39 protein-coding genes and 2 tRNA genes are annotated in these 48,727 nt (G+C 35.8%); 16 read left to right on the top strand and 25 right to left on the bottom strand.

Going from position 1 to position 48,727, the window contains the following annotated elements:
• The 3 genes from HNP25_RS03965 to HNP25_RS03955 form a co-directional block, all read right to left on the bottom strand.
• Positions 1 to 940: WD40 repeat domain-containing protein (locus HNP25_RS03965; RefSeq protein WP_184130644.1), on the bottom strand; the 940-nt coding region annotated here is incomplete at its 3' end.
• Complete coding sequence (locus HNP25_RS03960; protein ID WP_184130641.1) at positions 937 to 2,775, bottom strand: nSTAND1 domain-containing NTPase; 1,839 nt, start codon at positions 2,773 to 2,775, stop codon at positions 937 to 939. The genes HNP25_RS03965 and HNP25_RS03960, both read right to left, overlap by 4 nt.
• A 1-nt stretch (position 2,776) precedes the next feature.
• The gene (locus tag HNP25_RS03955; RefSeq protein ID WP_184130638.1) at positions 2,777 to 4,201 is read right to left on the bottom strand and encodes a toll/interleukin-1 receptor domain-containing protein; all 1,425 of its coding nucleotides are present in this window, start codon (positions 4,199 to 4,201) and stop codon (positions 2,777 to 2,779) included.
• A gap of 489 nt (positions 4,202 to 4,690) precedes the next feature.
• Between HNP25_RS03955 and HNP25_RS03950 the strand changes: the two genes are divergently transcribed.
• Complete coding sequence (locus HNP25_RS03950; protein WP_184130635.1) at positions 4,691 to 5,395, top strand: hypothetical protein; 705 nt, start codon at positions 4,691 to 4,693, stop codon at positions 5,393 to 5,395.
• A 115-nt stretch (positions 5,396 to 5,510) separates the two neighbouring features.
• On the opposite strand, the gene HNP25_RS03945 is transcribed toward HNP25_RS03950, so the two are convergent.
• Positions 5,511 to 6,887: an ethanolamine ammonia-lyase subunit EutB gene (locus HNP25_RS03945; RefSeq protein WP_184130632.1), complete on the bottom strand. Its 1,377-nt coding sequence runs from the start codon at positions 6,885 to 6,887 to the stop codon at positions 5,511 to 5,513.
• Between the two features lie 210 nt (positions 6,888 to 7,097).
• On the opposite strand from HNP25_RS03945, the gene HNP25_RS03940 reads away from it, so the two are divergent.
• The 9 genes from HNP25_RS03940 (at position 7,098) to HNP25_RS03900 (ending at position 18,433) form a co-directional block, all read left to right on the top strand.
• Positions 7,098 to 9,908 carry a M16 family metallopeptidase gene (locus HNP25_RS03940; RefSeq protein ID WP_184130629.1) on the top strand — a complete coding sequence of 937 codons (2,811 nt, stop codon included), beginning with the start codon at positions 7,098 to 7,100 and terminating at the stop codon, positions 9,906 to 9,908.
• A gap of 231 nt (positions 9,909 to 10,139) precedes the next feature.
• Positions 10,140 to 11,417 carry a hemolysin family protein gene (locus HNP25_RS03935; RefSeq protein ID WP_184130626.1) on the top strand — a complete coding sequence of 426 codons (1,278 nt, stop codon included), beginning with the start codon at positions 10,140 to 10,142 and terminating at the stop codon, positions 11,415 to 11,417.
• On the top strand, positions 11,407 to 12,081 hold the full coding sequence (locus HNP25_RS03930; protein WP_184130624.1) for an ADP-ribosyltransferase: 675 nt from the start codon (positions 11,407 to 11,409) through the stop codon (positions 12,079 to 12,081). Before HNP25_RS03935 ends, HNP25_RS03930 begins: the two co-directional genes overlap by 11 nt.
• Positions 12,082 to 12,083: 2 nt before the next feature.
• On the top strand, positions 12,084 to 12,476 hold the full coding sequence (locus HNP25_RS03925; protein ID WP_184130621.1) for a hypothetical protein: 393 nt from the start codon (positions 12,084 to 12,086) through the stop codon (positions 12,474 to 12,476).
• A gap of 132 nt (positions 12,477 to 12,608) precedes the next feature.
• Positions 12,609 to 15,446: an excinuclease ABC subunit UvrA gene (gene uvrA / locus HNP25_RS03920; protein WP_184130618.1), complete on the top strand. Its 2,838-nt coding sequence runs from the start codon at positions 12,609 to 12,611 to the stop codon at positions 15,444 to 15,446.
• Between the two features lie 157 nt (positions 15,447 to 15,603).
• On the top strand, positions 15,604 to 16,488 hold the full coding sequence (locus HNP25_RS03915) for a PPK2 family polyphosphate kinase (protein ID WP_184130615.1): 885 nt from the start codon (positions 15,604 to 15,606) through the stop codon (positions 16,486 to 16,488).
• A 53-nt stretch (positions 16,489 to 16,541) separates the two neighbouring features.
• Complete coding sequence (locus HNP25_RS03910; RefSeq protein ID WP_184130612.1) at positions 16,542 to 17,261, top strand: RluA family pseudouridine synthase; 720 nt, start codon at positions 16,542 to 16,544, stop codon at positions 17,259 to 17,261.
• Positions 17,262 to 17,289: 28 nt separating this feature from the next.
• Positions 17,290 to 17,361, top strand: a tRNA-Arg gene (locus HNP25_RS03905).
• Between the two features lie 178 nt (positions 17,362 to 17,539).
• Positions 17,540 to 18,433, top strand: coding sequence for a Fic family protein (locus tag HNP25_RS03900; RefSeq protein WP_184130609.1), 894 nt, complete (start codon positions 17,540 to 17,542; stop codon positions 18,431 to 18,433).
• Position 18,434: 1 nt separating this feature from the next.
• Here HNP25_RS03900 and HNP25_RS03895 read toward each other — a convergent pair whose 3' ends face one another.
• The 6 genes from HNP25_RS03895 to HNP25_RS03870 form a co-directional block, all read right to left on the bottom strand.
• Complete coding sequence (locus HNP25_RS03895) at positions 18,435 to 19,055, bottom strand: ABC transporter ATP-binding protein (RefSeq protein ID WP_184130606.1); 621 nt, start codon at positions 19,053 to 19,055, stop codon at positions 18,435 to 18,437.
• Between the two features lie 75 nt (positions 19,056 to 19,130).
• A complete protein-coding gene (gene lpxA, locus HNP25_RS03890) occupies positions 19,131 to 19,907 on the bottom strand; it encodes an acyl-ACP--UDP-N-acetylglucosamine O-acyltransferase (RefSeq protein WP_184130603.1) in 777 nt (258 codons plus the stop codon).
• Between the two features lie 60 nt (positions 19,908 to 19,967).
• Complete coding sequence (locus tag HNP25_RS03885; RefSeq protein WP_184130600.1) at positions 19,968 to 21,362, bottom strand: bifunctional UDP-3-O-[3-hydroxymyristoyl] N-acetylglucosamine deacetylase/3-hydroxyacyl-ACP dehydratase; 1,395 nt, start codon at positions 21,360 to 21,362, stop codon at positions 19,968 to 19,970.
• Entirely contained in the window at positions 21,355 to 22,389 is a 1,035-nt protein-coding gene (gene lpxD / locus HNP25_RS03880; protein WP_184131032.1) for a UDP-3-O-(3-hydroxymyristoyl)glucosamine N-acyltransferase, read from the bottom strand. The genes HNP25_RS03885 and lpxD overlap by 8 nt, the downstream gene beginning before the upstream one ends.
• A 54-nt stretch (positions 22,390 to 22,443) precedes the next feature.
• A complete protein-coding gene (locus HNP25_RS03875) occupies positions 22,444 to 23,676 on the bottom strand; it encodes an HD domain-containing protein (RefSeq protein WP_184130597.1) in 1,233 nt (410 codons plus the stop codon).
• A 257-nt stretch (positions 23,677 to 23,933) separates the two neighbouring features.
• Complete coding sequence (locus tag HNP25_RS03870; protein ID WP_184130594.1) at positions 23,934 to 24,350, bottom strand: hypothetical protein; 417 nt, start codon at positions 24,348 to 24,350, stop codon at positions 23,934 to 23,936.
• A 137-nt stretch (positions 24,351 to 24,487) separates the two neighbouring features.
• Here HNP25_RS03870 and HNP25_RS03865 point away from each other — a divergent pair.
• A tRNA-Ile gene (locus HNP25_RS03865) sits at positions 24,488 to 24,561 on the top strand.
• A 207-nt stretch (positions 24,562 to 24,768) separates the two neighbouring features.
• On the opposite strand, the gene HNP25_RS03860 is transcribed toward HNP25_RS03865, so the two are convergent.
• The 7 genes from HNP25_RS03860 to HNP25_RS03830 form a co-directional block, all read right to left on the bottom strand.
• The gene (locus HNP25_RS03860; RefSeq protein ID WP_184130591.1) at positions 24,769 to 27,906 is read right to left on the bottom strand and encodes an efflux RND transporter permease subunit; all 3,138 of its coding nucleotides are present in this window, start codon (positions 27,904 to 27,906) and stop codon (positions 24,769 to 24,771) included.
• Complete coding sequence (locus tag HNP25_RS03855; protein WP_184130588.1) at positions 27,907 to 28,209, bottom strand: DUF190 domain-containing protein; 303 nt, start codon at positions 28,207 to 28,209, stop codon at positions 27,907 to 27,909. It abuts the gene before it with no gap.
• A gap of 12 nt (positions 28,210 to 28,221) precedes the next feature.
• Positions 28,222 to 29,595 carry a magnesium transporter gene (mgtE, locus tag HNP25_RS03850; protein WP_184130585.1) on the bottom strand — a complete coding sequence of 458 codons (1,374 nt, stop codon included), beginning with the start codon at positions 29,593 to 29,595 and terminating at the stop codon, positions 28,222 to 28,224.
• Positions 29,596 to 29,732: 137 nt separating this feature from the next.
• A complete protein-coding gene (locus HNP25_RS03845) occupies positions 29,733 to 30,779 on the bottom strand; it encodes an efflux RND transporter periplasmic adaptor subunit (RefSeq protein ID WP_184130582.1) in 1,047 nt (348 codons plus the stop codon).
• A gap of 2 nt (positions 30,780 to 30,781) precedes the next feature.
• Positions 30,782 to 32,041: a TolC family protein gene (locus HNP25_RS03840; protein WP_229202784.1), complete on the bottom strand. Its 1,260-nt coding sequence runs from the start codon at positions 32,039 to 32,041 to the stop codon at positions 30,782 to 30,784.
• Positions 32,042 to 32,339: 298 nt separating this feature from the next.
• Complete coding sequence (locus HNP25_RS03835) at positions 32,340 to 32,981, bottom strand: transposase (RefSeq protein WP_184130579.1); 642 nt, start codon at positions 32,979 to 32,981, stop codon at positions 32,340 to 32,342.
• A gap of 137 nt (positions 32,982 to 33,118) precedes the next feature.
• Entirely contained in the window at positions 33,119 to 36,901 is a 3,783-nt protein-coding gene (locus HNP25_RS03830) for a class I SAM-dependent DNA methyltransferase (protein ID WP_184130576.1), read from the bottom strand.
• 55 nt (positions 36,902 to 36,956) lie between these two features.
• Here HNP25_RS03830 and HNP25_RS03825 point away from each other — a divergent pair, with 55 nt between their 5' ends.
• On the top strand, positions 36,957 to 37,385 hold the full coding sequence (locus tag HNP25_RS03825; RefSeq protein ID WP_221432395.1) for a hypothetical protein: 429 nt from the start codon (positions 36,957 to 36,959) through the stop codon (positions 37,383 to 37,385).
• A 109-nt stretch (positions 37,386 to 37,494) separates the two neighbouring features.
• Positions 37,495 to 38,199: a hypothetical protein gene (locus tag HNP25_RS03820; RefSeq protein ID WP_184130570.1), complete on the top strand. Its 705-nt coding sequence runs from the start codon at positions 37,495 to 37,497 to the stop codon at positions 38,197 to 38,199.
• 202 nt (positions 38,200 to 38,401) lie between these two features.
• Here the strand turns inward: HNP25_RS03820 and HNP25_RS03815 are convergent, their stop codons facing one another.
• Positions 38,402 to 39,616 (bottom strand): NADH-quinone oxidoreductase subunit D, encoded by a 1,215-nt coding sequence (locus HNP25_RS03815; RefSeq protein ID WP_184130567.1) that lies wholly within the window; start codon positions 39,614 to 39,616, stop codon positions 38,402 to 38,404.
• Between the two features lie 85 nt (positions 39,617 to 39,701).
• Entirely contained in the window at positions 39,702 to 40,256 is a 555-nt protein-coding gene (locus HNP25_RS03810; protein WP_184130564.1) for a DUF4833 domain-containing protein, read from the bottom strand.
• A gap of 382 nt (positions 40,257 to 40,638) precedes the next feature.
• Between HNP25_RS03810 and HNP25_RS03805 the strand changes: the two genes are divergently transcribed.
• Entirely contained in the window at positions 40,639 to 41,319 is a 681-nt protein-coding gene (locus HNP25_RS03805) for a response regulator transcription factor (protein ID WP_184130562.1), read from the top strand.
• Complete coding sequence (locus HNP25_RS03800; RefSeq protein ID WP_184130559.1) at positions 41,316 to 42,683, top strand: HAMP domain-containing sensor histidine kinase; 1,368 nt, start codon at positions 41,316 to 41,318, stop codon at positions 42,681 to 42,683. Before HNP25_RS03805 ends, HNP25_RS03800 begins: the two co-directional genes overlap by 4 nt.
• A gap of 15 nt (positions 42,684 to 42,698) precedes the next feature.
• On the opposite strand, the gene HNP25_RS03795 is transcribed toward HNP25_RS03800, so the two are convergent.
• From HNP25_RS03795 to HNP25_RS03770, 6 genes are read right to left on the bottom strand one after another with little or no spacing between them, the layout of a single operon-like run.
• The gene (locus tag HNP25_RS03795; protein WP_184130556.1) at positions 42,699 to 43,310 is read right to left on the bottom strand and encodes a hypothetical protein; all 612 of its coding nucleotides are present in this window, start codon (positions 43,308 to 43,310) and stop codon (positions 42,699 to 42,701) included.
• A gap of 15 nt (positions 43,311 to 43,325) precedes the next feature.
• Complete coding sequence (locus HNP25_RS03790) at positions 43,326 to 44,621, bottom strand: LVIVD repeat-containing protein (RefSeq protein ID WP_184130554.1); 1,296 nt, start codon at positions 44,619 to 44,621, stop codon at positions 43,326 to 43,328.
• A gap of 51 nt (positions 44,622 to 44,672) precedes the next feature.
• Positions 44,673 to 45,056 (bottom strand): hypothetical protein, encoded by a 384-nt coding sequence (locus tag HNP25_RS03785; RefSeq protein ID WP_184130552.1) that lies wholly within the window; start codon positions 45,054 to 45,056, stop codon positions 44,673 to 44,675.
• 4 nt (positions 45,057 to 45,060) lie between these two features.
• On the bottom strand, positions 45,061 to 45,600 hold the full coding sequence (locus HNP25_RS03780; RefSeq protein WP_184130550.1) for a hypothetical protein: 540 nt from the start codon (positions 45,598 to 45,600) through the stop codon (positions 45,061 to 45,063).
• 5 nt (positions 45,601 to 45,605) lie between these two features.
• The gene (locus HNP25_RS03775) at positions 45,606 to 46,247 is read right to left on the bottom strand and encodes a hypothetical protein (protein WP_184130548.1); all 642 of its coding nucleotides are present in this window, start codon (positions 46,245 to 46,247) and stop codon (positions 45,606 to 45,608) included.
• Positions 46,247 to 46,777 carry an RNA polymerase sigma factor gene (locus HNP25_RS03770; RefSeq protein ID WP_184130546.1) on the bottom strand — a complete coding sequence of 177 codons (531 nt, stop codon included), beginning with the start codon at positions 46,775 to 46,777 and terminating at the stop codon, positions 46,247 to 46,249. The genes HNP25_RS03775 and HNP25_RS03770 overlap by 1 nt, the downstream gene beginning before the upstream one ends.
• A 306-nt stretch (positions 46,778 to 47,083) precedes the next feature.
• On the opposite strand from HNP25_RS03770, the gene gatB reads away from it, so the two are divergent.
• Complete coding sequence (gene gatB / locus HNP25_RS03765) at positions 47,084 to 48,541, top strand: Asp-tRNA(Asn)/Glu-tRNA(Gln) amidotransferase subunit GatB (RefSeq protein ID WP_310587153.1); 1,458 nt, start codon at positions 47,084 to 47,086, stop codon at positions 48,539 to 48,541.
• The last annotated feature ends 186 nt before the right edge of the window (positions 48,542 to 48,727 follow it).

Genomic DNA, 48,727 nt, shown 5'->3' with positions numbered 1-48,727 from the left:
TATCTGGGGAAAAAGTAGCAGAAAATATCTTTTTTTCTTCATTTAAAAAGTCAGTTTGTTTCCCTTTTTCCACTAACCAGACTTTGTCATATAGACTCATATCTTCTGTTATGAGCCATTTGCTATCTGGGGAAAAAGTAGCAGAAAATACCCTTTCCTTAAAAAAGTCAGTTTGTATTTCCTTTTCCAACGACCAGACTTTGGCATTTAGATTCACATCTTCTGTTACGAGCCATTTACTATCTGGGGAAAAAGTAGCAGAACGAATATTTTTCTCTTTATTTAAAAAGTCAGCTTGTTTTTCTTGTTCCAATGACCAGACTTTGGCATTTTGATTCATATCTTTCGCTATGAACCATTTACTATTTTGGGAAAAAGCAATAATTTTATCTGAGCCCAAACTAAAAATATCGTCAAACCTATTTTTCTCTCTCCACTGATGAGTATTACTTTGGTTAAAGATAGTCTTATTAGCTTGTTTAATGGTTTTAATGAGATTAGTATCTTTGGTTTTAGTAAGGGCTTTTTCTGTTAAACGTAAGCCTTGTATAGGGTTTATTTTTTCTGCTTCAGATGTCAAGTAAAGAGCATTGGCGTTATTAGTCGCTATTTTAGCTTTTTGTTCACTTTCCTTTGCAATAGCTTCTGCTAATCTGGCTTTCCGCTCATTTTGTTTTGCTTCCTCTTTTTGTTTTTCTATGGCTTTAAATACAGCTTCAATGCTCTTGTCCACAATTGTATGTTTAGCATTATCAGTCCCAGCCAAAATACGGGCTATATTATAGCTTTGTATGGCTTCTATGGTTTTACCTTCTTTAAAAAGCTTATCAGCTATTTGTATTTTTTGTTCAAAGCTAATTTCATTTGGCTTTTGGTCTGTCTTTTGTGCCAATGTTGCGATATTGAGCAATATGCTTATGAGTGTCAAGGCTATTCTCATTTCTTTAATAATTTTTGTAGTTCACTTTTCAGCTCTGTGGCTATGCTATCGGTTTCGGGTATTTTTTCCAATATTACATTGGCAGAGTCATAATAATATCGGGCAGTTTCAACATCTTTATTTCGCAAAATATTATCGCCATTGTCTTTTACAGTTTTGGCTTGTTGGTAATAAAGTTGGTATAACGTTTTTTGGGCATTTTCTTTTGCTTGTTCTACCTTTTCTTTTTCTGATTCAGTTGTTCGCCACAAGTTGTATATCCAAACTATTAAAAATAAAAATAGAACTCCTACACTAAGATATATTTTAGTAATTTTTTTTCTCGAATCTAACTCTTGTTGTAGCTTTTGATTTTTAAGCTCTTGTTCTTTTTGCTTCTGTTTATCAAGTTCTTGTTGCAATTTTTGAGCTTCAAGTTCTTGTCGAATCTGTATTGCTTGCCGCTTGCTTATTTCTTCTTGCAGTCGCTGATATTCTAATTCTTTATGCTTGTTTTGAATTTCAATAGCTAATTGTTTTTTCTCTAATTCCTGTATTTTTAATTGCTGTGCAATTTTTCTTTGCTCAGCAAATTCATAAATCGGTTCAATCAAAGTATCATGTCCAATTTCATAGATAAAGCGTCCAGCGGTGTCTCTTTCTTTGCGGAGTAGGGTGCTTTTTTCTAATTCATCTAATACCGTTTGGCTCAAATGATACTCTTGCTTGAGGTGGTCGCCTGCAAAAGGAATACGCTGGTTATTTTGGATAAACTTTTCTTCAATCGTTTGGCTGGCTATGGCTTTTTCTTCTTTGTTGAGTTTACTGAGGCTTGTTTGATAAAAGTTTTTAAAAATATTTGTTATGTCTCCTAATACATCCCCTGTAATGCTCAGTTTTTTTTCTTTCCACACTTTTTGTTCTTCAATAAAACGGCAGATAATTTGTAAGGTAGCCGTATCTATTTTACCATCATGTGTATTCTTTACCCTTTTAATAATAGTTTCTACTACTTCTTTTTCAAAAACAAATTCAGGCGTAGTAAATTTTTCATTAATAATTTGGGCTGGCTGTGTAATAGCTAAACGAGCGGCATTTTCTGAAATGGGGTTTAGTTCATAATAGTTTTGTTGAAGATTAGGAAGATAGTCTGTTAGCTGATTTAATAAGGATAATCTATCTGAACGTAAAGAAAAAACCAATTTGATATTTGGCTTTTTGTATAATAGACTAATGTCATTATCTAATGCTTGTAAACGTTCTGGGTTTGTCTCTTTTTCTTTGGCTTTCCATAATTCTTGGTAGGCATCCTCTAAAAAATCGTGTGGTAAATCTTGAAAGAGCATTTTGCCTAAGAGTTCAGCAAATGGAATGATTTCTTCTTTTTTATCATAGCTAAATAATTCTTCAAATTGGTCAAAAAATAAAATAATAGCTGCATCATTAGAGGCATATTGATGATTTTTTAGCCAATACCATAATTGAAACTCATCTGTTATATTGATTTTAGCATGATGCAGAAAAGACTGTTCTAGTACATTCTCCTTCAATTTTTCAAGGAGTTTTTCAATAGGACTTGGCTCTTTTTTCTCTTTGTTTTTAGCATATAGTCTAATATTAAAGTAAACACTCTTGTTTGTTTCAGCTTCTACTAATTTGGGGATTACTCCTGCATTAATTAAAGAACTTTTTCCGTAGCCACTTTTACCATATAGAATTATCAATTGTTTCAGTGTCAATAATTGATAAAATGCCTCAATGTCCTTTTCTCTCCCCATCAACAACTCTTTATGCTCGGTTGAAAATGGTGTTACCCCCGGATAACGATATACTTCGATAGCCTGTTCTTCATTCATATTAGGAGGCAATTTGCTTTTTGATAGATTTAATTACTTGTGCAAAGCCTTCGTCATAATTACCTTCACGTAGGTTTGCTCTATTTGTATTCTGGAAGAATTTAATAATTTTAGCAAGGTTATTTTTTAAGTCCAACAGCCTTTCTTCAATATCCGTTAAATCTCGTGAATCAAAACCTTTACTTCTTCTGTCATTAATACGTTTTCCAATGGCCTGTTTTTTTTCTTCAACTAAATCAAATGCCTCATCAATAAACTTTCCGTCAAATAAAGCATCATCTACATCACAGGGCAATACTTTTTTATTTGCCCAGATTGTGGTGAGTGATTCTATTGCCACCCATGCAGAAGTCATGAAAGTTTTTGAAATCAATGGCAAAACCAAATCACATTTAGCCATTTCTCTATCAATAAATTTTGGAATAGAAAAGCCAACAGGGTTATCTTGGTCTATTAATACTTTGATGCCATAAGCCTCTAAATCTGTTTTTACTCTTTCGGCAATGGCTGTATTTTGATGGTTATAAGAAATAAAAACTGTTGCGTTTATTTTTTCCTTTGTGGGTTCAGCTACTCTTAACATTCCTTTGTCTTTACATTGTTTATAAATACTATTTAAAAAATCTATGGGGTTTGCTTGTTCTGCATTTAAAGAAAATCGATTCCAAACCAGCGTTTCTAAGCCTTGTTCGACTATGTGAGAAAATGAAAAACGATTGCCCATTCTTAGCTTTCCGCTTTCATCAGAAACTAAAAGCCTAATGAGTAACTGAACATACCATTTTTCAAAACGAACCCCCAGAAAGATAATGACAGGATTCTCATTCAATAAGGAAAGTATTTCAACAGGTAAGGGCTTTTTACCAAAAATATTTTTGAAATAACTAAACCAATCTGTAAAAGTAAAATTGACATCATAGTTATTGTTTGCCATATCACCCAAAAGCTTGTAGATAAGTGGTTTTTTTGAAGTGGGCTTTTCATTAATCTGTGCTAAATTTTCATTTTTACGAGAGTAACTACTTACATCAAAAGAATCAGGATATACTTCATTGAAAGCATTTTGAAGATTATCATCAGGCAACAAAGAAATTATTAAAGGAATGGGTAATGCAGCAATTTGCTTATAATAGTCCATCCACTCTATTCTTTGTCTAAAATACACTCTAACAAAATTGTGAATATGGATTTCAGCCATTTCGGAATTATGACTCATCAATTCCTCCATTAAAAATGGATAATTGACAAACTCAATCTTTTGATTGCCTAATTTTTCTTTTTCCCGAGGAGGTAATTGCTCATAATATTGATCATAAGCTTCCTTGATAGAAGTATCAAAACTTTTTCCTTCAAAATGATAAAGCTCTGGACCTAAAACCAATATGCACTTTTCTTGCTGAATGGCTGTAATGATATATTCAAACATATTCAATTTATTAGTAGCTACTTATCTATTTGATTTAATTAAATCCAAGTTACTGAAATTAAAAAACAAAAACTTGAAGGAAGTCTTAATTTTATTAAACGGTAAAAGCAATGTCTGTCAAGGCTTTACAAAAAGGTTAAAGGTGGTTTTGATTTAGTGACATGCCAATTTAATCTTTATATACGAGGCTTTTATTTAGTGATATGCCAATTGCATCTTTATATACGAGTCTTTCATTTAGTGATATGCCAATTACATCTTTATATACGAGTCTTTCATTTAGTGATATGCTAATTCCATCTTTATATATGAGGCTTTGATTTAGTGATATGCTAATAATATTTTGTGGTATGCCTTCTTCATTTATATAATTGGATAATTACCAATTATTTGTGAAATAAAAATGCCATAATCGGTAGAAGTAATTTGCTCTTTTGTTAACTTTATGTAGTGATAAATTAATCTTTCCACCTTTAAATCATTCTACCAATGGCAACAACAACAGAGGCTACCTTCGGTGCAAAACTTGCTAACGCAATCACCATTTCAACACACTTAAAAGGTTTTACAGGTTATATTGCTCCAACATCCGAAATTACAATTGAGGCTTACGATGCTTTAATTGCTTCCACTAAAACCGAAAATACTAAGGTTATTACCCAGAGAGCCAGTTACTCTTCCGCAGTAGAAACAAGGCTTAAATTATTTGCCAACGAAACAAATTCTGTCGCCAAACTGATTAGTCCAATTTTGGCTACAGTTAGGGCTTCACTAGGGAAAAATGCCAAAGAGCTATCTGATATTTCTGCTATCGCCGAGAAAATTAGAGGAAAGAATAGTCCTAAAGCAAAAGAAGGAGAAAGTGTTAATACCATAAGCCAGTCAGAGCTTTCTTATGGAAGCAAAACCCAGAATTTTTCAGATATAATCAGTATTTTAGTCAGTTTAGGAACTGCTTATAATCCTGCTAATGAAAATGTAAAGCTGATTACTTTACAAGCCAAGCTTGATGCAATCAACACGGCTAATATCAATGTTGCCACTACGCTTGGTTCATTGAAAACAGTATCTGACCAGCGTAATACTTATTATGAAAAGTTGTCTGAAGTTACGCAACGCATCAAAGAATCTGTAAAAAGTCAATATGGGGTAGCGTCAGTTGAATATAAATTAGTGAAAGGTTTGAAGGTCTGATTACATATTACGGTTGACAATGAGGGTTGAACATCCTGTAAGTTTTAAAAGCCATCAATGTTATTGGTGGCTTTTTTATGAATATCGACATTGGCTTTTTATTGCCTAGCATAAATTACTCTAATCTAAACATTGCATTTAGGAGTTGCTGATTCCCCGTTTTTAAACTCATTTTATCATCAAAAATATTCATTTTCATTAACCATGCTTCAAACTCTGGGGCGGGGCGTAAGCCTAATAAATGTCTTACATAAAGTGCATCATGAAAAGAAGTACTTTGATAATGAAGCATTACATCGTCTGCACCAGGAACGCCCATGATGAAATTACAACCTGCCGTTGCCAACAAAGTAAGTAAAGTATCCATGTCGTCTTGGTCGGCTTCGGCATGATTGGTGTAACAAACGTCAACGCCCATTGGCAAGCCCAAGAGTTTTCCACAAAAATGGTCTTCTAAACCTGCTCTGATAATCTGTTTGCCATTATATAAGTACTCTGGCCCAATAAAACCCACAACGGTATTGACCAACAAAGGATTAAAATGCCTAGCCACAGCATAAGCACGAGTTTCACACGTTTGTTGGTCGAGTCCATGATGTGCATTGGCAGAAAGTGAACTTCCTTGTCCCGTTTCAAAATACATCAGATTATTTCCTACAGTTCCTCTTTTTAGCGAAAGTCCCGCTTCATAACCTTCTTGTAAAATATTCAGATTGACACCAAAAGAAGTATTGGTTGCCTCTGTTCCGCCAATTGATTGAAAAACTAAATCGACAGGTGCATTTTGTTCAATGGCTTTTATCGTGGTGGTAATATGGCTCAAAATGCAAGATTGCATCGGAATATCAAAACGTTGACGAACGGCATCCAACATTTCGAGTAAACGAATAACGGTTGGGACATTGTCAGTAGCAGGATTTATACCAATTACAGCATCGCCACTTCCATAGAAAAGCCCGTCAATCATACTTGCAGCGATTCCTTTAAAATCATCTGTTGGATGATTAGGTTGAAGGCGAGTAGAAAAGTGTCCTTTCAAGCCAATTGTGTTGCGAAATTGGGTTATTACTTCACATTTTGAGGCAACAGTTACCAAATCTTGAATACGCATTAATTTACTTACTGCCGCTACCATTTCGGGTGTTAACCCTTTTTGTAAAGCTTGAAGTACAAGCGTATCAGTACTTTCTTCCAATAAAAAATTCCTAAAATCACCTACGGTTAAATGACTGATTGGTGCAAATGCTTTTTCATCATGCGTATCAATAATCAAACGAGTAATTTCATCTTCTTCATAAGGAATGAGGTGTTCGGTAAGAAAAGTTTTTAAAGGAACATCTGCCAAAGCCATTTGTGCCGCTACTCTTTCCTCGGCAGTACTTGCTGCAACGCCAGCCAATTCATCGCCCGAACGCAAAGGACTAGCCTTTGCCATCAAGGTTTTTAGGTTATGAAAATGATAGTTTCTGTTTCGGATGTTGGCTTGATACATAATGAATTGTCATTTACTTGTACAAAGAAACAGTTTTTAACAATGCACTCAAGTATAATTTTGATTAATCATTCCCGTTATTCATTTTAGGAATGTTATCTTGCATTATTATTAAAGTAATCTACTTTGTATCTGATATTTATATCACCCCAAGATACAACAAACTTAAACAAACTTCCTCTCGGTGGGGTCTGAGAGTCCTCTATTAGCATGAAAAAAGTTACTACCCTTATCGCTGTGGTAGCGTTGAGTTTTATCTCAAGCTTTTCGGTGATGGCTCAAGAAGATTTGAGCAAAAAACTCCTTCCGATGGATCCTAAGGTAAAAACGGGAATCCTTCCAAATGGTCTCAAGTATTATATCATGAAAAACGCTGAACCCAAAAATAGGGCTCAATTGCGTTTGATGGTAAAAGCGGGTTCTATTTTGGAAAATGATGAACAACAAGGCTTGGCACACTTCATGGAACACATGAATTTTAATGGCACTAAAAACTTTCCTAAAAACGAATTAGTTAATTTCCTTCAAAAATCGGGTGTTCGTTTTGGGGCAGATTTGAATGCTTATACTGGTTTCGATGAAACGGTTTATATGTTGCCAGTTCCGACAGATTCTATCGAAGTATTCAAAAAAGGAATGCAAATTCTGGAAGATTGGGCACACAATGCTACGCTTGAAGCGTCGGAAATTGATAAAGAAAGAGGAGTAGTTTTGGAAGAATCTCGTACAGGAAAAGGAGCGCAAGCACGTATGCGAGATAAATTTTTTCCGATTATTCTTAAAAATTCGCAATACGCCAAACGCTTGCCGATTGGGAAAGATGACATCTTGAAGAATTTCAAATATGATGTATTGAAACAATTCCATCAAGATTTTTATCGACCAAATTTAGAAGCGGTTGCTGTTGTTGGTGATGTAGATGTAGCGATGGTGGAGAAAATGATTATCGAAAAATTTAGCGGTATTCAGAATCCTATCAACGAAAAGCCAAGAACAAAATACAGAATAGAACTTAGTGGTGGAACAGATGTAGCCATTATTACCGACCCAGAACAACCCAACACAATTGTGCAGATTATGCACAAACAAGAAAAACGCAAAGACGTTACTTATCAAGACCGTCGTGATGGAATGGTTCGTTCATTGTTCAATCAAATGCTTTCGGCTCGTATTCAGGAACTTACACAAAAAGCAGATCCTCCCTTTCAGTTTGGTTATGCGGGTTATGGCGGTTTTTTAGGTAATTTGGATGCTTTCAATTCTGTAGTTGTAGCCAAAGGTGGAAATGTTGAAAAGGGTTTGAAAGCGATTTTGGAAGAAGTTGCTCGTGCAAAGAAATTTGGTTTTACAGCTTCTGAATTACAAAGAGCTAAAACACAATACATGGTTGGACAAGAACAAGCTTTCAAAGAAAAAGACAAAACAGATTCAGAAGGATTGATTGAAGGTTTAGTGGGTGCTTTCTTGGAAGATGAAAACCTCACTTCAACAGAATTTAGTTATGAATTTACCAAGCAATATTTAGAAAGAGTAAAGCTTGAAGAAGTAAATGCTTTAGGAAATTTATTAATTACAGATGATAACCGTGCGGTGATTTTGATGGCTCCAGAAAAAGACAAAGCTACTTTGCCTACTGAAGCACAAATCAGAGAATGGTTGAATGGAACTGGAAAAGACGTAACAGCTTATGTTGACCAAACCGTTGATAAACCTTTGATTGCGAAATTACCAACAGGCTCTAAAGTAATTGCTACCAAACAAATTCCAGAAGTAGGACTTACAGAGTTTACTTTTGCCAACGGCGTAAAAGCTGTTTTGAAACCAACAGATTTTAAAAATGATGAAATCTTGATTGGTGGATATAGTTTTGGGGGAACTAATTTGTACGGAGATAAAGATGCCGACAATGCAAGAGTAGCCTCTACAGTTGCGTCGCTTGGTGGTTTGGGTGAATTTTCAACCGTGAATCTTCGTAAAATGATGACTGGAAAAGTAGCCAGAATCAGTCCATATATTACAGGAACGAGCGAGAATATTACAGGTTCAAGTAGTCCAAAAGATTTTGAAACGGCTTTACAAATGTTGTATAGTTACTTCACACAACCTCGTTTTGATGCTGATGTGGTAAAAGGCTTTTTAGCAAATCAGCGTGATAATTTGATTAGTCAGCAAAAAACTTTGACGCCTGAAAAAGTATATGGTGATTCACTTAATGCAATTTTAAGTAATCATGCACCAAGAAATGCCCCAATGACCAGTGAAAGAATGGATAAAATAGATGCCAATCGTGCTTTCCAGATTTATAAAGAACGCTTTGCAGATGCTTCTGATTTTACTTTCTTCTTTGTTGGAAATTTCAAAAACGAAGAAATTAAACCTTTACTTGAAAAATACTTAGGTGCTTTGCCATCAACAAAACGCAAAGAAACGTATAAAGATTTAGGAATTCGTTCACCAAAAGGAAAAATTGAAAAGACGGTTTACAAAGGCACAGAACCGAAAGCAAGAGTAACTTTGGTTTGGGCTGGTGATTTCGATGGTACAACGGAAAGTGAAACTCAAGTAGAAGCTTTATCGGAAGTATTAGAAATTAAATTGACTGAAACCCTCAGAGAAGAAGAATCGGGCGTTTATGGAGTTGGCGTTAGTGGCAGTACGGCTAAAATTCCAGCGAAACGTTACACTTTCCGCATTGCTTTTGGTTGTGCACCAGAAAATGTAGAGAAATTGGTAAACCGTACTTTGGCTGAAATTCAAAAAGTAAAAGAAAAAGGTGCTGAACAAACAGATATTGATAAATTCAAAGCAGAAACTAAACGTCAAACAGAAACACAATTGCGTGATAATGGTTTTTGGGTAAATTATTTACAATCTCAATATCAAGAAGGCGATGATGTAAAATACATTTTGAAAGAAGAAGAAGCCTTGAAAAAAGTAACGGTAGAAAGTACCAAAACGGCAGCTAAAAAGTACTTTGCTGACAATCAGATTAAAGTAATTTTATTGCCAGAGAAGAAGTAAGATTAAGATTTTTCATAGGAAATAAGGCTTGGGAACTTTATGTTTTCAAGCCTTATTATTTTATAGATGCAAACTTATTCAATGAATTTTGTGAGTAAAAAAGTATTTCATAAAAGGAATCAACCGATATTTACCACATTCCGCATAAATTTGTCTTTTAATCTTTAAATTAGAAGGATATATACCACACGCTGGCTTTCAAGCGAATGCCTTGAACCTACTTCCCAAATTATGGAACTCTTCATTATATTTATTTTAATATTAATCAATGGTATTTTCTCGATGTCCGAAATAGCATTGGTTTCCTCACGAAAAGCTCGCTTGGATGCTTCTGCCAAAAAAGGAGATAGCAATGCAAAAATTGCTTTAGAAATTGCCAATGACCCCAATAGATTCTTTTCTACCGTTCAAATCGGGATTACTTTAATTGGTATTTTAACGGGTATTTATAGTGGAGAAAAAGTAACCAATGATATTGAAGCTTTTGTGGCTCGTTTTGCTTTGCTTGTTCCTTATCAGCATAGTATAGCGGTTGCAATTGTCGTGTTATTAATTACGTACTTCTCTTTAGTTTTTGGTGAATTAGTACCGAAACGAATCGGATTAACCAATCCAGAATTTATCGCCAAAGCCGTTGCTCGTCCGATGAATATGATTTCTACCCTTACTGCTCCTTTTGTTTGGTTGCTTACTTTTTCTTCTGATTTACTGATTAAAATTCTGAATATCAAGCCTTCTACCGATAGTAAAGTAACCGAAGAAGAGATTAAGGCAATTGTTCAGGAAGGTGCAGACAGCGGTGAAGTACATGAAATTGAACAAGATATTGTAGGCAGAGTTTTTAGTTTGGGCGATAGAAAAGTTTCGTCTTTGATGACGCACCGTAATGATTTGGTTTTTATTAAAGCATCCTATTCTGTCGAGAAAATTGTTGAAGTAATTAGCGAAGAATTGCATTCGCTTTATCCTGTTTATGATAAAGACAAAGACCATATCATTGGCATTGCTAGACTGAAAGATTTGTTTTTACCACTTAGTCAGGCCGATTTTAATTTACAATCTTACTTACAAGCACCGCAGTTTATCATGGAAACTGCTTCGGCTTATCAGGCTTTGCAACGTTTTAAAGATAGTAGAGTTCACTACGGTATAGTGATTGACGAATATGGACAAACGCAAGGAATTGTTACGCTGAATGATTTACTGGAAGCTTTGGTAGGAAACGTTTCCGATTTCGACCATGAAGGTTATCGCCTCGACCAGCGTGCAGATGGTACTTGGTTGGTTGATGGACAATATCCTTTAGCTGATTTTCTTCAATATTTTGAGCTGAGCGAATACATCAGCGAATATCCTTTTAATACTTTGGCAGGCTTACTGTTGAATGAGCTTGGACAAATCCCAAGACAAGGCGATACCATCGTTTGGCAAAATCTTATTTTTGAAATTATTGATATGGATGGAGCTAAGTTGGATAAGGTTTTGGTAAAGACAAACCTTGAAAGTTGAACAAATTGCAAAAGAGTATAAAAGAGGAGTATTTATTCTTTATTCCAATGATTATCAATTCATTGACTTATGTTTGTTTTATTACCTTATCAGCTTATATTTGTATATGACTGCCGAAGAATACGCTAAAGAATTTCTACCTTTTGAAGTGACAGAAATTATTGGGACAGACCGACTGAAGGAATATCTCGAATTATCTATTTATGAAAAAGCAATCATTTTTAAATATTCAGATGATGGATATGAAAGCTTAAATGAAAAACTAAGAGAAAGTAAAGGTAAAGATATACCTGAATTAGGGATACTCCTGAATGAATGTTTAGACAAACTTCCTAACTATTATGGATATGTATATAGAGGATGTGAATTAACAAAATCGGAGCTTGAATTATATATTTTGAAGTATAATAATAAAGAAACGATTTCGGAATATTCTTTTTTATCAACAAGCAAAAGGAGAAGTATAGCCTATGAGTATTGTCGAGGTAAGTACAATGTAATGTTTGAAATTTTATGTAAACATGGGAAAGAGATTGAAAGTATAGCAAAACATTCAATAGAGAGAGAAGTACTTCTTAAGAATAATTCAACATTTGAGGTAATAAGAGTAGATGAACCGACTAAAGATTCAACATCATACTTTATTACCATTAAAGAAATATAAGTATGGAGACATTATTAAAATCTAAAATAAGCAAAGAACTTCATTCACAGTACGAAAGTAATGAAGGGAATACTCTATTTGCTCGAATCTTAAAAGATTGGAATGTTATTTATACCTCTGAAATTGAAAATTTAGAAAAGATAAAGCAATTAGAAAAATTTATTGGAAATACGCTGAAAGAACAAATTTTTGATAAGAAGAATCTTTCATCGCAAGATGAATTACTTATGATAGATTTTATCGGAAACTTAAATGAAAAGAAAGAAAACCTTTGGGAATTAGAGAATATGGTTTTTTCCAATGACCCTCAAATTATTACTGAACAGGATAAAGATTCCCCGGCTTGGCGGTTGCATAAAAAATTTCAATCAAGTCATGCTATTAAGGCTAAATAAAATGCCAAGTCAAAATACTTTTCCAACAGAATAAAACACTAATGAACTTCAGCCCATGCCAAAAACATGGGCTTTTTTGGTAACTTTACTCTTGTATTCCGTGTTAAATTTATATCACGATTTTCAACAATTATGCCCGACAACAAACATTCTGATATTACAGGTTACGAACAAATTGAGATTCTCGGTGCAAGAGAACATAACCTTAAAAATATTGATTTAATCATTCCTCGCAATAAACTTGTAGTCTTCACTGGAATTTCTGGTTCTGGAAAGTCTTCTTTGGCTTTTGATACCATTTATGCCGAAGGGCAGCGTCGTTATATGGAAAGCTTTTCAGCTTATGCTCGTAGCTTTTTGGGTAATATGGAACGCCCCGATGTGGATAAAATCAATGGACTTTCGCCCGTAATTTCTATTGAACAAAAAACTACTTCTAAAAACCCTCGCTCTACGGTTGGTACAGTTACGGAAATTTACGATTTCATGCGTTTATTGTTTGCTCGTGCAGCGGAGGCGTTTAGCTACGTAACGGGCGAAAGAATGATTAAGCAGTCTATCGACCAAATCATTGAAGTAATCTTGCAAGATTATCAAAATCAGAAATTGATTCTTTTGGCTCCAGTCGTAAAAGGTAGAAAAGGTCATTACCGTGAACTCTTCGTACAAATTGCCAAATTGGGTTATACCAAAGTAAGAGTCGATGGCGTAGTGATGGACATTCAGCCAAAAATGCAACTCGACCGTTTCAAAATTCACGATATTGAAATTGTTGTTGATAGAATTATCGTAAAAACAGAAGAACGTTTTCGTTTGTCGCAATCCGTTCAAACAGCCTTGAATCAAGGAAAAGGTTTGATGATGACTCGTGATGAAAAAGGAGAAGTACGAAATTTTTCAAAGTATTTGATGGACCCGATTTCGGGTATTTCTTACGACGAACCTTCACCGAATAATTTCTCTTTCAACTCACCTTATGGCTGGTGTCCTACTTGTCAGGGATTGGGAAAAGTAGAAGAAATTACAGAAGAATCTATTTTGCCCGATAAAAGCCTTAGTATCAGCAAAGGAGCAATTGCACCTTTGGGCGAGTACCGTGATATGTGGATTTTCAAGCAATTAGAAGTATTGCTAAAACCATACAAAGTAAATTTGACGACTCCCTTGGAGAAATTTCCAGAAGAAGCCATCAAAATCATGTTGTATGGCACAGACGAACCTGTGCCAGTTCCTTCAAAAAAATACGAAGGAACAGATTGGAATACCAAGTACGAAGGCATTATTGTTTTCTTGAAACGTCAGCAAGAAACAGGTTCAGAAAAAATTCAAGAGTGGTTGAAAGACTTTATGGTCGTGAATACTTGTCCAGATTGTAAAGGGCTACGTTTGAAAAAAGAATCGCTTCATTTTAAGATTGACAAAAAAAATATTGCCCAATTAGCAGAATTAGACATCGCTGAATTGGCGGAATGGTTTGTAGGTTTAGAAGACCGCATGAACGAACGCCAAAATGTGATTGCCAAAGAAATTTTGAAAGAAATCAGAAAAAGAATTGGTTTCCTAACAGGCATTGGATTGGAGTACTTAACGCTCAATCGTTCACTAAGAACTTTGTCGGGTGGCGAAGCACAGCGTATCCGTTTGGCAACGCAAATCGGTACGCAATTGACCAACGTTTTGTACATCATGGACGAGCCAAGTATTGGTTTGCATCAGCGAGACAACGTAAAATTGATTCAAGCCTTGAAAGATTTGCGAGATTTGGGCAATTCAATTTTAGTAGTTGAACATGATAAAGACATGATGTTGGCTTCTGATTATGTGGTGGATATTGGACCGGGAGCTGGTCGTCATGGAGGTTCGATTGTTGGACAAGGAACGCCTGAAGAATTTTTAAAGAATAATTCAACGACAGCAAAATTTCTGAGCGGAGAAATTGGGATAGAAGTGCCCAAACAACGCAGAAAAGGGAATGGTAATTTCTTGATTATCAAAGGAGCAACAGGCAATAATTTAAAAAATGTCACGCTGAAATTACCGCTCGGAAAAATGATTTCGGTAACGGGCGTAAGTGGTTCTGGGAAATCTTCTTTGATTCACGATACCATGTACCCGATTTTGAATCGTCATTTTTTCAATGCCAAACGTGAACCGATGCCGCATAAATCGGTAGAAGGTTTAGAGCATTTGGATAAAGTAATAGAAGTGGATCAGTCGCCTATTGGTAGAACGCCACGTTCAAATCCTGCTACTTATACAGGAATGTTTACAGACATTCGTACACTTTTTGCCGAATTGCCAGAGTCAAAAATTAGAGGCTACAAAGCTGGACGTTTTAGTTTTAACGTAAAAGGCGGACGTTGCGAGGATTGTGAAGGAGCGGGCATGAAGAAAATAGAAATGGAATTTTTGCCAGACGTACACGTAGCTTGCGAAACTTGCAAAGGAAAACGTTTCAATCGTGAGACTTTAGAAGTACGTTTCAAAGGAAAATCTATTGCAGACGTACTGGACATGACCGTAGAACAAGCCGTAGAATACTTTGAAAATCAGCCAAAAATTGCCAGAAAAGTACAAATGTTGAAAGAAGTAGGTTTGGGATATATTACGATTGGTCAGCAAGCGACGACACTTTCGGGTGGCGAGGCACAAAGAGTAAAATTAGCCGAAGAACTTTCAAAAAGAGATACAGGCAAAACCATGTATATTTTGGATGAACCAACTACGGGTTTACATTTTCAAGATATTAAAGCGTTATTGGAAGTACTCGACCGTTTGGCGGATAAAGGCAATACTGTGTTGATTATCGAACATAATTTAGATGTTATCAAAGTATCAGACCATATCATTGATGTTGGTCCAGAAGGTGGTCAAAAAGGCGGACAAATCATTGCCGAAGGCACACCGGAGCAAGTAGCGAAAGTAAAAGGCAGCCATACGGCGAGGTTTTTGAAAGAGGAGCTTAGTTGAGTGTGGAGTTTTGAGTTTTGAATTTGGAGTGTTCGCTATGGATTGTGTCCTCGCAGCCCATAGTTCTATAATTAGCAAAACAATTATTGTGGGCTGTGAAGACACAGCCCACGGCGAAAGCAAAAATATTATCTCTCTCCCCAAAAGCAATCAAATCATGAAAATAGACATCAAAGACTTTGAGTACAACGGTGAAAAGAAGTTTAAAATCAAAAACTCAGTCACTAAAGTTAAAGATTTTTATGAATCTGCGGAGGAGTATGAGTTGATGATGGCGGAGATAAAAGAGGTAATTGATAAACGCCAAAGTTTGATGTATGCTGATGACCGTTATGCGATGTTGATGATTTTTCAGGCTTCGGATGCGGCGGGGAAAGATGGAACTATCAAAGCTGTACTTTCTGGCATTAATCCTGCTGGAATTTCAGTACATAGTTTTAAAAGACCAACTCAGGAAGAATTAAACCATGATTTTATGTGGCGAAATATGGTGAAAATGCCAGAAAGAGGAAAAATGGTTTTTCATAATCGTTCGTACTACGAAGAGTTATTGGTGGTAAAAGTACATCCTGATATTTTATTAAAAAGTGAAAGACTTCCTTTAGAGCTTACCAAAGATTTGGATAAAGTATGGGAGCATCGCTATGAGGATATTCGTAATTATGAAAAATATTTGAATAGAAACGGAACTGTTGTGCTAAAATTCTTTCTGAATGTATCAAAAAAAGTACAAGCTGAACGCCTGATTGAACGTATTAAAGACCCAACTAAAAACTGGAAATTTGAAGAAGGCGATGTAAAAGAACGTGAATTTTGGAATGATTATCAAGAGGTTTATGAGGAGATGGTGAACCAAACTGCCGCCAAACATGCTCCTTGGTATGTTGTGCCAGCAGATGATAAAAAGAATATGCGATTGATTGTCAGCAGTATTATTTTACACCATATCAAGGCTTTAGAAATGGCGTATCCAGAAGCAGATGAGGCTCGCCAAGCTACTTTGCTTCAACTCATCAAGGTAATCGAGCAACAAAATGAATAAGCTAATGTGAAACTATTTTGGTAAATTGCAGGCTTAAAGACAAAAAGATTACCATGCGACTGAATTTCAAGGACTTAATTATATTTGAGAACGACGATTATATTGTTATCAACAAACCTCCATACATTGCTTCATTAGACGAACGTCAGGCTGATAATTCGCAGAGTATTTTGCGACTGGCAAAAGAGTACTCAGACGATGCCCAGTTGGCTCACCGTTTGGATAAAGAAACTTCGGGTGCTTTGGCAATTGCCAAAAATCCTGCGGCGTACCGTCATTTAGCCATGCAGTTTGAACACCGTCAGGTAGAAAAACGCTATCATGCTGTCGTGAATGGGGCCAATGATTTTGAGATGATTTCAGTCTATTTGCCCATCGCTCAGAAAAGAGATGGAACACAAGTAATGATTGACCGTCAGAAGGGAAAAGAGGCTGAAACAATCTTCAATACGATTAAAGTATATCGTAACCATACTTTGGTAGAATGTATGCCTGTAACGGGTAGAATGCACCAAATCAGGATTCATTTGGTATGTTTGAAAGCACCAATTGTTTGTGACCCAACGTATGGCGGAGAGTTTATTTACTTATCTGATTTAAAAAGAAAATTTAATCTGAAAAAAGATACAGACGAACTCCCTTTGATGAAAAGAGTAGCCTTGCACTCTCGTTCTTTGACCTTCAGATTATTGAATGATGAGATTATAAAGGTAGAAGCTCCTTATCCGAAAGATTTTGAGGTTTTGGTAAAGCAGTTAGAGAAGTTTTCGTAATTTTGCGACTATCCAATTCAAGGCTCTCGGCTCCGTAGTTCAATGGATAGAATGTAGGTTTCCGGTACCTAAGATGAAGGTTCGATTCCTTCCGGGGCCACAAATAATCAGAATAAACCCTTAGCATTTAAAATGTTAAGGGTTTCGTTTTTTGTTGAGGTACACTTTGTGAAAAAGTTTTAATATGGCAATATTGTTACTGTTATCGGCAAGATAAATCTAATAAAGTATGTTTTTTGCGGTATATTTGCCGATAACGGCATATAATAAGAGCAATTATGAATTATATTTCAGTAAGTGAATTTGCAAAAAAATGGAATATTCCAGAAAGGACTGTTCGAAATTACTGTGCTACAGGAAGAATTCAAGGAGCTTTCTTAACAGGTAAAACTTGGAATATTCTAAATGATGCTACTATCCCCGAAAAGGGGAATAGGAAGAAATTTAGTGATAATCCCTTACTCAATCATCTCAAAGAGCAAAAGGATATGAAGCTCAATGGGGGTATTTACCATCGTACACAGATTGACTTGACCTATAATTCAAATCGTATTGAAGGAAGTAGGCTGACACACGACCAAACTAGATATATTTTTGAAACCAATACTATTGGAGCATCTCAAGAAAGTATAAATGTTGATGACATCATAGAAACCACCAACCACTTTCGCTGTATTGATTTAATCATTGACAAAGCAAAAGTCAAACTAGCTGAATCTTTCATTAAAGAGTTACATTTTCTTTTAAAATCAGGGACTTCTGATAGTAGAAAAGATTGGTTTAACGTTGGGGAATACAAAAAATTACCAAACGAAGTTGGGGGTAATGAAACTTGTCCACCTAAAGAGGTTGCTACAAAAATGAAAGAACTACTTGCTGCTTATCACAACATCGAAAAGAAAACTTTAAAAGATATTATTGACTTTCATTATCAGTTTGAAGTTATTCATCCCTTTCAAGATGGCAATGGACGTGTTGGTCGATTGATTATGTTTAAAGAATGTCTTGCCAATAATATTGTACCGTTTATTATAGATGAAGACCTAAAGTTTTTCTATTACAGAGGTTTGCAAGAATGGAATCATATAAAAGAATATTTGTTAGATACTTGTTTTACCGCTCAGGATAATTACAAAGCTATTCTTCAGTATTTTGAAATAGCATTCGAGTAGATTATTGCTTAAAATCATGAATATTGTAAATGTTATCACAAAATTCATATTCAGCAGGTTGATTAGAGCAAATGAATAACAAGCGTTGTTTGGCGTATTCTTGTACATTTTTTAAGTACCAGCTGCAAGCGTTGTTATCAAGATTAGAAGTTGGTTCGTCAAGCATCAGAATCTCGCAATCAGACAAGAAAGAGAGTCCTAATTTTACTCTTTGCTTCATTCCAGACGAGAAATACTTTATCTCTTTGTTTTTAGCCTGCGGTAATTCTATAAAGTCAATGAATTGACTGATAGTAAGTCCGTCTCTTAATGGTTTAAACTTGATATGAAAGGCTAGAAGCTCGCTTAAAGTGAAGTCTTCGATAAGTTCTAAGTAAGGAGCAGTGATGCTAATGTGTTGATAGAAACTATCGACTTCAAGGGTTTTATCGTCATCTTGAAAACTAATCGTTCCTTCGCTATGAGGCATAAAGCCCGAAAGTACTTGAAGTAAGGTAGATTTTCCACTACCATTCGCACCCGTAAAAGTATAGGAATTTCCAGCATGAAAGGTCAGATTTACATTTCTGAAAATCCATTCATTTCTGAATTTTTTACCAAGATTTTGAGTGATGATGTGCAATTTACCTGTGCTGATTAAATTTTAAAGGTTGATACTGAATATTTAAAATATTCAGTATCAACCTTTTGAAGAATATTAAGAAAGTCCTTTCATGATACCTCTTTCAGAATTACGGATGAAGTTGACAATTTCATCACGTTCAGAAGAAGCAGGAAGATTGATTTCAATTTGCGTTAAAGCATCAGAAGTATTTAAGTTTTTTAAATAAATATACCTGTATGCTTCTTGAATTTGCGAGATTTGTTCTTCAGAAAAACCACTTCTTCTTAACCCAACCGAGTTAACACCTACATAACCAAGCGGCTCACGAGCAGATTTTGTATAAGGAGGAATATCTTTTCTAACTAAAGCTCCACCCGAAATCATTACATGTTTTCCAATTTTTACAAACTGATGAACAGCAGCAGTACCGCCAAAACGAGCGAAATCTCCCACTTCTACGTGTCCAGCCATTTGTACGTTGTTGGCAATTATTACATTGTCGCCGATGATACAATCATGAGCAATATGGCAATAAGCCATAATTAAGCAATTTTTACCAATTTGGGTTTTATACTTATCAACAGTACCTCTGTTGAGGGTTACACATTCACGAATTGTAGTGTTATCACCTATGATGGCAAGGGTTTCTTCGCCTTGAAATTTTAAATCTTGTGGAATAGCAGATATTACGGCACCCGGAAAAATACGACAATTTTTACCAATTCTTGCACCAGGGAAAATCGTTACGTTTGAGCCAATCCAGCTACCTTCACCAATTTCCACATTTTGATGAATCACTGTAAAAGGTTCAACGACCACATTCTGAGCAAGTTTGGCGTCGGGATGTATGTAGGCTAAGGGTTGTGTCATATTTTTGTTATTGATAACAACGAAAAAATGTTGATGTATCTCAACATTTTTTCGTGATAATTAACTCTTTCTTACTAAGCTTGCTGTCATGTCAGCTTCACAAACTACTTGTCCGCCCACATAAGCTACACCGTGCATTTTGGCAATACCTCTTCTGATAGGGGCAAGTAAATCACATTTAAAAATGACAGTATCACCCGGAACAACGCTTTTTCTAAAGCGACAGTTTTCGATACCAACCAAATATGGCCAGTAATTTTCAGGGTCTGGAACAGAGCTAAGTACAAGAATACCACCAGTTTGTGCCATTGCTTCTACTCGCATAACGCCCGGCATCACAGGATTGTTAGGAAAGTGCCCCATGAAATAATTTTCATTCATGGTTACGTTCTTGATACCAACTACACTCTGGTCATCTAAATAAATGATTTTATCAACCATTTGGAATGGATAACGATGAGGAAGTAATTGATAGATTCTCTCGAAAGTAAAGATTGGAGGTTGTTTTGGGTCATACTGAGGTACTTTGTTTTTCTCAGTTTCCAACATCAACTTTTTGATTTTCTTGGCTAGTTCAACATTGGCAGCATGACCTGGGCGTGCTGCTAAAATTTGTGCTTTGATAGGACGACCGACTAAAGCTAAATCACCCACCATATCCAATAATTTATGGCGAGCCATTTCATTATTGTAATACAATTCTAAATTATTTAGAATCCCTTTTTCTTTAGAAACGCTTACTTGAGGTTTACCCAAAACCATTGCTAAATGGTTAAGTTCTTCTTCAGAATAATCACGGTCAGCAATGACGATAGCATTTGATAAATCACCACCTTTGATTAAATCTGCTTTGTACAAAGCTTCTAATTCATGTACAAAACAGAAAGTACGGCATTTAGCAAAGCTTTCATTAAACTGGCTGATGGCAGTTAAATTAGCATGTTGACTTGTTAAGAATTTAGAATTATAGTCAACCATAGCTGTTAAGCGGTAGTCATTTAGTGGCAAAGCCGCTAATTCAACACCTCTTTCAGCATCTTTATATCTTATTTCAGATGGGATTTCAAAAAACTTACGATGTGCTTCTTGTTCTTCTAAACCTGCATCCAAAATAGCTTCTACAAATTTGATAGAACTTCCGTCCATAATTGGAGGTTCTGGCCCATCCAATTGTATCAAAACATTATCAATCTGACAGCCTACCATCGCCGCTAATACGTGTTCTACGGTATTAATTCTAGCTCCGTTGTGTTCGATGGTTGTTCCTCTTGAAACATCAACAACGTGATCTACATCCGCATCAGCGATAGGCTGATTCGGTAAATCAATTCTTTGAAATTTGTATCCATGATTGGTAGGAGCTGGCAAAAATGTCATATTGGCTACAACACCTGTGTGTAAACCAACACCCGACATCGTAACCGATTTCTTGATGGTATGCTGTTTGTTATTCATTGCTTTTTAACTTATTTTCTAATTCTCTCAATCGTTTTTCTGTAGCAGGAAGTTTACGAATAAGAGCCTGTGTTTTCAAGTAGTCTATATTTTCTGTGGCTGGAGTTCCGCTTAAAATCATTCCTTCCTTATTAGGTGCTTTAGAAATGCCCGTCTGCCCAAGTGCAATCGTTTTATTGGGTAAAGTGATATGTCCATTAATACCAACTTGTCCGCCAATCATACAATTTTCACCTACTTTTGTCGAACCTGCAATACCTGTTTGTGCCGCAATTACTGTATTTTTACCGATTTCTACGTTATGTGCAATTTGAACCAAATTATCAATTTTTACACCTTCTCTGATAATAGTCGAGCCGATTGTGGCACGGTCAATCGTAGCATTTGCACCAACACTTACATAATCTTCTAATACTACATTTCCTAACTGCGGAATTGTTTGATAAGTACCATCAGCTTGCGGAGCAAAACCAAAACCATCTGCACCAATTACAGCATTGGCATGAATGGTACAATGATTGCCGATACGAGTATTTGGATAAATTTTCACACCCGAATAAAGCGTGCAATTATCACCAATAATACTTGCTTCCAAAACCGTTACGTGAGGATAAATTTTTACGTTTTTACCAATTTTACAATTATCAGCAATATAGCTAAAAGCACCAATATATTCGCCTTCGCCAACTGTAGCCGAACTACTGATGAAAGAGGGCTGTTCAATTCCTTTTTTCTGATTTGCGATGAATTTTTGGTATTCTTGAAGAAGTGTAGTAAAGGCAGAATAGGCATTTTCAACTAAGATTAAAGTAGGAGAATATTCCTTTTTTGGCTCAAATGTTTTATCAACAATTACAGCAGTTGCCTGAGTAGTATATAAAAAATGCTCGTATTTAAGATTCGCTAAGAAGGAAATACTGCCTTCAGTTCCATCTTCTATTTTGGCTAATTGGCTAACTTTAAGGCTTTTATTGCCTTTTACTTCTCCATTTAGCATCAGAGCAATTTGTTCAACGGTAAATTCCATTCTTGGGGTGGTGGTCGTTGGGGTTTGTTTTTGGACGGCTTCGCCTAACATATTTTACCGCAAATATACATTCTTTGCCCAACATATATAATATTTTTTGACGATGTTACTTAATGCCTTTATTGTTGGTAAATCAGAAGCTTCGGCAATATCTAATACTCTTTTGTCTTTTGTCAGGATATTAATGTTCTGTTTGCCAGATACATAAGCAGCATTAGAAGTATTTCCTTGGATGATTAAGTAAGGCAAATCACTTTCTTGAACACTTGGATTACTGAGTAAATCAATTTGAATTTTTTCAAGAAAAGATGCTTCGATAGGAGCGTCCGAAATATGAATTTTGAATAAATCCCTATCCAACAACATTTTACTAATGTTTGAAAGTAATTTATCTGGATGTTTTGCCCAAATTTTCACACAAGCCCAAATGTCATAATCGTCCATTTCAGCGAAGGCTTCTAGGTAAGATATATCGGCAGTAAAATCTTCTAAACTTACTTCATTTTTCAAGAAAACCATGAAAGCTGGCGTTGCAAAAACATCTTCGCCTGCTCTGATTAATTCTCTGGCTCTGGTGATAATTTGTATCAGCATCGTTTCGGCACAAATAGATGTTTTGTGCAAATACACTTGCCAATACATCAGTCGGCGAGCAGTCAGGAAGTTTTCGATTGAATAAATTCCTTTTTGTTCTACGACTAATTGATTATCGACAATATCCAACATTTTCAGAATTCTGTCGGCACCAATAAATCCTTCACGGACACCCGTAAAAAAACTATCTCGGTTCAAATAGTCCATTCTATCAACATCTAATTGACTCGAAATTAATTGTGTAAAAAACTTTCGTTCATAATTTCCTGTGAACATTTGTATTGCCAAAGTAAGTGCCCCATCCAATTGTCGATTCAATTCTTCCATCAATAAAAATGAAATGTGCTCATGTGGTACTTTATCCAAAATGACAGATTCTAATACATGAGAAAAAGGACCATGACCGACATCGTGCAATAAAATAGCAATTTGTGCTGCTTCTAATTCAGCATCTGAAATTTCATGTCCTTTACTGCGAAGTGTCATTAATGCTTCGTTCATCAAATACATTGCCCCTAAAGCATGGTGAAAACGAGTATGCAAAGCGCCAGGATACACATACTCTGCCATGCCCAATTGTTTGATTCTCCGCAAACGCTGATAGTAAGGGTGTTCAATCAAATCAAAAATTAGCTCGGTTGGTATATTGATAAACCCATAAACAGGGTCATTAACGATTTTGCGTTTGTTCATGTGTTTCAGTTGTGAATGAGTGAGTTTTGAATTAGTGAATACTTTCAGTAATAAAGTCCTTTCACGAAAATCTTGTTTCTTGCCTCTTTAGTCTTCCAGTCCTCTAATCCTAAAGTCTATATCCAAATCTTGCTTCTTCCGTCTTCCAATCCTACAGTCCTAAAGTCTTCCAGTCCCCATAAAAAAGTCCTAAAAACAAAAATAGCGATACAAAAGCTGCATCGCTATTTTTTTTAATTATTTAGTCGTTAAAAATCTTAATTATTACCGCCTTCTCTACGACCACCGCCATTTCCTCCACGACCTCTCATTTCTTCTTGTAATTCAGCGTATTTTGTCAATTGTTCAGCCGTGAAAATTGTTTTCAATTTTTCATCTTGTGCTTTAGTCAAATCACGTAATTCTTGCATCGCTGCACGTCTGTCAGAAGCATTTCTAATCGCTTCTCTTTTCGCCGTTCTTTCTGTTAACAAAGGTTTAACTTGATTTACTTGTTCAGTAGTCAAAGACAAAGCCTTTGTCCATCTTTTTAACTGAGCTTCAACTCTTTGTTCAGGCGTCATATCTTGACGTTGACCATTTGGTGCTTCTGCATTTTGTGCAACTGAAGTCTGAACATTTACGATAAAGGTAGCGGCTAATAAGCTCGCTGCGAAGATTAATTTCCTTTTCATTGTTAAGATTTTTATTTTTAAAACGACGTTTAGATAAACAAGTATTGAAAAGGTTTAAAAGTATTTTTAAAAAGATATTTTGTAAAAATGCTTTTTAAAATCTAATTTTGCACCACAAAGAAATCAAACGCTTTGTAGGGCCTATAGCTCATTCGGTTAGAGCAACTGACTCATAATCAGTAGGTGCTTGGTTCGATTCCAAGTGGGCCCACAAAAAATCCCTCATAATCAGTTGATTGTGAGGGATTTTTGTTTAGATACTTTTCTGTTTTTGATAGAATAATATACCTAAATTGGATTTATATAAATTATTGGTTAGGTATTCGTGTGAAAAAGAGAGTGCCTTTGAAAGCACTCTCCGTATTATATAAAGTAGATTAGGATAAACATAAAATCTCTGAAAACTTCACATAAAAGCTTACTCTTGCTCTTCTTGTTTGTTAATTTTTCTATTCTTTTCCGCCCATAAATAAAGCGAAGGCAAAATCAGCGGAGCAAAAATTAAAGTACTGGTTAGTCCGCCAATGATTACTGTTGCTAATGGTCTTTGTACGTCTGAACCAATTCCTGACGAAATTGCCGCAGGTACAAGACCAATGATAGCAACAACTAATATAGATAATAAAGCTCTCAGTTGCTCTTTTGATGATACCAACACACTGTGTTGTAATTCGGTACCGTTTTCACCTTTGGCTCGATTAATGGCGGAAACCAATAATACGCCTGCCATGACCGAAATCCCGAAAATACTTACAAACCCTACGCCAGCCGAAACGTTGAAGTAATAGCCACGTATCAATAAAGCAACGATTCCTCCGCCCAAAGCAAATAAAATACAACTCATCGTAACTAAAGTATTGGGCAAATTCTTGAACAACATAAACAAGAAAAGAAACACCAAAAGTATCGTTAAAGGAATGGTGAAAGCCAATTGTTTGCCTGCACGTTCAAGGTTTTCGTATTGTCCGCCATAAATGATTTGGTAGCCTTTTGGCACGTGTACTTTGGCATCAATTTTATCTTGCAATTCTTTCACAAAACTGCCTTGGTCTCTGCCTTTGATGTTCGTCCGCACAGTTACCATTCTTTTACTTCCGTAGCGGTAGATATTGGTTTGTCCTTCTACAAAATGAATATCTGCTAATTGACTCATTGGAATTAAAGCACCATTTACCGAAGGCACAAGAATATCTTTGATGGCATCAATAGAGTTTCTGAACTGTGGCAAAAAGCGAATCACGATGTCGTAGCGTTTTGTGCCATCGTACAAAGTAGAAATCGTTTTTCCGCCAATTGCTGCTTCAATCATATTTTGAATATCAGCTACGTTTATTCCAAAACGAGCCGCAGATTCACGATTGATATTGATAGCCAATTGGTCTTGTGGACCTTCTTGCTCTATATTTACGTTGTCTGCACCAGCAGTTTGTTTTACGATGGTGGCAATACTATCAGCTTTTTGTCGCATCATTTTCAAGTCGTCGCCAACAACAGAAATTGCCAAATCGGCGGCACTTCCCGTTACGATTTCCATTACTTGGTCGATGATGGGCTGACCCGAAGAAAAGGAAACCGATGGCAATTGCTGTTGTAAATCCGTCTTGATTTTATCCACCAATTCTTTTTTAGAAATGGTTTTACTCCACAAACTATAATCTTTTAAACCAACCAAAATTTCGTTTCTATTTGCTGGAAACGGGTCTGTTCCATCATCATTTCTACCTGTTTGTGTAATAACAAATGAAATTTGTGGATACTTAGCAATGGTACTTCTGATTTTAGCGGCATAACTGGCATTTTCTTGAATGGTAATTCCCGCAGGGAAATTTCCTCTAAGAAAAATCGAACCTTCATCCAAGGTTGGTAAAAATTCCGTTCCGAGTTTTATGCCACAGAAAATGAATGTTCCAACAATGGTGAAACCAATGATTACGGTTCTTTTGTAATGATTCAATAATTTATCCAATACATTTCCGTAATGTTTCGACAGAAAATCCAGCACATAATTTTTATGTTCTTTCATCGGTTTGTCAAAATCAGCTAAAGCTTTTTTGTAGCTGAAAGAAATCAATACTGGAATGATAGTAAGTGCTGCCAACATCGAGCCAATTACGGCAAAAGCCAAAGTAAGTGCCATCGGCGAAAACAGTTTTCCTTCTACACGGGTCATCAATAAAATGGGCATATAGGCCAAAATGATAATGGTAACTGAGAAAAATATTTCACGACCTACTTCTTGTGCTGCTTGTAAAGTGATTTTAACAATGCCCTGTTTTTTCTCTTCGATGGTGGCAGTTCTGTACTTTCGGATGAGATGTTCTGCCATCAAACAAGCTCCGTCAACAATAATTCCAAAGTCGATTGCTCCCAAAGAAAGTAAATTGGCTGGAATGCCCGTCAAACGCATTAAAATAAACGCAAACAAAAGCGAAAACGGAATCGTTAGGGCTACCACAATGGCACTTCTGACACTTCCTAAGAAAAATATCAAGAGAATCACAACGATTGAAATTCCTTCAAATAAAGTATGTGCTACCGTTTCTAAAGAATGGTCAATCAAGAAACTGCGGTCGTAAAGCGGACGCAAATGCACGCCTTCGGGCAATTCACTGGCTTGTAAATCTGCCATTTTTTCTTTCAAAAGCTTCAATACTTCACTTGGATTTTCGTAACGTCTTAACAAAATAATACCTTCTACGCCACTTTTTACATCCAGTTTTTCTTTCGTAACGGTGTAACCTAAAACGCCACTTGCGGGCGGAGGAGTAATCTCAACAGTAGCGACATCACGGATAAATACAGGCATTCCATTATCAGATTTCAACACGATATTCTGAATGTCTCTTTCTGTTTTAATTGCTCCTAAGCCACGAACTGCAAAACCTTGCCCACCACGAGCCAAGATATTTCCGCCTGTATTTTGGTTATTGACATTTACCGCATCCGTCACATTTTGTAAAGTAAGGTTATACTTTCTTAGTTTTTCGGGCGAAGTAATGATATGATATTGTTTCAAAGGCCCACCAAAAGTTACCACATCCGCAATGCCCGGCACTTGTAATAACGCTGGTTTAATGACCCAATCTTGTAAATCTCTTAATTGTGTTTGACTAAAATTCGCTGGTGCTTCTACCACATAGCGATAGATTTCCCCAACGGCAGTACTCATTGGTGCTAATTCTGGATTTACGCCATCGGGCAAAGATGCCGAACTCAAACGCTCAATTACTTGCTGACGAGCGAAGTAATCGTCTGTGCCATCTTTAAAGGTTAGTTGCACAACCGACAACCCAAAAATAGTACGACTTCTACGGTCTAATACATTGGGCGTATTTTGTAAGGCACGTTCTATCGGTACTGTTACTTGTTGTTCAACTTCTTCGGCTGCTCTTCCGTCGTACTGTGCTACTACAATCACACAAGTATCTGCTATGTCTGGATAAGCTTCAATTTTCAATTGTGTAAAGCACCAATAGCCTACCGCCATCAGCACAGTACTTATCGCAATCACAATCCAGCGATTACGAAGGCTGAATACTAATAAGTTCTTAATCATTTATTTCCACTGTTCTACTTGGTTCGTAATAATAAATCCACTTTTTACTTCTACTCTCAGTGCTGTCAGCACAGCCTTTACTTTCTCGGTGTCGTCAATGAAAGTAATCATCATGGGCGTTTCATCGAAACTGAATAAATCATTCGGTCGGTTAAAATGTTTGTTTGAACCAAAACCTGAAATACCTTTAAAAACCGTTAATCCTTTGATTTTCTGGGCAATCAGAAATTGTACGATAAACTCGTGCAAGGATTTTGTTCCAAAGAGTTCATCTTCATCTATAAAAATCTGAGCTTGAAGCATAGCCTTTTTTTGTTAAAGCAACGTTCCTTTCAACAAGAATGCTGCAATGCTGAAATAAATGACAAGACCGGTTACATCCACTAAAGTAGCCACAAAAGGTGCTGATGAAGTGGCTGGGTCGAAGCCTAATTTTTTTAAGACTATCGGTATCATTGAGCCACTTAAAGTTCCCCACATAACAATACCTATGAGCGAGAAAAATATCGTTGTGGCTACCAATAAATAGTGTTCGGTATAATTGAACCAGTGGAATTGTTGCCAAAGAAGTATTCTGATAAAACCTATTGTTCCAAGAATAATTCCGAGAATAATGCCTGATGAAAATTCTCTTTTCATCACAAACCACCAGTCGGTAAAAGTAATTTCTTTCAAAGCCATCGCACGGATAATCAATGTTGCTGCTTGTGAACCACTATTTCCTCCACTTGAAATAATCAAAGGAATAAAGAGGGCTAAAACTACGGCTTTTGAAATTTCATCATCAAAATAACCCATCGCAGAGGCAGTAAGCATTTCACTGAGAAAAAGTACGATAAGCCAACCTGCTCTTTTTTTGATAAGCGTAAAAATGGGCGTTTTTACATAAGGGAAATCTAATGATTCTAAACCCCCAAATTTTTGAATATCTTCTGTATCTCTTTGTTCCGCAAAATCCAGTACGTCGTCGGCGGTGAGTACTCCAATCAAAATATTGTGGGCTGTTACCACTGGCAATACATCTCGGTCGTACTCTTTGAATTTATCAATGGCAATTTCCTTGGCATCGTCAATGGTCAAGCTTATACAAAATCCATCTAAAAGACTTTCAATGGTTTTGAAAGATTCGTTCAGAACCAATTTTCTAATCGGAATATCATCGACTAATCTTCCTATTTCATCAATCACATAAATTACATTGGCGGCTTCGGTATCGTTTGGGTGATTTCTCAAATGTTCAATCGCTTCGCCAACGGTCATTTGTCTTGAAATCGTAGAAAAATCTGTATTGATAAGTCGGGCAACGCTGTTTTCTGGATAACCGAAAAAGTCATGTATTTCAGCTCGGTTTTTCTCTGAAAGGTATTCAGTAAAGTACGATTGCTCTAAACCAATCAAATTTGAAAAAAACTCAAACCTATCATCAGAAGGCAAATTATTTAGAATGGCTGAGGCTTTCTCTTTAGAAATTCCTTTGATGATTTGTACTTGCCAGTCGAAATTGAGATAAGCAAATACTTTAGCTTGTGAATTTTTGGGTAAAGAAATAAATGATTCCGTAGCAATATCCAAAGGCAAAGAGCCAATGAATATGGCGACATCGTTTGGGTGAACAAAGTTTTTGTTAATTCCTAAACTCAATAAAGTACTGAAATCGCCCTTTAAAATTCTTGCTCTAATATCTTTCATCGGAGTGATTGGTAATTAGTAATTGGTGATTAGTCTTTTTGTCGCTTACTTACTTTTAAGTCCAAAATACAAAGCCCAAAAAACTTGAATCTTGCATTTTAAAGTCCTCAAGTCCAAAATCCTCAAGTCCCCAAAAATCAATATCCAAAACTCAAACCCTTCAACTGCATTACTCCTTTAACAGCCACCGTTTCGCCATTTTGCAAGCCACTCAAAACCACAATTCTATCCCCAATCTGATTGCCAATATTCACTTCTCTACGTTCAAAAGTATTGTTAACATTTTTTACAAAAACATAAGTTTTCCCTTGAACCGTCACCACCGCATTTTTATTGATGTTAATATGCGAACCTTCGCTGACACCAAACAAAACTGTTGCAAACATTCCTGCTTTTAGTTTCTGCTCTGAATTATTGAGGCTTACTCTCAATTTCACCATTCTCGTCGATTCATCAATTACGTCGGCTACTTCTTCTATTTTTCCTGTAAATTTCTCATTCGGAAAAGCCGTAAATTGCAAAGTGCAATTTCCTCCTTCTTTGATTTTACTGATTTGATTTTCAGGAATATCACAAATAATAAAAGCCTTGCCAGCACTTGCTTTTCTTAATGCTTCTGGATTAAATCCGCCTGTTTTTAGCTTAGTTTCATGTTCGATAATGGCAGTTTTTTCGTTTGCTAAATCGTTTTGAACCATTGCTAATTCTGTTTCTGCACTTAATAAATCTACTTGTGCATTGGCTACGTCTTTACCTGTTCCTGCTCCATTTTTTTGTAAATCTTCAAAACGACTTACTTCTACTTTTTTACGAGCAATGATTGTTTTCTTTTGTTGAATGATTGTAGCTCGCTGACGAATATTCTCTAAGTGCTGTAACAGCGAAGTATAATTGGTCGCTAAATCAGCATTTTCAAACAAAATGATATTTTGCGAAGCACCTTCTTGTGAAGAAACCACCGTTGCCGATACTTTGGCTGGAGCAGTAATTTCATCATTGAGCGAAGAACTCCCCAAAGTTTCTGTGGCAAAAAACTGCATACTTGTTGAAGTTGGAAAAACGATTTTCATGCCGTTTTCCTGTACTTTTGGCAATACATCTACTGGTTTTGTTGCCTGATTTTCTTTTCCTCCGCAAGCCATCATTCCGACCGACAAAAGGAGTACGCTGCTTATATTTTTCATCTTTATTGTGCCATTTGATTGATTAAACCAGAAGCATAAAGTAGCTTGATAAAGCTCTGGCGATATTGTTGTAATGTATCGTAGTATTGTTGTTGTGTATCAAGCCAACTTCTTTGGGCTTCCAAATAATCTACAATTGTAGTGCCTCCGTGCAAATATGAATACTTTACGCTACTCAGAATACTTTCTGACTTCGAGAGCAAATCTTTGAATTGTTCTATATTCTGTTTCTGAGTTTGATAAGTATTATAAGCTGTCGAAAGCTCTGTTTGTATTAATGTTTGCGTGGCTTGTAAACCTTTTTCTGCTTGTTGTTTTTGTAAATGCGACTTTTTGATTTCACCTTGATTTCTTGAGAAAAATGGTAAATCTATCGCTCCGAAAAAACCAAGGTATGGAACTGTATTTTGTGGATTATAAATCATTCCCAAAGTTGGCTGTGGCGTTGCCAATGATTTCTGTAATTTGATATTACTTTCTGCCACTTGAATACTCGCTTTATAGGCTTGAATATCACTTCTATTACTCAAGGCTTGCTGTAAAAGCGAATCTAATTTGGTGGAAAAAACAAAAGTGAAATCATCCTTTGTATCAATATCAATATTGTCTTGTGTGCCAAGCATAAATTTTAAATTCGATAATTCATTTCGATAAATTTGCTCGTTCGATTTCAACTGCAAAGCATATTGATTCGCCAATAAAGCTGTACGAGTAAGGTCTGTTGACGTAATTACTTCTTTGCCCAATCGAATTTTATTGATGCTTACCAAACTATCCGTATTGGTTTTAGCAATCTGTAAAATGTCTAATTGCTTGCGAGCCGTCCAAACATCCAACCATTTCAAAGCCACATCTTGCAAAACATTTCTTTCGGTTTCGCCAAAAGCTTTTTGTGAAAGTACTGTACTTTTTTGTGCCAAATCTATTTTTGCCTGACGTTGCGAAGGCAATTGAATCACCTTCGTTAATTGCCACCATACTTGTCGGTTTTGTGCATTGTACCAATCGGTATTGTTTGGATACGAAGCTGGACGAGTTAGTACCAATGTTTGATTATTCAAATTTGGATTAGGACGCAATTTTGCCGTTACAATATCTGCTTCACTGATGCCGATATTGAGTTGCTGAGTGTTTAGCAAAGGGTTGTTTGCTTTTGCCACTTGTAATGCTTTTTGTAAAGTATAAATTTCTTGTGCCGAAGAAGGTTTATACATGAAAAAAACAAGCGTGATAATGAATGAAATTTCTCGGAGCCGCATCATCTTGTAAATCTTTAATTGATGTTACAAAGGTGGAGGATTCAGGGGAGAAAGGCAGTTAGAGAGGTTTTAGAAAATTATTAGAAAATCATTAGAAAGTGAAGGTAGCACGAGTTTCCAACTCGTGCATTTTGACGGGTTGGAAACCCGTTTTACGGCTACATAATATCATTATAAATCTCTTTGATATACGACCATTTCCAGTCTTTCTTTGTATTACACAAGCCTGCTTTTACTGGATTATTTAAGATGATATAGTTCCAACTCGTGCATTTTGACGGGTTGGAAACCCGTTTTACGGCTACATAATGTCATTATAAATCTCTTTGATATACGACCATTTCCAGTCTTTCTTTGTATTACACAAGCCTGCTTTTACTGGATTATTTAAGACATAGTTCAAAATTCGATGCAACTCATCTCGGTCACGGACAAGCCTGTCATAACTTTCATCTTGCCAAAAAGGACTATGTTTTCCTAAAAGCTTATTACACTCAAAACCAGAGTGTCGTTTAATAGAGTGCATATAGTCTTCTAAATAAAAAGGCGAATCAATTTCTGTTTCATCATACAATCTTACTACAATGTGTACATGATTCGACATGATGCAATAGGCATAAAGTTCTATTTTTTTATTATCCCAAAAGTGTAAAGATTCTGCTACAATCTTAGCAAAAGCATCTTCTTTTAAGTAATGATTTCCCCCTTGATAAGCATCATAGAATTTATCTCTTTTGCCAAAATCACGTCTGCCAAGTTTATCTAAATCTTCATTGATATTTTTTGAAGTTTGTATAATCCTTGCTTTTTCTTGAGCATACTCTTCTTTCCAACGGTCGGAAACAGCTTTGGGAATACTTCCGTCAAGGTTATAAGTAACAAAAAATGTTCCGCCTATCGGTTGTAAATGAGGTAAGTTTCTTCTGTAAAATTGCTTTTTCATATTCGTAGATGGTTATATATTTCTGTAGCACGAGTTTTCAACTCGTTTTGTTTTTTGTCGGGTTAGAAACCCGTGCTACGGTTCTGTAGCACGAGTTTTCAACTCGTTTTTTGTTTTTTACGGGTTGGAAACCCGTGTTACTGAATGATAGATATTTCTTCTTCGCTTAAATCGTAAAGCTTATATACCAAATCGTCTATCTCGGCTTCTATCGCACTGGTGTCGGCTTGCGGATTTGCTCGCTTTTGTATTAAGATACTTTCTACTTTTTCTATGATTAAAGAGGCTGTTTCTGCATCTGGTTTTGGAATTGGGAAATCTTTTAAAATAGCATAGTTAGGTTCATAAAATCCTCCTCTTAGTTCTGGAAGTAGCTTTTTGAATAAAAAGTAAATAACATTACTATTTAAAACCCCTAATAAATATTTATCGTCTTTGGCAATTATAAAACACTTTTGGTTTGCATAAAGTCTGTTTACATCAAAGGTAAATTCTGGCTTTCTGCAAATATTTGGATAAATGATTTTGTCCTGCTCAAATTCTTTATAATAATCACAAGCTCTTAATTCCCACCAATATTCTCCTTTATCAGAACGTACCGAAGCTTTTTTTGCAAATGGTTTTAGGTATTGGAATATTGACGGATATTGATTTGTTAACCACGTTTCTCCTTCAAAATCGCCTTTGTTTTTATTAGTAAACCCTTTTTCAAACAATATCAAAAACTGTTCAGCTTTTGGTGTTTGATAGCCTTTTACTTCTCTGCCTGCCAAAAATGGTTTAATAATTTCAGCAGCACTTTTATCTTCAGCGATTAATCTGTCTTTTGTATCGGCATCAATTACAAAGGCTTCGTTCAAGCCTGTTTTAATTCCATAAAACACTTTATTCTCTACAAATTTTGAGAGTGGCTTTCCTGTTGATTTAAGTTTTTGAACAAGTTTCTGAGTGTTTAAATCAGATAGTAGCCAACCTTCGTCTTCAAAATATTCATGCGATGTTTCAAAAGATACTTCATTCAAATAGTTTTCTATACCACTTGTAAATGCTAAAGTAGTTACATTAGCAATACTTAGAAAATGCCTTGGAATAGTATTACTCAGTACAAAAATACTTGGGTAGGTAGTTGCTTCTTCAAAAACAGGTAAATCACCAAAATCAATAATTTTATGTAATTGTTTTGTTTTTAAATACTTACGAAGGTTTAATCCATAGCTGGCACGCATCCATTTATTAGGAATGATATAACTGAAAAAACGCTCTTTTTTTAAGATTTGTAAACCTCTTTCAACAAAATAGACATACAAATCAGCATTTCCTGTGAAAGTATTCGGAAAGTCTTTTTGAAGGAAAGGTTTCAACTCTGTAAATTCTCCACCTTTGATATACGGTGGATTACCAATCACAACATCAAAGCCGATAAAATTCCCTGTGTCGTCTAATACTTCTGGAAATTCAAAACGCCATTCAAAAGCGTTGCGATAGATGGGCGAATCTATGCTGTCTTTGATTTCTTGGTCGAGTTTATTGATTTTCTCTTCAAGTTTTTCTCTTTCTTCGATTTGTTTTGCATTGAGTTGTGAGCCAAAAAGAGAGTTCCCTTCAAAGCGTACATAGAGTTCTTCTTTGAGTTTATTAAGTTTGTTTATTTCAGGATTATTGTATTTGGCTATTTCAGTTCTGAAATTCCCTTTGATGTCGGCAATGATGCGTTCGAGTCCTCTTTTTTCTTCTTTGCTACTGGCGTTTTTATAGTCTTGTACAAAACCTCTGTATTGGTTGATGTTGTATTTGATGCTTCTGAGTACTTTGCTCAAATCAGTATCTAAGGGGTATTTGCTTACCAAGCTATTGCCCGTTTTGATATTGATGTCGATATTGGGTAAGGTTTCCAACTCTTTTTTTCCTTCTGGCGTAGTTTTATAGAAAGCATTTTTCAATAATTCTACCCACAAACGAAGCTGACAAATACTAACAGATTTGGGGTTGATGTCCACCCCGAAAAGACAATTTTCAATGAGTAATTGCTTTTCTAAAAAAAGGCTTTCTTGTAAAGCCTGAGCATCTGGATTGCGGAAATTATATACAAAAGGCTCTTGGTTTTCTTTATCGACAATTCTGAGTTCGTCATTATCAATACTGATGAGCCAAGCCTTACTGATTCTATCGCCCGAATGTTGGTACTGTAATACGCCGAGGTCGTACTTGATTTGGATTAATTCGTTGAGTGCCGAAACCAAAAAATGTCCTGAACCCACAGCAGGGTCGCAGATGCGGAGGCTATTGATAAGGGTATTGGCTTCTTGCCTTACTTGTTTGTCGGTAAATTCAATATGTTCTTTTAGCTGTTCAAAATCTTTGAGTTGTAGTTTATAGTGGTCGTTAAACTTTTGTACGGTTGCTCTACGAATGGTTTCTTGGCACATATACATCGTAATAAAGCCGGGCGTAAAGAAAGAACCATCACGGTAGCCATTGATTTTTTCAAAGATTAAGCCCAACACCGAAGCGGAAATAAGGTCTTTGGGTTGGTCTTGGATACTATCGCCTGTATCTTCTGAACCAAAACTATAAGCATCTAAAAATGCCAAGAGGTAAGCCAGCGTATTTTTTTCGCCTGTGACCGAACGTTTGCCATTGGGGTCTTTCAGTACGGTTTTGTCGTAATAAGGAATGGTAAGTCGGTCTTTTAAATCTTTAACTTTTAGGGCTTTTTGTTCCAGTTCTGTCAGTTCAAAGAGCGAACTATTCAAGTAAGGAATATCCCCAAAGAGTTTTTGAACAGACAGTTTTCGTTCGTGTATTCTGCGAGCCAACACTTCAAAGAAGAGTTCACTCAGCACGTCAAAGTCCTGAATCAAAGCACTATGCAAAAAGGCTTTTGAGTAGTCGTTGTTGTGGTATTTGATGAGTTGGCTTTCTAATAGTTTTAAGAAAAGTACTCTATTGAGCCAAGTAATACAGAGTTCGAGACCAACGCTAAAAAGTTGTTCTTCGGTCGTATTTCCAAAGGCTTCTGGATTAGACAATTGCCCTAAAACATTATCAACTTCGAGTTCATTAATGGTATTTTCGAGTAAAGAACCTTCGTTTCGGCGAGTGATGTCTTTTACTCTTCTGATGATTTTTTTATTAGAACTTTCTTCTTTGGCTTCTTCCAAACCTATAATATGGAGGAGTTCGTGATAAAAGCGTTGGTTGAGTTGGTTGCTATCGTTGCTGAAAGAGAGTTTGAGTAAATGCTCTGGCGAGAGTATTTTATACAGTTCAGCCTTTGCTCTTTTAGAAAGTTTATTGATTTTTTCATTGCCAATTAAGTCTTTGAAGTCGATATAATTGAAAAATAAGTCAATATCACTGGTAATAAGTAGCTTTTTAACTTCATCATAAAACCAAGCCGAGCCTTTTTCATGGTCTTTGGCAGTTTTATAAAGTTTTTTGAAGCTGGTATTTTGATAAAACTTATCATCGAATTCATTCTCATCAAAAATAAACCAGTGATAAAAATCAGTAGCGATAAGATGACAGATTTCGTGGTTGTGTTCTCTTTCGTTGAAGTAATACCAGATAAGTTCGTGCAAAGCCTTCACATTGGGTTTGGCTTCGCTTATCATTTCAAGAGAATGGGTTTTCTTGGCTTCAATAATTACCCCTACTGTATCTTTGGGACTTTTACCTTTGTGAATTACAGTATCGTTTCTGCCTTTAGTATTGATATGATAATTAGGAGTATAGAAGGCTTCTTCTAAAAAATCAACCATTAATTTTTTCTGATTTTCTTCCGATTCTTTCTCGTTCAAGAGGGCATATTTCTGTACAAGTGTTTGCTCGAAATGCAGAAAACTTTCAGTAGCAATGACTTTATTTTTGAGGGCGGGTTTGATAGATGTCGAAAACGACTTTTGGGTAATTTTAATCATAGAATCTTGTGCTTGTTTAAGATTAGTAAAGTTAGAAGTTTCAAGAATAATATAGTTGAAGTTGTGGAAAGGAATAGCGATTTTATTTTTGTCGGGTTGGAAACCCGAGCTACTGATGAGCTGTACAACGGGTTTCCAACACGTAAAAAAACAACAAGATGGGTATTTCATTTTACTAGATGCCTATTTCATCAAACAAGATGCTCATTTCATTTTACTAGACGCCTATTTCATCAAACAAGATGGGTATTTCATTTTACTAGATGCCTATTCCATCAAACAAGATGAGCATTTCATTTTACTAGATGGCTATTTCATCAAACAAGATGGGTATTTCATTTTACTAGATGCCTATTCCATCAAACAAGATGCTCATTTCATTTTACTAGATGCCTATTTCATCAAACAAGATGGTCATTTCATTTTACTAGATGGCTATTTCATCAAACAAGATGAGTATTTTACTATCTATATAACTGATTAATAAATGTTTGTACTAAAAATAAGGCGTTTTTTTATTGGTACTTTAGGGCTTTTATCGATAAATTTATGCTACAGTTTATCAAATATTTCACCTTTAAATAAATCTACTCATGGCATCTACTACAGAAGCAACCTTCGGGGCAAAACTTGCGAACGCATCCACGATTTCCACTCAGTTAAAAAGTTTTGTTGGCTACCTCGCCCCAACTGCCGACACTACTATCGAGCAATACGATTTATTGCTCGAATCTATCAGAACTACCAATGCTGATGTTATCAGCAAAAAGGCAAATTATTCTGCCGCTGTGGAAACTAGGCTCAACCATTTCTCTAAAGAAGCTACCTCTGTAGATAAACTCATCAGCCCAATTTTGGCTACAGTTAGGGCAAAGCTTGGGAAAAATGCCAAAGAGGTATCAGACATTACTGCGATTGCCGTTAAAATCAGAGGGGATAAGGTTTCAAAAGGAAAAGCTGGAGAAAATGGGAACAGTATTAGCCAGGCGGAGCTTTCTTATGGTAGTAAAACGCAAAATTTCACCGACATCGTTAGTATTCTTAGCAGTTTGGGGGCAAATTATAACCCTAGCAATGAAGTTATCAAGATTCCTACTCTTCAAGCGAAGATTACAGCCATCAATCAAGCTAATAATGTTGTGGCAAGTACTTATGGATTACTAAAAGTGAGTGCTGATTTACGCAATACTCAATTTGAACAGCTTTCTGAGGCGACTCAACGTATTAAGGAATCCGTGAAAAGTCAATATGGGGTGAGTTCTGTAGAATATAAATTAATTAAAGGTTTGAAGGTTTGAATTGTAGCACGAGTTGGAAACTTCTGTAAAACGAGTTTCCAACTCGTGTTTTGTTTATAACAGGTTGGAAACCCGTGCTACGGTTCTGTACCACGAGTTTTCAACTCGTTTTTTGTTTTTTACGGGTTGGAAACCCGTGCTACGGTTCTGTATTATGAGTTTTAACTTGTACTTCTTGTTTTTTACGGGTTGGAAACCCGTGTTACCTATCTACTTCGCCCATTACTAAATCCATTGAGCCAATGATGGCTACTAAATCTGCTAACATCGCTCCACGGCTGATTTCTGGAATAATTGATAAATTATGTAGCGAACAAGCTCTTGCTTTTAAACGAACAGGAATATCCGAACGTCCATCTGTACGGAAGAAGAAACCTAATTCTCCTTTGGGGTTTTCGGCACGTGTATATAAATCCATCGCTTGCGGACGAATTTTTTTAGGGACTAACGCTTGCGGATTGAATTCGATAGTACGTTTATGGTCGTTCGTGAGCTGGATTAAACATTGTTCAATAATCTTGATAGATTCATCACATTCTTGTACTCGCACATAGTTTCTATCCCAACAGTCGCCTACTGTTCCCATTTCGCCTTTACCTACGGGAATATCAAAATCTAATTCTGGATAAACCGAATAGCCATCTACTTTGCGTAAATCTACTTTTAGTCCTGAGCCACGAAGTACTGGCCCTGTACAACCATAATTGATTGCCAAAGCCATTGGCAGTACGCCAACATTGGCAGTTCTTTGAATGAAGATTTTGTTTTCGATAATCAATTCTCTTAACTCAACCATTTTAGGTTTTAAGTAATTGATAAATTCTGTACAACGTTCTTCAAAACCTACGGGTAAATCATAAAATAAACCACCTACCCAAATATAATTATAGAGCATTCTTGCTCCAGTAATCCATTCTAATAATCGTTGAATATGCTCACGGTCACGCATTACCCACAAAAAAGCAGTGTAAGCACCAATATCCAAACCATAAGTACCCACAGCGACAAAGTGCGAAGCCAAACGATTTAATTCTGCTACTAAAACACGAATATATTCAATGCGTTTGGGGAGTTTCCCTTCCAAATCTAAGAGTTTTTCCACACCCATTACATAAGCATGTTCTGAATTCATGGCTGCTAAATAATCCATTCTATCTACATAAGGAATGATTTGATTGAATGGTAATGACTCAGCATGTTTTTCAAAACAGCGATGTAAATAACCCAAATGTGGCACAACATCCACCACCAATTCACCATCAGAAACCACTTCCATTCTCAAAACTCCATGCGTTGATGGGTGCTGAGGACCAAGTGATAAAATCATTTCTTCCGATTTTAAATCCTTCAATTGATGTTTGTTAGGATCAGAAAGCCGAAAGTTTTCAGGTTTATATTGATATTGGATTGAGTTCATAGCTTAGTTAAGTACGAAAGTATTTCAAATGAGACGTCGGATGTGAGGACAAAACTATTCACAATTCACTAAATCACAACTTTCTTTATGGTTTGAATTTTTCGTAAACTTCTTTACCTGTTGCAGGGTCTTTTCCCCAAAGTTCTACATACACCACCGAAGGCATCATGCCACTTTCGTCAACTTTTACAAAGACTTTTTTAAGAATTTGCATTTTCCCATTAATGGGGAATAAGGCTACTGGTTCGCCTTGTGGAGTAATTTTTACAACAAATTTTCTTTTACGATATGCCAAGAAGTGTCCGTCATAGCTTTCTTTTTCTGTAGCAACTTCTTTGGTATATAAACCATAAGCAAGTGTTCGCTGAATATTGCTCAATTCTTGTTTGCGGCCACCTTCATTATATTTTATCCAATAAGTATGCACTGGATTTTTGGGATTTAGTTTTTTATCCGCCGTCAGGTTGGCATCGTAAATTACCGTATTTGAATTAGAACTTCGCTGAATATAAAATAAACGAATATCCGTATCAGGAGGCGTTGGGAAGACATCGGTTGGAGTAACCGTTTTATTTTTTTGAGCTAAACTATTGAATACGAATAGAATAGAGACAATAATGATTGTTTTTGAAAATCGCATTGGTAAAGATATTGTTTCCTCTAATTTCCACTATTACATATCAGAGGACAAGCAGTTAAAATGTCATGTTGATTGCTTTCATCCAATTTATTTTCTTGAAAAAGAGTATTTGTCATTGGAAGGCTCAAAGGTAACAAAGCTTATCAAGATTTTTGTTCCTTAAAAGGTATTTTGCATAAATTCTACGAAGGATTTTTAATTTTTTTGTTTGAAAAATACTTAAATGAGTAAACGGTTCTTGCATCAAAAAGATGTTTGAATAAAGGCTTTATCACAATTGTAATATTGTATTTTTATTAGATTCATGTACGAACAACAATCGTAATCAATAATTCATCTAAATTTGTCAATACAGAATAAGTATTACCTCAAATATAAAATCATGAACATTCTCATTATTGAAGACGACGAAAGAATTGCCTCTTTGGTAAAACGAGGATTAGAAGAAAACGATTATACCGTTACGCTTGCTTACGATGGTATGATGGGGCGAAAACTGGCTTTACAAAATGATTATGATTTAATCATCACGGATATAATTTTACCGAAACTCAACGGTTTAGAACTTTGTAAAGATATTCGTTCAGCCAAGCCAGAGACTTTGATTATTATGCTTACTGCTTTGGGAACGACTGATGATAAAGTAGAGGGTTTCGATGCTGGAGCAGACGATTACTTGGTAAAACCTTTTGATTTCAGAGAATTGCACGTGCGTATTCGGGCTTTGATGAAACGCCAAAATGGCAAAACAAACCATCAAGGATTTATCTTGAAATATGATAATTTAGAATTAAATAACCAGACAAAAACCGTAAGCCGTTCTGGCATTGATATTAATTTAACACCCAAAGAATTCAAATTACTAGAATACATGATGCAAAATGCAGAAAGAATTCTGAGTAGAACTGAAATCGCTGATAAAGTTTGGGATACGCATTTTGATACAGGTACTAATTTTATTGATGTGTATATAAACTACTTACGTAAAAAAATTGATAAAGAATTTGAACCTAAACTCATTCATACAAAATCTGGAATGGGTTTTATCTTTAAGGCAGAATGACAATCAGAGAAAAACTAAGTTTACTTTTTACTTTAATCACCGCAGCCATCTTAATGATTTTTGCTGCTTTGGTATATTACTCCGCTTATCAAAATCGTGAAACAGAGTTTTACAATCGCTTGAAAAAAGAGGGAATTACGAAAGCCAATCTTTTTTTTACGGCAAAAGTAGATTCAAAAACGCTTCAAACGATTTATAAAAATAACCGTGAAACCATCAATGAAGTAGAAGTTGCTATTTATGATACCAACTTCCAATTACGCTATCATGACGCTTTAGATATTGATTTTGTGAAAGAAACTAAGCAAATGATTGACGAAGTAAAGCATAAAAATGAAGTACGTTTTTATCAAAAAAATTGGCAAGTTGTAGGTTTACTCTTTAGCAATGAAGGCGAAAAATATATTGTAATGGCTGCCGCTTATGACCAATTTGGCTATAAAAAATTAGAGAACCTTAGAAATACCATTCTGATTATTTTTATTGCTTCAATCATTCTGATTTATGCCGCAGGTCGTTTTTTTTCTAAAAAAGCATTGTCGCCCGTAACGGTCATTGTAAATAAAGTAAAGAAAATCACGGCTTCAAACCTTGATTTACGCTTGAACAATACACAAGGAAGAGATGAACTAGCGGAATTGTCGAGTACTTTCAATGAGATGCTCGACCGTCTGGAAAAATCGTTTGATGCTCAAAAACAATTTGTATCCAACATTTCGCATGAACTAAGAACGCCCCTTGCATCGATGATTACTGAGTTGGAGCTTTCAACGAATAAAGAAAGAAGTATTACAGAATATCAAAGCGTTATTCAAAATACTTTAACGGACGCACAAAAACTCGCTAGACTCGCCACCAGTTTATTAGATTTTGCCAAAGCGAGTTATGACCCTTCTGAGATTTCTTTCAGAGAAACTCGTTTAGACGAAGTACTTTTAGACGCTCGCCACCAAGTACAACGCCAAAATCCAACTTATTTAGTGGATATAATTTATGAAAACGAAGTTGAAAATGACGAAGAACTTTCAATGAATGGCAATGAATATTTATTAAAAGTGGCGTTTGCGAATCTTATCGAAAACGCCTGTAAGTTTTCAGACAATAAAAAATGTGTTATTTCAATTGTTGTTCATCCACAACAAATAAAACTCTGTTTTGTAGATGAAGGAATTGGTATTTGTGAAGAAGAAATCGCCCAAATTTTTACTCCCTTTTTCAGAGGAACAAACAAAAAATATACCGACGGCAATGGCATTGGTCTTTCGCTTACACAAAAAATTGTCAAGTTGCATTACGGTGAAATTTCTGTGAGTTCTCTGATTGGGAAAGGCACAAAATTCATTGTAACATTTGAACATTTGTAAGGGAGTAGAAAATTGCTAGAAATTCACTCCTAATCTCACTGCCATTCTATTTAATTCATACTCTTTCGTAGTGGAAGTAGGATATTCTGGCGTTCCTGAGTTTGTTACGGTTTTGAAAGCATTGTGCTTATAACCGACACTCAACACAAAATTTGCTTGCCCGCCAGTGGGAATTAATAATCCAAGGACTGGACTAATTGCTAAACCTCCAGTAGCTGTCTGATTATCAGATGCGTCATTGTTCAACCAAGTAAAGCCATAGCCAGCATCAACACCAATGTATGGTTTTACTTTTTTTGTATTTGATTTTCCATAAGTATTTCTAATACCGACCGATATTGGCACAATTTGCATGGCATTAAACCAATCGACGCCAACAGTTACCCCAGCAGAAAGCTTGTCAAATATTTTATAGCCATTATAAGATTGAATCGTAAAATTTGTTCTGCCATCAACAGGCGTAGCATACGACATTTGTGTGATTTGATAAGATTTGCCAAATAAGCCACCGAATTCGGTGTAATTGACGTATTTATTTTGAAAAAAACGTTCGATTTTACTTGTTTTTTCCTGTGCAAAAGTCGCTGAGAAAAGGAAGCAAAATAATATGGTTAGTCTGTTTTTCATGTTCTTTAAGGCTTATTAGTTTTCTTTTTTGACCAATATTTTACTTAATAATTTCAGATTATTGGCATCTCTGTAGTCGTATTGATACAAACCGTCCTTACCGATAAGCATTAAAGTGCCATTCAGCGGAATTACATCAAAAGTATCCATGTCTTTGAAATGTTGAATTTGCTTAACATCCATCGGGTTGGTTGCATTGAAGGTCTTCAAACCGCCTTTTCCTTCGCAGATAAAAAGCTTCTTGTTATCAATTCCTAAACCATAAGGACTTTCCATTTCATAAGATTTTTTCAATACAGGCGTAGCAGGATTCGATACATCAATAACATCTAATTGATTCGCTATTGCTGGGCCACAACGGGCAAAGTTATTGACTGAACGAAGGGTGACGTAAGCAATGTCATCTTCCACCACCACAGGGTCGCAAGCACGAACGTGGTCTAAACGAGATAAATAAGTAGGATTATTTGGGTTTTCGTTATTCCAAATTTGCATTCCAGTCGTTGTTCCTAAGAATAATTTGTCTTTATATGGAAAGATGGTTTCTATCCCAAAACCTAATTTAATGGAAGCATCTTTTACAGGTTTTTCAGGATTAGCTAGATTGAAAAGCTTCATTTCATCGTTAGTAACAGCGTATAAATGATTATTCACGATGGCAAACCTTGCCGTAGAACCACCAACACCAGCACCATTTGTTGCAGTTCCTTTACTGGCACTTCCAGCTGAAAAGCTTGAATACAAACCCCAAGATTCATACGTGACGGGGTAATAGTATGGTTTAGGGTCACAGGCTACTTCTTGTGTAGTTGTGTACCATTTCCATTTTGAATCATAAATGGTTTGATTAGTTGCGTTATAACTCCAAGAGATTCCATCAGCAGTACCATAAGTAAATACTTCGTTTACTCTTGAAACCTCTTTAATGGCTGTAGGATTACTAATATCGAAGGCAACGAAATCCGTATAACTATCTGCATAAAGGATATTTCCTTGAACTGCGATGTCAATATTTCCCAGTACTTGTATAAAAGCGATAGCTTTGGGTGCAGCAGGATTTGAATTGTCGATAATATGAAAACCTTTTTTTACTTCGTTGATAAACAAGTAGTTGTCTTTCACATAAATCTTTCCGGGATTCACTAAATCTTGTGGGGCTAGTGTTTTTACACTCGTTCTGAGTTCATTTAATGAAATCATTACTGATTCGTAACCTCTGTAAGTATTGGTTTCTACACAATTATCTTTACAAGAAGTAAAAGCAATCAACAAAGAAAAAAATGAGACTGCCCTAAGTAAATTTTTTTTCATGAGCAATGGGCCTAAAAAGGCATTAAGAGGTTAAACATTTTAACACAAATATTATTTAGCAGTACAAAGTCCATTTACACAATCAACGTTTGGGGGCAAAAGCATGGCACAATCAGAAATCCTATTATATTTTGTATTCAATTCTTTTTGGAAATCTGTATAGGCTTTTACTTTTTCTGCCAATATTTTCTCGTCTGTTTTAGACAAAGAATAAATAATAAATCTGGTAGGTCCACCACAAGCTTTTGCTCCCATTGCCATTACTCTACAGTCATCTCCAGCGCAGGCTTTATTTTGTGCAAAGGTTTCTACTTCAGTATATAGCTGAGTTAATTTTAAATTGTCTGCTTCTTCATCACCAAGTAAATCGTTATTCTTGCAAGAAAAAAATAGTACAAAAGCAAGAATGGGATAAATAATTCTGAATGCTTTCATGGCTTTATTTTACTTTAATACTTGTATAAACTGTTCCTAATTTCTGACCAAAAACAGATAAGTATTTAGGAAAAGGCTGATTCATGACATCTGTTTCACGATAAAAAATAGAATCGTCAATTCTCCAAGATTTAACAGTTTTTCCTTTTTCCTTTCTTTGCAAGAATAACATTCCTCCATCTGCACAACCCGGACAACCAAATGTCCTACTCTCAAGGCTTGAAAGCTCAGTAGGATATTCACTCATTACAGTTTTTACCTTTTGATATTCACTATCGGGCAATTTAAAGCCTGAAAATTGATATTGCTCTTGGTCTTTACAGAAAATATTGCTGGTATCAGCATAAAGTTTTCCGTCATTAATCATATAAATAGCAGAAGCTCTGCAGCCCCAACCTAAGCCTACATGACTAAAAACTAGATAATCTTCAAGTGTTTCAGCACTTACTTTCTGCGAAGAATTAAGTACTTCTACTTCATTTCTTGAACAAGCTAATACTCCTAAAGTAATTAGGAAAACGGATGATAAAATGAGTCTTTTCATGTTAATTATTGTTGATAGGTTCCTACGCCAACGGACACTTTTACATTTTTAAAAATTGACTTTTTCTGAGGTTTTGGTTTTGTTGGCTCATAATATGGCGTGGCATCCATTGGTGAAACAATAGCAGGTTGTTGCCATTCACGAGTAACATTTTTGGTTGATAAAGGTGTTAATTGCACAATAGAATCTGCCAATTTTGTGCGTTCTAAAGGTTCTTCTTCTACTATTTCTAAAGGTTGCTCTTCCGATAATTCTATCGGAAGAGTCTTTGTTTTAAGGGGTAATTGAGGGACTAGAGGTTGAATGTTTTTCTCAATTTTTTCATTGATGGTAGGTGCAGCACTTTTCAACAATGTTTGTTTTTCTAACTTGATTTCCTCTTGTAGAATAGGCTGAATGTCATTATTAAGGCTAGTATTGGCGATAAAAACCCAATACCCAACACCAAGCAATGCTACTAAAGCACTGCCTAAGTAATAGAATGGGAAAGTATTTTTTGGGGTTTGAGGTAACGATGACGGCCCGACCTCAACATCCAAACTTTGCTCTATCTTATCCCAAAGGGCATCTGATGGAGTCAAAGAGGTATCGTCAAAGGCATTTTGCCATTGTTCCTCAAATGAATTATTTGTAAAATCGTTCATCATTAGCTATTTACGGATAATTGACTTTGTAAAATGGCCTTAGCCCGTGCATATTGTGACTTTGATGTTCCTTCTGTAATATTTAACATTTCAGCGATTTCTTTGTGTTGATAACCTTCGATGGCATAAAGGTTAAACACCGACTGACAACCTTTGGGTAATTTTCGAATCATTTCAATTAATTCTTTGAAATGAATGCCTTCAATACTTGTTAAACCATCAGTAAATTGATTTTCGTATTCTTGTACATCACTCATTCCTTGAAAATGCTGTTGCGCACGAATATGATTGATGGCAACATTAATAACGATTCGCTTAATCCATGCACCCAAGGTACTTTCTCCTCTGAACTTACTTAAATTCTGAAATATCTTAATAAATGCTTCTTGTAATACATCCTCAGCCTCTTCTTTATTTTGGGTATAGCGAGCACAGACCACCAACATTCTACCAGCGTAAGCATTGTATAGCTTTCGTTGGGCGTTTCGGTCATTTTGCAGACAGGCCTGTATGAGCTGTTCTTCGTTTTCCAAAATCTATTAAAATTTAATTAAAGAGGCTTATGTAATGGTGAATTAGCGATTTTTCCTTACCGAGGCTGGCGTCTTCACCAGACCTCATTCAATGGTTGCCATTGTTTGTTTCTCTATGAACAATTTTATCAAACAACGAGAGAGCTAACCGTTACATTACAAAGACGTTAAAACATTAAAAACAGTTGGAAAAGCACATGAAAAAAATTATATTTTTCTGTGTATTCACTTACTTCTCTACACTAAAGCCACTAACTATTGGCTTTTTATTATCTTTGCATTCTAAAATTTGAAATTTTACCTTCTGTGAATCAAGAAATAAGAGATAAATACGAAGTCGTTATCGGCTTAGAAGTACACGCTCAGTTACAAACTGAGAGTAAAATTTTTGCGGCCGACGCTGCTTCATTTGGTGCTTCACCTAACACACATATTTCGCCCATTACACTCGGACACCCCGGTACTTTACCAAAGCTCAATAAAAAAGCTGTTGAATTTGCGATGAGAATGGGTATTGCTTGTAATTCTCAAATTACTGAAAATCAATATTTTGATAGAAAGAATTATTTTTATCCAGATCTTCCAAAGGGTTATCAGATTACTCAAGATAAAACACCTATTTGTATGGGTGGCGGCGTTCATGTAAAACTTTCAACTGGCGAAAAAACCGTTCGTTTTCATCATATTCATTTAGAAGAAGATGCAGGAAAATCTTTGCATACCGACGGTTCAAGCGATAGTTTGTTAGATTATAACCGTGCTGGAACGCCTTTGATTGAAATGGTAACTGAACCCGAAATTAAATCTGCCGAAGAAGCTGCTACGTTTATGACCGAAGTACGAAAATTGGTTCGTTACTTAGGCATTTGCGACGGAAACATGGAAGAAGGCTCACTTCGTTGTGATGTGAATATTTCTGTGATGCCTGTCGGAAGTAAAGTTTTCGGAACAAAAGTTGAAATTAAAAATATGAATTCAATGCGTTTTATTCAAAAAGCCATTGAATATGAAATTGTTAGACAAATTGATGCCGTAGAAAACAACGAAAAAATCATTCAAGAAACTCGAAGTTTTGACCCAGCCACTGGACGTACCTCAGGAATGCGTGAGAAAGAATCAATGAATGATTACCGTTACTTTCCTGAGCCAGACCTTGTGCCTTTAGTAATTTCAGAAGAATGGCTTTCGTCGGTAAAAGAACAAATGCCAGCACTTCCGTGGGAGCTTTTCGAGAAATTTACCAAAGAATATGGTTTGCCAGCATACGATGCAAACGTTTTAACCGATTCAAGAGAAGTAGCCGAATACTTTGAAGCTACTTGTCAGTTTACAAAAAACTATAAAGCGGTTTCAAACTGGATTATGGGAACGGTAAAATCATATTTGAACGACCATAATTTAGAAATTGGACAATTAAGCGTTACTCCTGAACAATTAGCACAATTGATTCAACTGGTTGATGATGGAAAAGTAAGTAATTCAACAGCGTCACAGCAGATTTTTCCTGAAATGATTGCTGATAATGCGAAAACACCACTACAAATTGCCGAAGCTAAGAATCTGATTCAACAAAGCAATACTGATACACTTCAAACGTTAGTTGATGAGGTTTTGGCAAACAATTCTGCTAAAGTAAAAGAATATAAAAATGGCAAGAAAGGACTTTTAAGTATGTTCATGGGTGAAATCATGAAGAAATCTAAAGGTTCGGCGGATCCTAAAGTAACCACTGCTTTATTGCAAAAAACCTTAGAAAATTTATAACAGATTTATTTTAGAGTCCTTGTATTTGTCTAAAATTTGTGCGTCAGCATTTTTCGAAATTCCGCTGTTTGAGCGGAGCGAGTTTCGGAACTTCTTGATTTTCTTTTGTTACTTTTCTTTCATCAAGGTGCTGTGTTAAAAACCTATGATTTAAGATTAAATATTTTTTATAAATTGCACTATCAG

This window comes from Arcicella rosea (assembly GCF_014204325.1).
Classification (GTDB): domain Bacteria; phylum Bacteroidota; class Bacteroidia; order Cytophagales; family Spirosomataceae; genus Arcicella; species Arcicella rosea_A.
This window is presented reverse-complemented; position numbering and strand designations above follow the sequence as displayed.

Bases quoted from the DNA above. Each gene is read 5' to 3' on its own strand.
- HNP25_RS03960 (WP_184130641.1), bottom strand. From the start codon at position 2,775: ATGAATGAAGAACAGGCTATCGAAGTATATCGTTATCCGGGGGTAACA.
- HNP25_RS03955 (WP_184130638.1), bottom strand. From the start codon at position 4,201: ATGTTTGAATATATCATTACAGCCATTCAGCAAGAAAAGTGCATATTG.
- HNP25_RS03950 (WP_184130635.1), top strand. From the start codon at position 4,691: ATGGCAACAACAACAGAGGCTACCTTCGGTGCAAAACTTGCTAACGCA.
- HNP25_RS03945 (WP_184130632.1), bottom strand. From the start codon at position 6,887: ATGTATCAAGCCAACATCCGAAACAGAAACTATCATTTTCATAACCTA.
- HNP25_RS03940 (WP_184130629.1), top strand. From the start codon at position 7,098: ATGAAAAAAGTTACTACCCTTATCGCTGTGGTAGCGTTGAGTTTTATC.
- HNP25_RS03935 (WP_184130626.1), top strand. From the start codon at position 10,140: ATGGAACTCTTCATTATATTTATTTTAATATTAATCAATGGTATTTTC.
- HNP25_RS03925 (WP_184130621.1), top strand. From the start codon at position 12,084: ATGGAGACATTATTAAAATCTAAAATAAGCAAAGAACTTCATTCACAG.
- uvrA (WP_184130618.1), top strand. From the start codon at position 12,609: ATGCCCGACAACAAACATTCTGATATTACAGGTTACGAACAAATTGAG.
- HNP25_RS03915 (WP_184130615.1), top strand. From the start codon at position 15,604: ATGAAAATAGACATCAAAGACTTTGAGTACAACGGTGAAAAGAAGTTT.
- HNP25_RS03910 (WP_184130612.1), top strand. From the start codon at position 16,542: ATGCGACTGAATTTCAAGGACTTAATTATATTTGAGAACGACGATTAT.
- HNP25_RS03900 (WP_184130609.1), top strand. From the start codon at position 17,540: ATGAATTATATTTCAGTAAGTGAATTTGCAAAAAAATGGAATATTCCA.
- lpxA (WP_184130603.1), bottom strand. From the start codon at position 19,907: ATGACACAACCCTTAGCCTACATACATCCCGACGCCAAACTTGCTCAG.
- HNP25_RS03885 (WP_184130600.1), bottom strand. From the start codon at position 21,362: ATGAATAACAAACAGCATACCATCAAGAAATCGGTTACGATGTCGGGT.
- lpxD (WP_184131032.1), bottom strand. From the start codon at position 22,389: ATGGAATTTACCGTTGAACAAATTGCTCTGATGCTAAATGGAGAAGTA.
- HNP25_RS03875 (WP_184130597.1), bottom strand. From the start codon at position 23,676: ATGAACAAACGCAAAATCGTTAATGACCCTGTTTATGGGTTTATCAAT.
- HNP25_RS03870 (WP_184130594.1), bottom strand. From the start codon at position 24,350: ATGAAAAGGAAATTAATCTTCGCAGCGAGCTTATTAGCCGCTACCTTT.
- HNP25_RS03860 (WP_184130591.1), bottom strand. From the start codon at position 27,906: ATGATTAAGAACTTATTAGTATTCAGCCTTCGTAATCGCTGGATTGTG.
- HNP25_RS03855 (WP_184130588.1), bottom strand. From the start codon at position 28,209: ATGCTTCAAGCTCAGATTTTTATAGATGAAGATGAACTCTTTGGAACA.
- mgtE (WP_184130585.1), bottom strand. From the start codon at position 29,595: ATGAAAGATATTAGAGCAAGAATTTTAAAGGGCGATTTCAGTACTTTA.
- HNP25_RS03845 (WP_184130582.1), bottom strand. From the start codon at position 30,779: ATGAAAAATATAAGCAGCGTACTCCTTTTGTCGGTCGGAATGATGGCT.
- HNP25_RS03840 (WP_229202784.1), bottom strand. From the start codon at position 32,041: ATGATGCGGCTCCGAGAAATTTCATTCATTATCACGCTTGTTTTTTTC.
- HNP25_RS03835 (WP_184130579.1), bottom strand. From the start codon at position 32,981: ATGAAAAAGCAATTTTACAGAAGAAACTTACCTCATTTACAACCGATA.
- HNP25_RS03830 (WP_184130576.1), bottom strand. From the start codon at position 36,901: ATGATTAAAATTACCCAAAAGTCGTTTTCGACATCTATCAAACCCGCC.
- HNP25_RS03820 (WP_184130570.1), top strand. From the start codon at position 37,495: ATGGCATCTACTACAGAAGCAACCTTCGGGGCAAAACTTGCGAACGCA.
- HNP25_RS03815 (WP_184130567.1), bottom strand. From the start codon at position 39,616: ATGAACTCAATCCAATATCAATATAAACCTGAAAACTTTCGGCTTTCT.
- HNP25_RS03810 (WP_184130564.1), bottom strand. From the start codon at position 40,256: ATGCGATTTTCAAAAACAATCATTATTGTCTCTATTCTATTCGTATTC.
- HNP25_RS03805 (WP_184130562.1), top strand. From the start codon at position 40,639: ATGAACATTCTCATTATTGAAGACGACGAAAGAATTGCCTCTTTGGTA.
- HNP25_RS03800 (WP_184130559.1), top strand. From the start codon at position 41,316: ATGACAATCAGAGAAAAACTAAGTTTACTTTTTACTTTAATCACCGCA.
- HNP25_RS03795 (WP_184130556.1), bottom strand. From the start codon at position 43,310: ATGAAAAACAGACTAACCATATTATTTTGCTTCCTTTTCTCAGCGACT.
- HNP25_RS03790 (WP_184130554.1), bottom strand. From the start codon at position 44,621: ATGAAAAAAAATTTACTTAGGGCAGTCTCATTTTTTTCTTTGTTGATT.
- HNP25_RS03785 (WP_184130552.1), bottom strand. From the start codon at position 45,056: ATGAAAGCATTCAGAATTATTTATCCCATTCTTGCTTTTGTACTATTT.
- HNP25_RS03780 (WP_184130550.1), bottom strand. From the start codon at position 45,600: ATGAAAAGACTCATTTTATCATCCGTTTTCCTAATTACTTTAGGAGTA.
- HNP25_RS03775 (WP_184130548.1), bottom strand. From the start codon at position 46,247: ATGATGAACGATTTTACAAATAATTCATTTGAGGAACAATGGCAAAAT.